General features: G+C 68.7%; 51 protein-coding genes and 1 pseudogene (2 of these 52 cut by a window edge). 25 read left to right on the top strand and 27 right to left on the bottom strand.

Annotated features, from left to right (window positions below; translation table 11 throughout):
• Positions 1–266, bottom strand: the 5' portion of a protein-coding gene (locus AMYAL_RS0109455; protein WP_020631064.1) for a DoxX family protein. It extends 178 nt beyond the left edge of the window; the window shows 266 of its 444 coding nt (coding positions 1–266); it begins with the start codon at positions 264–266; its stop codon lies off the left edge, out of view.
• 141 nt (positions 267–407) lie between these two features.
• On the opposite strand from AMYAL_RS0109455, the gene AMYAL_RS0109450 reads away from it, so the two are divergent.
• Positions 408–875, top strand: coding sequence for an NUDIX hydrolase (locus tag AMYAL_RS0109450; RefSeq protein WP_020631063.1), 468 nt, complete (start codon positions 408–410; stop codon positions 873–875).
• A gap of 184 nt (positions 876–1059) precedes the next feature.
• On the opposite strand, the gene AMYAL_RS0109445 is transcribed toward AMYAL_RS0109450, so the two are convergent.
• On the bottom strand, positions 1060–1704 hold the full coding sequence (locus AMYAL_RS0109445) for an HAD family hydrolase (RefSeq protein WP_020631062.1): 645 nt from the start codon (positions 1702–1704) through the stop codon (positions 1060–1062).
• Positions 1705–1851: 147 nt separating this feature from the next.
• Here AMYAL_RS0109445 and AMYAL_RS0109440 point away from each other — a divergent pair, with 147 nt between their 5' ends.
• The 3 genes from AMYAL_RS0109440 (at position 1852) to AMYAL_RS0109430 (ending at position 5741) form a co-directional block, all read left to right on the top strand.
• The gene (locus tag AMYAL_RS0109440; protein WP_143267975.1) at positions 1852–3441 is read left to right on the top strand and encodes a discoidin domain-containing protein; all 1590 of its coding nucleotides are present in this window, start codon (positions 1852–1854) and stop codon (positions 3439–3441) included.
• 75 nt (positions 3442–3516) lie between these two features.
• Positions 3517–4761, top strand: coding sequence for an MFS transporter (locus tag AMYAL_RS0109435; RefSeq protein WP_026466898.1), 1245 nt, complete (start codon positions 3517–3519; stop codon positions 4759–4761).
• Positions 4758–5741: a TolB-like translocation protein gene (locus AMYAL_RS0109430; RefSeq protein WP_020631059.1), complete on the top strand. Its 984-nt coding sequence runs from the start codon at positions 4758–4760 to the stop codon at positions 5739–5741. The genes AMYAL_RS0109435 and AMYAL_RS0109430 overlap by 4 nt, the downstream gene beginning before the upstream one ends.
• A 133-nt stretch (positions 5742–5874) precedes the next feature.
• On the opposite strand, the gene AMYAL_RS0109425 is transcribed toward AMYAL_RS0109430, so the two are convergent.
• From AMYAL_RS0109425 to AMYAL_RS0109410, 4 genes are all read right to left on the bottom strand, one after another.
• The gene (locus tag AMYAL_RS0109425) at positions 5875–6402 is read right to left on the bottom strand and encodes an O-acetyl-ADP-ribose deacetylase (protein WP_020631058.1); all 528 of its coding nucleotides are present in this window, start codon (positions 6400–6402) and stop codon (positions 5875–5877) included.
• 13 nt (positions 6403–6415) lie between these two features.
• Positions 6416–7213 (bottom strand): alpha/beta fold hydrolase, encoded by a 798-nt coding sequence (locus AMYAL_RS0109420; RefSeq protein WP_020631057.1) that lies wholly within the window; start codon positions 7211–7213, stop codon positions 6416–6418.
• A gap of 23 nt (positions 7214–7236) precedes the next feature.
• The gene (locus AMYAL_RS0109415; RefSeq protein WP_020631056.1) at positions 7237–7884 is read right to left on the bottom strand and encodes a DUF998 domain-containing protein; all 648 of its coding nucleotides are present in this window, start codon (positions 7882–7884) and stop codon (positions 7237–7239) included.
• A 123-nt stretch (positions 7885–8007) separates the two neighbouring features.
• Positions 8008–9141: a metallophosphoesterase gene (locus tag AMYAL_RS0109410; RefSeq protein ID WP_020631055.1), complete on the bottom strand. Its 1134-nt coding sequence runs from the start codon at positions 9139–9141 to the stop codon at positions 8008–8010.
• 137 nt (positions 9142–9278) lie between these two features.
• On the opposite strand from AMYAL_RS0109410, the gene AMYAL_RS0109405 reads away from it, so the two are divergent.
• On the top strand, positions 9279–10151 hold the full coding sequence (locus AMYAL_RS0109405) for a hypothetical protein (protein ID WP_020631054.1): 873 nt from the start codon (positions 9279–9281) through the stop codon (positions 10149–10151).
• 330 nt (positions 10152–10481) lie between these two features.
• Here AMYAL_RS0109405 and AMYAL_RS0109400 read toward each other — a convergent pair whose 3' ends face one another.
• Entirely contained in the window at positions 10482–12743 is a 2262-nt protein-coding gene (locus tag AMYAL_RS0109400) for an ATP-binding cassette domain-containing protein (protein ID WP_020631053.1), read from the bottom strand.
• Positions 12744–12822: 79 nt separating this feature from the next.
• Here AMYAL_RS0109400 and AMYAL_RS0109395 point away from each other — a divergent pair, with 79 nt between their 5' ends.
• The 5 genes from AMYAL_RS0109395 (at position 12823) to AMYAL_RS0109375 (ending at position 16849) form a co-directional block, all read left to right on the top strand.
• Positions 12823–13605: a TetR/AcrR family transcriptional regulator gene (locus tag AMYAL_RS0109395; RefSeq protein ID WP_026466895.1), complete on the top strand. Its 783-nt coding sequence runs from the start codon at positions 12823–12825 to the stop codon at positions 13603–13605.
• A 10-nt stretch (positions 13606–13615) separates the two neighbouring features.
• Positions 13616–14047, top strand: coding sequence for a nitroreductase/quinone reductase family protein (locus AMYAL_RS0109390; RefSeq protein ID WP_020631051.1), 432 nt, complete (start codon positions 13616–13618; stop codon positions 14045–14047).
• A gap of 106 nt (positions 14048–14153) precedes the next feature.
• Entirely contained in the window at positions 14154–14627 is a 474-nt protein-coding gene (locus tag AMYAL_RS0109385; RefSeq protein ID WP_020631050.1) for a pyridoxamine 5'-phosphate oxidase family protein, read from the top strand.
• 30 nt (positions 14628–14657) lie between these two features.
• Positions 14658–16205: a sensor histidine kinase gene (locus tag AMYAL_RS0109380; protein ID WP_020631049.1), complete on the top strand. Its 1548-nt coding sequence runs from the start codon at positions 14658–14660 to the stop codon at positions 16203–16205.
• Positions 16202–16849 (top strand): response regulator, encoded by a 648-nt coding sequence (locus AMYAL_RS0109375; RefSeq protein WP_020631048.1) that lies wholly within the window; start codon positions 16202–16204, stop codon positions 16847–16849. The genes AMYAL_RS0109380 and AMYAL_RS0109375 overlap by 4 nt, the downstream gene beginning before the upstream one ends.
• Here AMYAL_RS0109375 and AMYAL_RS0109370 read toward each other — a convergent pair.
• Positions 16846–17445: a sigma-70 family RNA polymerase sigma factor gene (locus tag AMYAL_RS0109370; protein WP_026466893.1), complete on the bottom strand. Its 600-nt coding sequence runs from the start codon at positions 17443–17445 to the stop codon at positions 16846–16848. The two genes, AMYAL_RS0109375 and AMYAL_RS0109370, sit on opposite strands and share 4 nt — an antisense overlap.
• A gap of 315 nt (positions 17446–17760) precedes the next feature.
• On the opposite strand from AMYAL_RS0109370, the gene AMYAL_RS0109365 reads away from it, so the two are divergent.
• Complete coding sequence (locus tag AMYAL_RS0109365) at positions 17761–19530, top strand: chitinase (protein WP_020631046.1); 1770 nt, start codon at positions 17761–17763, stop codon at positions 19528–19530.
• A 175-nt stretch (positions 19531–19705) separates the two neighbouring features.
• On the opposite strand, the gene AMYAL_RS0109360 is transcribed toward AMYAL_RS0109365, so the two are convergent.
• The 3 genes from AMYAL_RS0109360 to AMYAL_RS0109350 form a co-directional block, all read right to left on the bottom strand.
• Positions 19706–21070: a cellulose binding domain-containing protein gene (locus AMYAL_RS0109360; RefSeq protein ID WP_020631045.1), complete on the bottom strand. Its 1365-nt coding sequence runs from the start codon at positions 21068–21070 to the stop codon at positions 19706–19708.
• A gap of 38 nt (positions 21071–21108) precedes the next feature.
• Entirely contained in the window at positions 21109–22758 is a 1650-nt protein-coding gene (locus tag AMYAL_RS0109355) for a glycosyl hydrolase family 18 protein (protein ID WP_020631044.1), read from the bottom strand.
• A gap of 262 nt (positions 22759–23020) precedes the next feature.
• Positions 23021–23452 (bottom strand): RpiB/LacA/LacB family sugar-phosphate isomerase, encoded by a 432-nt coding sequence (locus tag AMYAL_RS0109350; protein ID WP_020631043.1) that lies wholly within the window; start codon positions 23450–23452, stop codon positions 23021–23023.
• 60 nt (positions 23453–23512) lie between these two features.
• Here AMYAL_RS0109350 and AMYAL_RS0109345 point away from each other — a divergent pair, with 60 nt between their 5' ends.
• Positions 23513–24142, top strand: a complete 630-nt coding sequence (locus AMYAL_RS0109345) for a TetR/AcrR family transcriptional regulator (protein ID WP_020631042.1) — start codon at positions 23513–23515, stop codon at positions 24140–24142.
• Here AMYAL_RS0109345 and AMYAL_RS0109340 read toward each other — a convergent pair.
• The gene (locus tag AMYAL_RS0109340) at positions 24139–24660 is read right to left on the bottom strand and encodes a DM13 domain-containing protein (RefSeq protein WP_020631041.1); all 522 of its coding nucleotides are present in this window, start codon (positions 24658–24660) and stop codon (positions 24139–24141) included. The genes AMYAL_RS0109345 and AMYAL_RS0109340 overlap by 4 nt on opposite strands.
• A 47-nt stretch (positions 24661–24707) precedes the next feature.
• Positions 24708–25733, bottom strand: coding sequence for a medium chain dehydrogenase/reductase family protein (locus AMYAL_RS0109335; protein ID WP_020631040.1), 1026 nt, complete (start codon positions 25731–25733; stop codon positions 24708–24710).
• Between the two features lie 170 nt (positions 25734–25903).
• On the opposite strand from AMYAL_RS0109335, the gene AMYAL_RS0109330 reads away from it, so the two are divergent.
• Both AMYAL_RS0109330 and AMYAL_RS0109325 read left to right on the top strand, forming a co-directional pair.
• Positions 25904–26770, top strand: a complete 867-nt coding sequence (locus AMYAL_RS0109330; protein WP_020631039.1) for a bile acid:sodium symporter family protein — start codon at positions 25904–25906, stop codon at positions 26768–26770.
• Positions 26771–26784: 14 nt separating this feature from the next.
• Positions 26785–27603: an alpha/beta fold hydrolase gene (locus tag AMYAL_RS0109325; RefSeq protein WP_020631038.1), complete on the top strand. Its 819-nt coding sequence runs from the start codon at positions 26785–26787 to the stop codon at positions 27601–27603.
• Positions 27604–27839: 236 nt separating this feature from the next.
• On the opposite strand, the gene AMYAL_RS0109320 is transcribed toward AMYAL_RS0109325, so the two are convergent.
• Positions 27840–29168: an aspartate aminotransferase family protein gene (locus AMYAL_RS0109320; protein ID WP_020631037.1), complete on the bottom strand. Its 1329-nt coding sequence runs from the start codon at positions 29166–29168 to the stop codon at positions 27840–27842.
• Between the two features lie 87 nt (positions 29169–29255).
• Here AMYAL_RS0109320 and AMYAL_RS0109315 point away from each other — a divergent pair, with 87 nt between their 5' ends.
• The gene (locus tag AMYAL_RS0109315; protein WP_026466892.1) at positions 29256–30152 is read left to right on the top strand and encodes a LysR family transcriptional regulator; all 897 of its coding nucleotides are present in this window, start codon (positions 29256–29258) and stop codon (positions 30150–30152) included.
• On the opposite strand, the pseudogene AMYAL_RS45790 reads toward AMYAL_RS0109315, so the two are convergent.
• A pseudogene (locus AMYAL_RS45790) lies at positions 30073–31300 on the bottom strand (MFS transporter). The gene AMYAL_RS0109315 and the pseudogene AMYAL_RS45790 overlap by 80 nt on opposite strands.
• 65 nt (positions 31301–31365) lie before the next feature.
• Here AMYAL_RS45790 and AMYAL_RS0109305 point away from each other — a divergent pair.
• Together AMYAL_RS0109305 and AMYAL_RS0109300 are read left to right on the top strand one after the other, a co-directional pair.
• Positions 31366–31737, top strand: coding sequence for a MerR family transcriptional regulator (locus AMYAL_RS0109305; RefSeq protein WP_026466891.1), 372 nt, complete (start codon positions 31366–31368; stop codon positions 31735–31737).
• 88 nt (positions 31738–31825) lie between these two features.
• Positions 31826–32965 (top strand): Gfo/Idh/MocA family protein, encoded by a 1140-nt coding sequence (locus tag AMYAL_RS0109300; RefSeq protein WP_026466890.1) that lies wholly within the window; start codon positions 31826–31828, stop codon positions 32963–32965.
• Positions 32966–32973: 8 nt separating this feature from the next.
• Here AMYAL_RS0109300 and AMYAL_RS0109295 read toward each other — a convergent pair whose 3' ends face one another.
• Together AMYAL_RS0109295 and AMYAL_RS0109290 are read right to left on the bottom strand one after the other, a co-directional pair.
• Complete coding sequence (locus AMYAL_RS0109295) at positions 32974–33717, bottom strand: GAF and ANTAR domain-containing protein (protein ID WP_020631032.1); 744 nt, start codon at positions 33715–33717, stop codon at positions 32974–32976.
• Between the two features lie 62 nt (positions 33718–33779).
• Positions 33780–35678: an elongation factor G gene (locus tag AMYAL_RS0109290; RefSeq protein WP_020631031.1), complete on the bottom strand. Its 1899-nt coding sequence runs from the start codon at positions 35676–35678 to the stop codon at positions 33780–33782.
• A gap of 269 nt (positions 35679–35947) precedes the next feature.
• On the opposite strand from AMYAL_RS0109290, the gene AMYAL_RS0109285 reads away from it, so the two are divergent.
• From AMYAL_RS0109285 to AMYAL_RS0109275, 3 genes are read left to right on the top strand one after another with little or no spacing between them, the layout of a single operon-like run.
• A complete protein-coding gene (locus tag AMYAL_RS0109285) occupies positions 35948–36556 on the top strand; it encodes a TetR/AcrR family transcriptional regulator (RefSeq protein WP_020631030.1) in 609 nt (202 codons plus the stop codon).
• On the top strand, positions 36553–37443 hold the full coding sequence (locus AMYAL_RS0109280) for an AurF N-oxygenase family protein (protein ID WP_020631029.1): 891 nt from the start codon (positions 36553–36555) through the stop codon (positions 37441–37443). The genes AMYAL_RS0109285 and AMYAL_RS0109280 overlap by 4 nt, the downstream gene beginning before the upstream one ends.
• A gap of 17 nt (positions 37444–37460) precedes the next feature.
• Entirely contained in the window at positions 37461–37718 is a 258-nt protein-coding gene (locus tag AMYAL_RS0109275; RefSeq protein ID WP_020631028.1) for a hypothetical protein, read from the top strand.
• 49 nt (positions 37719–37767) lie between these two features.
• Here the strand turns inward: AMYAL_RS0109275 and AMYAL_RS0109270 are convergent, their stop codons facing one another.
• Both AMYAL_RS0109270 and AMYAL_RS0109265 read right to left on the bottom strand, forming a co-directional pair.
• A complete protein-coding gene (locus AMYAL_RS0109270) occupies positions 37768–38535 on the bottom strand; it encodes a S1 family peptidase (RefSeq protein ID WP_020631027.1) in 768 nt (255 codons plus the stop codon).
• Between the two features lie 204 nt (positions 38536–38739).
• On the bottom strand, positions 38740–39459 hold the full coding sequence (locus AMYAL_RS0109265) for a S1 family peptidase (protein ID WP_020631026.1): 720 nt from the start codon (positions 39457–39459) through the stop codon (positions 38740–38742).
• A gap of 445 nt (positions 39460–39904) precedes the next feature.
• Here AMYAL_RS0109265 and AMYAL_RS0109260 point away from each other — a divergent pair, with 445 nt between their 5' ends.
• Positions 39905–40855 (top strand): hypothetical protein, encoded by a 951-nt coding sequence (locus tag AMYAL_RS0109260; protein ID WP_020631025.1) that lies wholly within the window; start codon positions 39905–39907, stop codon positions 40853–40855.
• Positions 40856–40880: 25 nt separating this feature from the next.
• Here the strand turns inward: AMYAL_RS0109260 and AMYAL_RS0109255 are convergent, their stop codons facing one another.
• Positions 40881–41294, bottom strand: a complete 414-nt coding sequence (locus AMYAL_RS0109255) for a VOC family protein (RefSeq protein ID WP_020631024.1) — start codon at positions 41292–41294, stop codon at positions 40881–40883.
• Positions 41295–41376: 82 nt separating this feature from the next.
• Between AMYAL_RS0109255 and AMYAL_RS0109250 the strand changes: the two genes are divergently transcribed.
• Both AMYAL_RS0109250 and AMYAL_RS45785 read left to right on the top strand, forming a co-directional pair.
• Positions 41377–42246 (top strand): sigma-70 family RNA polymerase sigma factor, encoded by an 870-nt coding sequence (locus AMYAL_RS0109250; RefSeq protein WP_020631023.1) that lies wholly within the window; start codon positions 41377–41379, stop codon positions 42244–42246.
• A 4-nt stretch (positions 42247–42250) separates the two neighbouring features.
• The gene (locus AMYAL_RS45785; RefSeq protein ID WP_084702314.1) at positions 42251–42757 is read left to right on the top strand and encodes a VOC family protein; all 507 of its coding nucleotides are present in this window, start codon (positions 42251–42253) and stop codon (positions 42755–42757) included.
• On the opposite strand, the gene AMYAL_RS50795 is transcribed toward AMYAL_RS45785, so the two are convergent.
• Positions 42678–43538, bottom strand: coding sequence for a helix-turn-helix domain-containing protein (locus AMYAL_RS50795; protein WP_167336145.1), 861 nt, complete (start codon positions 43536–43538; stop codon positions 42678–42680). The two genes, AMYAL_RS45785 and AMYAL_RS50795, sit on opposite strands and share 80 nt — an antisense overlap.
• Positions 43539–43622: 84 nt before the next feature.
• Between AMYAL_RS50795 and AMYAL_RS0109235 the strand changes: the two genes are divergently transcribed.
• Positions 43623–44534, top strand: a complete 912-nt coding sequence (locus AMYAL_RS0109235) for a phytanoyl-CoA dioxygenase family protein (protein WP_020631020.1) — start codon at positions 43623–43625, stop codon at positions 44532–44534.
• A gap of 1 nt (position 44535) precedes the next feature.
• On the opposite strand, the gene AMYAL_RS0109230 is transcribed toward AMYAL_RS0109235, so the two are convergent.
• Genes AMYAL_RS0109230 through AMYAL_RS0109210 form a run of 5 tightly spaced genes read right to left on the bottom strand, consistent with a single transcriptional unit; the run spans position 44536 to position 50806 of the window.
• The gene (locus AMYAL_RS0109230; protein ID WP_020631019.1) at positions 44536–46308 is read right to left on the bottom strand and encodes a bifunctional metallophosphatase/5'-nucleotidase; all 1773 of its coding nucleotides are present in this window, start codon (positions 46306–46308) and stop codon (positions 44536–44538) included.
• 10 nt (positions 46309–46318) lie between these two features.
• Positions 46319–47659, bottom strand: coding sequence for an ABC transporter substrate-binding protein (locus AMYAL_RS0109225; RefSeq protein WP_020631018.1), 1341 nt, complete (start codon positions 47657–47659; stop codon positions 46319–46321).
• 17 nt (positions 47660–47676) lie between these two features.
• Complete coding sequence (locus AMYAL_RS0109220; RefSeq protein ID WP_020631017.1) at positions 47677–48513, bottom strand: carbohydrate ABC transporter permease; 837 nt, start codon at positions 48511–48513, stop codon at positions 47677–47679.
• Between the two features lie 12 nt (positions 48514–48525).
• Positions 48526–49476 carry a carbohydrate ABC transporter permease gene (locus AMYAL_RS0109215; RefSeq protein WP_084702105.1) on the bottom strand — a complete coding sequence of 317 codons (951 nt, stop codon included), beginning with the start codon at positions 49474–49476 and terminating at the stop codon, positions 48526–48528.
• 22 nt (positions 49477–49498) lie between these two features.
• A complete protein-coding gene (locus AMYAL_RS0109210; RefSeq protein WP_020631015.1) occupies positions 49499–50806 on the bottom strand; it encodes a glycoside hydrolase family 36 protein in 1308 nt (435 codons plus the stop codon).
• Positions 50807–50934: 128 nt separating this feature from the next.
• On the opposite strand from AMYAL_RS0109210, the gene AMYAL_RS45780 reads away from it, so the two are divergent.
• Positions 50935–52617: a beta-N-acetylhexosaminidase gene (locus tag AMYAL_RS45780; protein ID WP_051137515.1), complete on the top strand. Its 1683-nt coding sequence runs from the start codon at positions 50935–50937 to the stop codon at positions 52615–52617.
• Between the two features lie 35 nt (positions 52618–52652).
• Here AMYAL_RS45780 and AMYAL_RS0109200 read toward each other — a convergent pair whose 3' ends face one another.
• On the bottom strand, positions 52653–55201 hold the 3' portion of the coding sequence (locus AMYAL_RS0109200; protein WP_020631014.1) for a DUF5107 domain-containing protein. The gene runs 766 nt beyond the window's last position; the window shows 2549 of its 3315 coding nt (coding positions 767–3315); the start codon falls outside the window, past its right edge — the gene reads right to left on this strand; it ends in the stop codon at positions 52653–52655.

Here is a 55201-nt window from a genome sequence, read left to right as displayed (position 1 = left end):
ACCGGGCGGGTGAACAGGCCCACCAGAACCAGTGCGGCGCCGACGACCTCGATCACGCTGCCGTACCAGCCGGGCCAGGAACCGAGCTCGACGGAGCCGCCCGCGCCGTCGACGCCACCGAAGAATCCGAATCCCTGCAAACCGTGGCAGAGGAAGAGGAACGAGACGACGATCCGGACGGCCGACTGGATGGCGCCCTGTGCCTTGGCGGCGCGCGGGGTGGTCGCGGTGGCGGTGGTCTCGGCGGAGGTGATGGTCTGCGTCATGGTTCCGGTCCTTCCGGGAAGTTCTGTCTGGCTGCTTATGCCCATGCGTCGGATGGGCTCGCCGCCAATCGACATCCGCGCGGAAACTTTTTTCGCGGGCCGGTCACATCACCCGTTCGGACCAGCGTCAGACTGGACGTCATGGCGGGTAAGACGAGTGCCGGGATCCTGCTCTTCCGCAGGCCGGGCGAGGTGACCGAGGTGCTGCTCGGGCATATGGGCGGGCCGTTCTGGGCGAAGAAGGACGCGGGCGGCTGGTCGATACCCAAGGGCGAGTACGAGCCGGACGAGGCGCCGGAGGACGCGGCGCGGCGCGAATTCTCCGAAGAGCTCGGGTTGCCGGCGCCGGAGGGGGAGTACTTACCTCTCGGTGAGGTGAAGCAGTCCGGCGGCAAGGTCGTGACGGTCTGGGCGGTGGAGGGCGACCTCGACCCGGCTCAGGTCGTCCCCGGCACCTTCGAGATGGAGTGGCCGCCGCGGTCGGGGCGGACGCAGGAGTTCCCGGAGGTCGACAGGGCCGCCTGGTTCGGGCTCGCCGAAGCGGAGGAGAAGCTGCTCAAAGGTCAGCGCCCGTTCTTGGTCCGGCTGGGTGAACTGCTCAACGACTGAGTAACTCGCGCCGGTGATGCTTCGGTCGGGGCTTTCGTGTGTCTGAGTGGACGGCACGTGTGATCCGATGGACGACACGCGTGACTGGCTGGACGACTGTAGGTACCTAAGACGCGCTTGGCTCTGACCCCGAATCGCCACTCGCGACCACCTCGACCCACTCGGTACCGGCGCTTGCCCGCCTTCACGGACCGAGTAGTTCGCCCAGCGGTTTGTCGGCCAGCGATCCCAGTACGAGATCGGCGTGGTCGAAGTTCAGTACCGCGGTGATCGGGTTCGGCACCGCGACGCAGGTCAGTCCGGCCGCCTTCGCCGCGGTGACGCCGTGCGGCGAGTCCTCGAACGCGATCGCCTCGGCCGCGGGCAGGTCCAGTGCGGCGAGCGCGGCCAGGTAGAGGTCCGGGCTCGGCTTCGCCTCGTGGAGGTCGCCGGTGAGGACGGCCTCGAAAACGTCCGCGAGGCCCAGCCGGTTCAGATGGGTGGAGACCCAGTCGCCGGTCGAACTGGACGCGATGGCCAGCCGCAGGCCTTGCGTCCTCGCGTCGTCGAGGTATTCCTGGACGCCGGGACGTGGTCCCTCGGATTCCAGCAGTTCGGTGACCCTGGCGCGGACGCCGGTGCGGACCGCGATCCGGTCGAGGTGCTCGTCGTCCTTCTCCAGCAGTTCGAACATCGCGATCGCGGTGTTCTGCGTGCCGATCACGGTGTGCCAGACGTCGAGGGGGAGTTCGCCGCCGCGTTCGCGGAAGGTCTCCTGCCAGGCCACGAGCACGGCCGCCTCGGTGTCGACCAGCGTTCCGTCGAAGTCGAAGATCAGGGCGCCGGTCATGGGACGAGTCTACGTCTTGACTCACTGAGTGGTACGGATTACCGTACGCATTCGTTAGGAAAGTTACCAAACGAATAGTGTACTAGAAGTGAACGCCGCGCACCCGTCCCTCTCAACCCGCCGCCACGGATTTCCGGGGAGATCGATGTGAAGGCCAGAACCCGACTACTGCCCTTAGGCGCGGCCGTCATCTTGTTGCCGACGCTGCTCAGTGGCAACGCGCAAGCCGCCGACGTCCTGTTGTCCCAGAACAAACCCGTCATCGTCTCCTCGGTGGAGTCCTCCGCGTACGGCGGCGCGCTCGCCGTCGACGGGAAGACCAGCACCCGCTGGGCGAGTGCCGAAGGCGCGGAACCGCAGTTCATCCGCGTCGACCTGGGCGGTCCTTCCGCCGTCAACCGGGTCAAGCTGAACTGGGAGGCCGCGTACGCCACCGCGTACAAGCTGGAAGTCTCCAACGACGGCTCGGCGTGGACCTCGATCAAATCCGTCACCAACGGAAACGGCGGAACCGACGACCTCACCGGACTGTCCGGCAAGGGTCGCTACCTGCGCCTGGTCGCGACCAAACGGGCCACCAGCTACGGCTACTCCCTTTGGGAGATGCAGGTCTACGGAACGTCGGACTCCACCGGTGACACGCAGGCGCCCACCGCGCCCGCGAACCTCAAAGCCGGTTCGATCACCGCGTCCACAGTGGACCTGACGTGGACCGCGTCGACGGACAACGTCGGCGTCACCGGCTACGAGGTGCTGCGGAACGGCCAGGTCGTCGGCACCACGGAAAGCGCTTCCTTCACCGACACCGGCCTGACCGCCGCGACCGCGTACACCTACAGCGTCCGGGCGAAGGACGCCGCGGGCAACACCTCGGCCGCCAGCGGCGCGATCCAGGCGACCACACAGGCGGGCGGCAGTTCGTCGTTCGTGCTCGCCGCCTCCGGTGACATCGCGGAGCAGTGCACCGCGTCCTCGTCGTCGTGCATCCACCCGAAGACCGCCAACCTGGTCGGGCAGATGAACCCGGCCGCGGTGATCACCATGGGCGACAACCAGTACGACGACGCCCACATCGAAGACTTCACGAAGTACTTCGACAAGACCTGGGGCAAGTACAAGAGCATCATGCACCCGATCCCAGGCAACCACGAGACCTACGACGACACCCCGCTGGGCGCCTACAAGAAGTACTTCGGCAAGATCGCGACGCCGAACGGGAAGACCTACTACAGCTGGGAAATGGGCAACTGGCACTTCGTCGCCATCGACAGCACGGAGTTCTCGCCCGGTCTCGCCGCGAACGCGGTCAGCGACGAGCAGCTGAACTGGATCAAGCAGGACCTGAAGAACAACACCAAACCCTGCGTCGCCGCGTACTACCACCACCCGCGCTACACCTCGGGTGACCACGGTGACAACGACAAGATGGCCACCCTCTGGGAGACCATGGTCCAGAACAAGGTCGACCTGGTGCTCAACGGGCACGATCACCACTACGAGCGGTTCTACCCGCAGAACGCCGACGGTGACAAGGACGCGGCCGGTCCGGTGCAGATCATCGGCGGTGGCGGCGGGGCGACCCTCTACCCGGTCAAGACCGAACACCCGGCCACCGCGAAGGCGATCTCGACCTACGGCGTGCTCAAGCTGAACATGTCGGAGAACGCCTTCTCGACCCAGCTGATCGGTCTCGACGGCAAGACCATCGACTCCTCTCCCACCTACACCTGCCACTGATCCTCGCGATCAGGTGCCGGGTCGCGGCCGTGTGCACCGCGACCCGGCACCTCCTCACGGCGCAGGAGGTCTCCCATGTACATCGCTACCAGTAGGGGAGCGGACACCGCGGCGGAAGTCCCGAAGAGCGGCGTGAAACGGGCCGTCACCGGGAACGTCGTCGCGCTCGGCCTGGTCAGCCTGGTCACCGACATCTCGTCGGAGATGGTGACCGCGGTCCTCCCGCTTTACCTCGTCCTCGGTCTCGGCCTGAGCCCGCTGCAGTTCGGCGTGCTCGACGGCCTCTACTCCGGTGTCACCGCCGTCGTCCGGCTCGTCGGCGGGCATCTCGCGGACCGGTGGCAGCGGCTCAAAGCCGTCGCCTGCTTCGGTTACGGGCTCTCGGCACTGGGCAAGATCGGCCTGATGCTGGCGGGTTCGTCCACCGTCGCGATCGGCGCCGTCCTGGCGGCCGACCGCACCGGCAAGGGGGTCCGGACCGCGCCGCGGGACGCGCTGATCACCTTGAGCAGCGACCCCGAACACCTCGGCCGCGCGTTCGGCGTGCACCGCGCGATGGACACCTTCGGCGCGTTCCTCGGCCCTCTGGTCGCCATGGCCGTCCTGTGGCTCAGCCTCGGCAGCTACGACTCGGTCTTCTTCACGAGCTTCTGCGTCGCCGCGATCGGCGTGATCATCCTGCTGGTGCTGGTCAAGGACCACCAGCCGAAGTCCAAGGCCGACCGGCCCAAGGTCTCGCTGCGGGAGACCGCCGGATTGATCCGCCAGGCGCCGTTCCGCCGGATCTGCGTCTGGGCGGCCCTGCTGGGCTTGGTCACCCTCAGCGATTCGTTCCTCTATCTGGTTTTGCAGCGCCGCTGGGACCTCGGCGCGGTCTTCTTCCCCTTGCTGCCACTGGGAACCGCCGGTGTCTATCTGCTGCTCGCCGTCCCGTTCGGCAGGCTTTCCGACCGGATCGGCCGCTGGAAGGTGTTCCTCGGCGGGCACGTCGCGCTGGTCGTCGCGCTGCTGGCGCTGCTCGGCCCGGTGGACGGCGGCATCCTCGCGGTGCTGGCGCTGGTGCTGCACGGTGTCTTCTACGCCGCCACCGACGGTGTCCTGATGGCCGCCGCCGGGCCGCTGCTGCCCGAGCACCAGCGGGCGAGCGGACTGGCACTGGTGCAGACCGGGCAGGCGACGACGCGGATGCTCGCGTCCGTCCTTTTCGGACTCGCGTGGACCACGTGGGACCTGCACGCAGCCGTCCTGGTCGCCGCGGGCGCGCTGGCCGTCGTGATCGCCGCGGCCGCCGTCCTCCGTCCTTTGCGGACTTACGCATGAGGGCGCGGATCCTGGGCGTGGTGGCGGCCGTCGTCGTCCTGATCGCGGCGGCCGTCGGCTACGGTCTCTACTCGCGGGACCGCGGGCCGGAGGTCAACGCCGTCGCCGTCGTGACCGGGCAGCCGGTTTCGGTGCAGGCGAAGGGACAGCTGCTGTTCCGCAACACCGCCGAAGGCCCCGACTTCGGGCATCTGGCCACCGTCCCGGCCGATCGTCCCGGCGAAACCCGGAAAGTGTCCGGTCTCAGTTGCGACCGGTTCGCCGCTTCGGCGGGGACCGCGCTGTGCCTGGCCGCGCAGCCGGGGGTGCTGCCGCCGATGACCGACGTCATCGTGCTGGACAAGGACCTCACCGAGATCCGCCGGATCGAACTGCCCGGCACACCCAGCCGCGGCCGGGTCTCGCCGGACGGCAAGCTCGCCTACTGGACCTTGTTCGTCAACGGGGATTCCTACGCGGAGACCGGGTTTTCGACCAGGGCCGGCATCTTCAACCTGTCGACCGGGAAACTGACGAAGAGCATCGAGGAGATGACCCTCCTGCTCGACGGCAAGCCGTACTACTCGTCCGACGTGAACTACTGGGGGATCACCTTCGCCGCCGACGGCAAGAAGTTCTACGCGACCGTGGGGACGAAGGGGAAGACCTACCTCGTCGAGGCGGACTACGAGAAGCTCGTCGCGAGGATGATCCGCGAGAACGTCGAATGCCCGTCGCTCTCGCCGGACGGGAAACGGGTCGCCTTCAAGAAACGCGTCTCCGCCGACGTCGCGGCGCCTTGGCGGCTGGCCGTCCTCGACCTGGCTTCCGGGCGGGAGACCATGCTGGCAGAGACGCGGAGCGTGGACGACCAGGCGGCCTGGCTCGACGACCGGACCGTGGCCTACGGGCTGGAGTCGGGGATCTGGGCTGTTCCCGCAGACGGGAGCGGGACGGCGCGGGAGCTGGTCCAGCGGGGCTCCTCGCCGGCAGGCGTGTAGCCACACCGAACTCGCGTGCTTGGAGGCGGAACTCACGTGATCAGAGGCGGAACTCATGAGTTCCGCCTCTGATCACGCGAGTCACGTCTTCAAGCACGCGAGTCACGTTTCTGATCACGCGAGTTCGGTGTGGCTACACGCCGAGCGCGTCCGCCTGGTCCCGGAAAATGTCGTAGGCGGCCGTCTCGAACAGCACGAACCGCACCAGTTCCACCGAACACGATCCGGCCGAAAGCGTGCTGAGCACGGTTTCGAGGGCGATCTCCGCGGCGGATTCGACCGGCCACCGGTAGATCCCGGTCGAGATCGCGGGGAACGCCACGGTGCGGGCGCCGAGGTCGGCGGCCACGTGCAGCGAGTTCCGGTGGCAGTTGGCGAGCAGCGCGGACCGGTCTTCGGAGTCGGACCACACCGGCCCGACGGTGTGCACCACCCAGCGCGCCGGAAGGCGGCCCGCCGTGGTGGCGACCGCCTCTCCGGTCTTCAGTCCCTTGCCGTAGTGCCCCGCGCGCAGGGCCCGGCATTCGGTGAGGATGTCCGGTCCGCCGCGGCGGTGGATCGCGCCGTCCACCCCGCCGCCGCCGAGCAGTGACGAGTTCGCGGCGTTGACCACGACGTCGACCTGCTGTTCGGTGATATCGCCTTCGACAAGTTCGATCATCGTGATCGCTCCGTCAGCCGTTGAAGTACTCGATCAGTACCGGGGCCACCGCCTTCGGCTTGAGCATATGCGTCTGGCCCTCGATTGTCCGGTGCTCGGCGCCGGGGACAGCCTTCGCCAGCGCGGCGACACCGTTGCGGATCCACGCGGGGCTCTTGCCGCCGTCCATCACCAGCGTCGGCACGGAAACGCCCGCCCAGCGCCCTTCGGGGAGCGGGGTGCCGTCGTGCAGACCGTCGAACAGCGCCGCGTCGTAGCGCAGGGTCGGCGCGACCTTCTTCAGCTTCGGCCAGGCGGGCGTGAACGGCATCATGAACACGACCGGCGCCGGGACACGGACGCCTTCGCGCATGAAGGTCTTGATCGCGGTGCCGGGCTTCCCGGTGGCGATGGCCTTTTCCAGCCGTTCGGGGTAGTCGGCAGGCACCGGCGGGCGGGTGTCGTCGACGACCAGCGGGAACTCGTAGACCGCCAGTTTCGTGATCGGCAGCCCGGCTTTCGCGGCTTCGAGGGCGAGCGCGGCGCCGGACGAGATCCCGTAGACGTGGGCTGTCCCGCCGGCTTCCTTGATCAGTGCCGCGATGTCCTCGACTTCGCGGGCGACGGAGAACGGCTCGGTGTCGCCGCTTTCGCCGCGACCGCGGCGGTCGTAGGTGTAGACGGTGAAATGCGGGGCCAGTTCGGCGGCCAGCGGCGTCGCCGGGCCGAACTCGCGGTGGCACATCGCGCCGTCGACCAGGATGACGGCGGGGCCGGAGCCGGTGCGGGTGTAGGCGATGCTGGTGCCGTCTTGCGAGGTCACGGTGCTCATGGCGGAGATTCTCCTAGGGTTGTCTAGCGGGAAGCGCGGAGGATGACGGCGGTGACCCAGCCCCAGGCCAGCATCACGGTGGCCCAGAAGGCGAGCATCACGACGGCGTTCGCGTTGCCGGAGCTGATCCCGGCGAAGGAAGCGAAGAACGCGATGCCGGTGGCGCGGGAGTAGACGGCCCAGCCGCGGTGGCCCTCACGGGAGAAGCGGCTCGCGAACACGAAGGTCGCGACGATCAGCGAGAGGAAGCCGACCGAACCGGCGGCCATGTGCAGGACGCCCGCGGTGCTGATGGTGGCCGGGCCGGCGCCGACGGGAAAGCCGTTACCCGGATCGGCCTTGAAGACGGCGGCGAAGAGCAGGCTGACACCGAAGGCGCCCAGCAGCCGTGGTCCCCACGTGCTGCCTCTGCCCGGCTCGAGCGTCCGGCTCAAGCCGATCGCGCCCGCGATCATCAGGACGCCGGTGACCAGGAAGTTCGTCACCTGGATCCAGCCGGCGTCGCCGTTGCTCAGCATGCTCGCCGGGTGCTTCGTCACGTCGAAACCGTCGCGGACGGCGGCCTGCGTGAGCGAGGTCAGGAAGTACAGCGGGCCCGAGACCGCGCCGCAGGCGAGCAGGGCGCGGGCCGGGACGGCGGTGGTGGTGGTTCGGGTGGCAGCGATGGTCATCGTCTCGGCCTTTCGGAGCGGGGTTCGTCGGGCACTACTTTCGCTCCGAAAGCTCCAGTTGTCAAGACAAAAAAAGTTGTCGGTGTGCGTGAGGCGACGCCGGAGGGCGTCGCGGTCAGTCGACTACTTGCCGTTTCGCAAGGTCAGGAGGGTGATCTCGCTCGGTGCGAAGACGCGCAGCGGCGGTCCCCAGAAGCCGGTGCCGCGGCTCGTGTAGAGCTGCGTGCGCTCGCCGTGGCGCGAAAGCCCGGCCAGGACGGGCTGGTCGAGCCGGACCAGGAGATGGAACGGCCAGATCTGGCCACCGTGGGTGTGCCCGGAGATCTGGAGGTCGATGCCCGCCTCGGCGGCCTGCTTGACCTGCTTCGGCTGGTGGGCGAGCAGGACGACCGGGGTGCTCGCGGCGACGCCGTCGAGCGCGGCGGGGAGGTCGGGGCCGTGGCCTGGCAGGCCGGAGGCGGCGCCGGTCGGGTCGTCGATCCCGGCGAAGACGAGCGTGTCCCCGCCGCGGGAGACCGGCAGATGCCGGTTGTGCAGCGGTTCCCAGCCGAGGTCGCGCATGTGGTCGAGCCAGGCCTGCGCCTCGCCGAAGTACTCGTGGTTGCCGGTGATGTAGAACTTGCCGAGTTTCGCGCGCACCTTCCCGAGCGGCGCGACCTGCTGTGCGCGCTTGGCGACGGAACCGTCGGCGAGGTCGCCCGCGTGGGCCACGACGTCGGCGTCGAGCTCGTTCACCACCTCGACGACCTTCTCCGACCACGTCGTCCGGTTCAGCGGGCCGAAGTGGGTGTCGGTGATGATCGCGAAACGGAGACCGTCGAGTCCGGCGCCGAGACGGGGGATCACCACGTCGAGCTCCTTGAGCCTCGGCACGCGCCGGGCTTCGGCCATCCCGTACGCCGCCAGTGCGACGAAAGCCACCAGGACGACGCCGGATGCGATCCCCGCCGCGCTGTCCACTCCGGACAGTGCGAGCACGAGCCGCAGCACGTTTCCGAGCACAGACAACGAGAACAGCAGCCAGATCAGCCCGAGGGAGAGGTCGCCGACCTTCGCGGCGAGGTCGCGCTGCCACAGGCCGTGCCCAAGGATCATGCACGCGGGCACGACGATCACCGCGGCGGCGAACACGATCGTGCCGAGGACTTCGAGCGCGGCCGGGAGTTCGGGTGCGCCGACGATTGTCCACCACGGCACTCCGAACAGGAGGGCGAGAACGGCGATCAAGGCGGCGACACGGGCAAGGATGCGAGGCATGATGGCGGCCAGACTAACAGACCATCGGTCTCTACCGCCGTCTTCGCTGAGGGGCTCTCAGGTACGCAGGCGGACGTAGCCGAGGTGTCGCTTCACGGCCGACGCTTTTCGCGGCGTCCCGGAAGACACTCGAAAGCATGATTCGGACGATCGAACGCGTCGCCTACGTGACCGGGGCGCTGCTGTTTCTGAGTGGTCTCGTGCACGCGGTCGTGCTGATCGCGTCCGGCGGGTCGTGGACCGGGCCGTTGTCGATGCGGAAGGCGGTCTCCTTCGGCTTGTCGTTCGGGCTGACGCTGGCCACCGTCGCCTGGGCGACGTCGTACGTCGCGGTGCGGCCGCGCGTGCGGAACGCGCTGCTCGGCGTTTTCACCGGGGCGAGTGTCGTCGAGACGGCGCTGGTGAGCATGCAGGCCTGGCGCGGGGTGCCGTCGCACTTCAACTTCGAGACCGGTTTCGACAACGCGGTGTCGACGACACTCGCGGCGGGCGGCGGCGTCATCATCCTGACGGCGGTCTCGTTCACCGCGGCCGCGATGCGCGGCGAAGGGGAGACGACGGCCAGCATGCGGCTCGCGGTGCGGTTCGGCTTCGTCGCGCTGCTGGTGGCGCTGGGCGCGGGCGCGGCGATGATCGCGAGCGGCGTCGTCGAGGCGCGGAGCGGGAATCCGCAGGTCGCGTACACCACGGCCGGCGCGCTGAAGCCGCTGCACGCGGTGGCGATGCACGCGATCCTCATCCTGCCGGGGCTCGCCTGGCTGCTGCGGTTCACGGACTGGACGGAACGGCGGCGCGTGCGGCTGGTGTGGGTGGCGATCGGCGCCTACGCCGTCCTGACCGCGGTGGTGGGGGTGGAGTCGGTGACCGGGGTTTCGCCGCTGGCGGCCTCGCCGGTGGAGATGGTGACCTCGGGGCTGGCGCTGGGGGTGCTGGGGCTGGTCGGTGCGGTGGCTGCCCGTGAAGCGGTTCGGCGTCGGTCCGCGGGGGTCGTGAGTGGCGATTCGGGTTAGAGCCAACCGTGTTTCAGGTACCTGCGGTCGGGCGGTTTCGCGTGACCGGTGGGACGACACACGTGATCAGATGGACGACACGCGTGACTGGGCGGACGACACGCGGAGGGACTCGGCCGTGGCCGAGTGACGTCCGTCTGATCACGTGTGTCGTCCGCTTGGTCACGCGAAAGTCCCGGCCGGGCTCGCTCTGGTGCGCCGACGTCGCGAAAGCCACTTTCGGGACATCAGACGTCCCGAAAGTGGCTTTCGCGACACCCGAGCAGGCGGGCACGCGAGCGGTCGAGCACGACACCTTTCGCATGGCTCTCCGCGACGCCCGCCGACGCGCTACTGGCCCACGTAGGCGCGAAGGTGCTGCGCGGTGAGCGTGTCACCGGAGGCGACCAGATCGGCCGGAGTCCCGGTGAAGACCACCTGGCCCCCGTCCGAACCGGCGCCCGGCCCCAGGTCGATGATCCAGTCCGCGTGCGCCATCACCGCCTGGTGATGCTCGATGACCACCACCGTGTTGCCGTCGTCGACCAGCCGGTCCAGCAGTCCGAGCAACTGGTCGACGTCGGCGAGGTGCAGGCCGGTGGTCGGTTCGTCGAGGACGTAGGTCGCCGACTTCTCCGCCATCCGGATCGCCAGTTTGATCCGCTGCCGTTCCCCGCCGGACAGCGTCGTGAGCGGCTGCCCGAGCCCGAGATAGCCGAGGCCGACGTCGGAGAGCCGGTCCAGGATCGTCCGCGCCTGGCCGGAGGGGAAGAACTCCCGCGCTTCGGCGACCGGCATCGCGAGGACCTCGCTGATGTTCTTGCCGCGCAGCCGGTAGGTCAGCACTTCGGCGGTGAACCGCTTGCCCTCGCATTCCTCGCAGACCGTCGCCACCCCGGCCATCATCGCGAGGTCGGTGTAGATCAGCCCGATGCCCTTGCACTTCGGGCACGCGCCTTCGGAGTTCGCGCTGAACAGGGCCGCCTTGACGCCGTTGGCCTTGGCGAACGCGGTGCGGATCGGGTCGAGCAGGCCGGTGTAGGTCGCCGGGTTGCTGCGCCGCGAGCCGCGGATGGCCGACTGGTCGAGCACCACCACGTCGTCCCTTGTGGACAGTGAGCCGTGGATGAGCGAGCTCTTGCCCGAACCGGCGACCCCGGTGACCACGGTCAGCACGCCCAGCGGGACGTCGACGTCGACACCGCGCAGGTTGTGCCGGGTCGCGTTCCGGATCTCGACCCGCCCGGTCGGCACGCGGACGTCGGCGCGCAGCCGCGCCCGGTGGTCCAGATGCCGCCCGGTCAGCGTGCCGGACGCGCGCAGCCCGGCGACGTCACCGGTGAAGCAGATCTGCCCGCCGTTCGGCCCGGCGCCCGGCCCGAGGTCGACGACGTGGTCGGCGATCTCGATGGTCTCCGGTTTGTGCTCGACGACGAGCACCGTGTTCCCCTTGTCCTTCAACAGGAGCAGCAGGCCGTTCATGCGCTGGATGTCGTGCGGGTGCAGCCCGACGGTCGGCTCGTCGAAGACATAGGTGACGTCGGTGAGACTGGAACCCAGGTGCCGCACCATTTTCACGCGCTGCGCCTCACCGCCCGAGAGCGTCCCGGACTCGCGGTCGAGGCTCAGGTAGCCGAGGCCGATCTCCACGAGCGAGTCGAGGGTGCCGCGCAGGGTCTGGATCAGCGGGCCGACCGACGGGTCGTCGAGTTTGCGGACGACGTCGGCCAGGTCGCTGATCTGCATCGCCGAGCACTCGGCGATGTTCAGCCCGTCGATCTTCACCGACAGCGCCGCCTCGTTGAGCCGGGCGCCGTCGCACGCCGGGCATCGCCGGAAGGTGATCGCCCGGTCCACGAACGCCCGGATGTGCGGCTGCGTCGCTTCCTTGTCCTTCGACAGGAAAAGCCGCTGGACCTTCACCAGCAGGCCCTCGTAGTTCGTGTTGATCCCGGCGAGCTTGATCTTGGTGGCGGGCTTGTGCATGAAGTCTTCCCACTGCTGCGGGGTGTAGTCCTTCAGCTTGACCGCGGGATCGACGAAGCCGGACTCCGCCAGTCCCTTCCAGTACCAGCCGCCCGGCGCGAAGTTCGGGACGGTGATCGCCCCTTCGTCGAGCGAAAGCTCCTTGTCGACGAGCTGGTCGACGTCGATGGTGGAGACCTTCCCCAGCCCCTCGCATTCGGGGCACATCCCCTCGGGAAGGTTGAAGCTGAACGCGCCGGACGTGCCGATATGCGGCTGTCCCAGCCTGCTGAAGACGATCCGCAGCATCGTGTGCGCGTCGGTCGCGGTGCCGACCGTGGACCGGGAGTTGGCTCCCATCCGTTCCTGGTCGACGACGATCGCGGCGCTCAGGTTCCGCAGCGCGTCCACGTCCGGCCGTCCGACCGGGGCCATGAAGGACTGGATGAACGCGGTGTAGGTCTCGTTGATCAGCCGCTGCGACTCCGCGGCGATGGTGCCGAACACCAGGGACGACTTCCCCGAGCCCGAGACACCGGTGAAGACGGTGAGGCGGCGCTTGGGAATGTCGACCGAGACGTCGGCGAGGTTGTTCTCTCTGGCTCCGCGCACCTGGATCATGTCGTGGCTGTCGGCGGCCGAAGGCATGGCTCTCCCCTGGTTGGAACTCTTTAGCCTGTAAAGTGAGGGTAGCAGAGGTTGGTTTATGCTGTAAGGAGTTGGGCAAGTGGTCGTCTACGCGGCTCAAGGGGACCCTCGGCGGTCGATGGCGCTGCTGTGGCGGACGGAGTCGCCGGACGTCGAGCGTCCCGGTCCCAAGCAGGGACTTTCGGTGGAGCTGATCGTCGAAACGGCCATCACCATCGCGGACGCCGAAGGGATGGCGGGCCTCTCGATGCGGGCCGTCGGGGACAGGCTCGGCCGGACGGCCATGGCGCTCTACACCTATGTCCCGAGCAAGAGCGAACTGCTCGATCTCATGTACGACAAGGCGCTCGCCGAGTTGCCTGCTTCCCGCGACGGTGACGGCTGGCGGGCCGACGTCACGCAGTGGGCGGAGGATCTCTGGGACTTCTACCTGCGGCATCCGTGGGTCCTGCAGATCTCGCAGGCCCGGCCGGTGCTGGGGCCGAACGAGTACGTCGTGCTGGAGGCGCTCGTGAAGATCCTGCGCCGGACCGGGTTGCGCCCGGTCGTGCTGCGGCGGCTGGTCAGCGCGCTGTACGCGTGCGTGCGCGAGCCCGCCAGGACCGCGTCGGAAACGCGGCTGGCCGAGAAGGTGACAGGGCAGTCCGGCGACGAGTGGTGGTACGCGCGGTCCGCGCATCTGCGCGAGGTCTCGCCGGACTTCGCCGACCGGTTCCCGACGCTGACCTGGATGGAGGCCGGGCACGCGTTCCGGATGGAGGACGAGACGGTGTCCTACCTGGAACAGGAGGCGCGGGAGGCCTTCGAGCTCTCGCTGACCGTTCTCCTGGACGGAATCGAAGTCGCGATGAAAGCGGAGTAGCCTTCTCCGCATGCCCAGTGATTTCGCCTTGAAGACCATGAACGCCGTCCACCGCGTCATCCAGAAGGTCAGCGGCGGCCGCGCCGGCTGGCAGGTCGCCGGGATGACCGTCCTGGAACTGACCACCATCGGCCGCAAATCCGGCCGGCCCCGCACCGTGCTGCTGACCTCGCCGCTGCGCGAGGGCGACGCGTACGTCATCGTCGCCTCCCGCGGTGGCGACGACCAGCACCCGGCGTGGTTCCTCAACCTCCGCGACAACCCCGAGGTCCAGGTCACCCTGAAGGGTGAGACCGCTCAGCCGATGGTCGCGAGCGTCGCCGACACCGAGCTGCGTGCCCGCCTGTGGCCCGAGATCACCGCGGACTTCAAGAACTACGCCCAGTACCAGACCAAGACCGAGCGGGAGATCCCCGTGGTCCTGCTGTCGCCCAAGCCGTAGCGCCGCATCCCCCGCATGAGGCGGGTCCATTGGCCCTACCGGTGAGTCGGCGGGGAAGGGACCGTGGATCTCGACGAAGCACACGACGAGAACGCGGGGATGCCGAATGTCCGACTCCTTGGGTCTCGAGACGCTCGACCGCGAGCAGTGCCTGGCGCTGCTCGCGGGCGCCGGGCTCGGCCGGGTGGTGTTCACCTCCCGCGCCCTTCCGGCGATCCAGCCCGCGCGGTTCGCGCTTCACCACGGCGCGATCGTGGTCCGGACGCCGCCACAGAGCGCGCTGTTCGCCGGAGTGCTCGACAGCGTGGTGGCTTTCGCCGTCGACGAGTTCACCACGGACCTGGGGAGCGGTTGGTTCGTCACCGCCCTCGGCCGCGCTTCCGAGGTGCGTGATCCGATCGTGATAGCCGAGCTCGCGACCTTGCCGCTGGGCTGCTGGACTGGGCGAACGGACTCGCGGTACCTCCGGATACCGATCGAGTCGGTAACCGGACGAAGGATCCTCGGCGTGTGCAGTAACGAAGCACTGTCCGTGATCGACGCACCAGATGAGCGTTCCGGGCGCGTCTGCCATTCCTGACCCCCTTGTCCGGAGCGTTACTCCGGGACGGTGACGGCGGTGCGGCGGGTGAGTGCGGCGAGTGACGCCAAGGCGCCCAGGATTCTGGACGCGGTGGCCGGGATCGCCCACGATCTCAGCCTCTCCGACGTGCTGCGGCGGATGGTCGAATCCGCTTGCGAGCTGACCGGTGCGCCGTTCGGCGCCTTGAGCGTCCTCGATTCGGGCGAATTCATCCGCGTCGCCGACGCCTGGGAAAAGGCGCCGTCCGAGGACGAGTCCCGTGTGATGCCGCTGCGCGTGCGCGGCCGCATCTTCGGGATGCTGTACCTCGCCCCCAAACCGGACGGTGCGGAGTTCACCGAAGCCGAGGAGGACCTGCTCGTCGCGCTCACCGCGGCGGCCGGGGTGGTGATCGAGAACGCGGCGCTGTTCGACCAGGTGCAGCGGCGCGAGCGCTGGCTCGAAGCCTCCTATCACGTCACCGGCGCACTGCTGACCGACCAGGATCTGACCGCGACCCTGCATCTCATCGCCGAACGCGCCCGTGTCGTCGCCGGTGGCACCGCGGGGGCGGTGGCCCTGCCCCGCGGCGACGGTCAGCTGGTCTTCGAGATCGTCGAGCCGCCGGGACCGGACGCGGACAAGCTCGCCGGCGTCGCCGTGCCCACCGAGGGCACCGCGACCGGGATGGCGTTCACCACCGGGAAACCCGTCGTGGTCCGGGACTACGGCGAGAAGGTGCTCGACTACCAGGGCGACAACGCCTCCACGATGCCCGCGGCGATCAAGGACCTGGACTCCACGATCGCGGTCCCGCTGATCGTCGGCGAGGAGAAACTCGGCGTCCTGCTGGTGGCGAAGTTCCGTGACAGGACGCCGTTCTCCGCCTACGACGTCCAGCTCGCCGAGACCTTCGCCGCGCACGCCGCGCTCGCCGTCGAATTCGCCCGCGCGCAACAGGACAGGCAGCGGCTCGCCGTCTTCGAGGACCGCGACCGGATCGCCCGCGACTTGCACGATCTGGTGATCCAGCGGTTGTTCGCGATCGGCCTCGGCCTGGAGGGCCTCAGCAGGCTCGCGACCGAACCGGCCGTCGCCGACCGCGTGACCGGTTTCGCGCACGAGATCGACCGTACGATCCGCGAGATCCGCAACAGCATCTTTTCCCTGCAGGAACCGGCGGAGGCTCAGGGCAGCCTCCGGTCGGAGCTGCTGCGTGTCGCGCTGGACGCGGGCTGCGCTTCCGAACCCAGGGTCGGGTTCGACGGGCCGCTCGACTCGGCCGTGCCGGACACGGTCCGCTCGGATCTCATCGCGACCCTGCGCGAAGCACTGTCCAATGTGGTCAGGCACGCCGAGGCGACGACGGTGTCGGTCGACGTCTCCGTCGACCGGGACGGGCGGTGGCTGAAACTTTCGGTGGTGGACGACGGGGTCGGCATGCCCGTCGAACCCGGCCATCGCAGCGGGGTCGCGAACCTCGCCGAACGCGCGGCCCGCTGGAACGGGTCGTTCAGCGTCGAAGCGAGACCGGAAGGCGGGACGAGGCTCGACTGGTCGGTGGAGCTACCGGCCCGACAGGGGAGTGTGGGATGACGATTTCGGTGTTCCTGCTGGACGATCACGAACTCGTCCGCACCGGGCTGAAGACCGTCTTCGAGGCGGAAGACGACTTCACCGTGGTCGGCGAGGCGTCCACGGCCGCCGAGGCCTTCGTGCGGATCCCCGCGGTCAAACCGCAGGTCGCGGTGCTCGACGTCCGGCTGCCGGACGGCGAGGGGGTCAGTGTCTGCCGGGAGATCCGGGCGTCCATCGACCCGCCGCCCGCCTGCCTGATGCTGACGTCCTACTCGGACGACGACGCGTTGTTCGGCGCGATCATGGCGGGCGCGGCCGGGTACATGCTCAAGCAGGTCTCCGGCGGGGCGCTCGTCAAGGCCGTCCGCACGGTCGCCGCGGGGGGATCGCTCCTGGACAGCACGCTGACGGCGTCGGTGATGAACCGTCTGCGCGGCGAGAGCGACCTCCCCGACCCGCGGTACGAACAGCTGAGCCCGCAGGAGCGCCGGGTGCTCGACCACATCGCCGACGGGCTGACCAACCGCCAGATCGCGGAAAAGCTGTACCTGGCGGAGAAGACGGTCAAGAACTACGTGTCGTCCTTGCTGCACAAGCTCGGTTTCGAACGCCGCACCGCCGCCGCCGTCTACGCCACGCAACGCCGCAAGCCCTCCGTCTAGAGGAAGGTGAACCCGCCGGCGAAACCGGGATCCTCGCGCAGCACCCGGCGCAGTTCGTTGAGCGCCCGGTGCTGGGTGACGCGGACCGCGCCCGCGCTCGCCATGCCCAGCGCCTTCGCCGTCTCCTCGGCGCTGAACCCGTGGATCACGCGAAGCACCAGCACGTCGCGCTGCCTCGCGGAGAGGACCTCGAACAGCTGTGACAAGCGGCGGTTGCGATCCGCCTTCTCGACCTCTTCGAACGTCGGGTTCCACGGACCGTCCTGTTCGGGCTCCGGATCGGGGACCGGCGCGGACGGGTCGCGGGCGAGGTTCCGGCGGACGTCGGCGACCTTGTGCGAAGCGATCCCGAAGACGTAGGGCAGGAAGCTGTTGTCCTGGTAGCTGTAGCGCGGCAAGGCGACCAGGACGGCCATGAGGACTTCCTGCGCGCAGTCCTCGGCGTTGGAGATGCCGCGTATCGTTCCGCCGAGCCTGCCCGCGCAGTACCGGATCACGATCGGCCGGAGCAGCGTCAGCAGGCTCCCGATGGCCCGCCGGTCACCGCTGATCGCCGCGCGGATCATCTCGCCGTCCGGCTCTCCCGGCCGGGGCACGCGCGAGGCACCCTTTCCCGTCGAGTGCGCATCCGCGCTGTATACCGGGCGCACGGCTTCTGCCACGGCGGTCACGCCGGATGGGCCGTTCTCGGTGTGTCCCTGTGTGTTCCCATAGTCCCCACCTCCCGAAAGCCCCCAGCCCTCGTTTGCCCTTCCGACGTTACGGAGCGCGCTCGCGCGTCACACCGGTACAGCAGCCCGGAGTAGTCAGGTCTTTAGGCCCTGGTGGTGCCAGGGTATGGACTTTCCCCGGATTGGTCTAGACAATTAGCCCAGTGCGGCGGCAGGCCGCCCTTTCACGGAGGAATCGCGATGAGGCGTTCCAGATCCCTGGCCTTTCTGGCCGTTTTGGTGCTCACCTTCACCGGGCTGATAGCGGGGGGCGGCACCGCGAGCGCGGCCAACCTGCTCCTCAATCCCGGTTTCGAGGCGGGTTCGACGTCCGGCTGGTCCTGTGCGGCGGGCGCGGCCGTGACCACACCGGTCCGTTCGGGCGGTTACGCCGTCGCGGTCACACCCGGTTCGACGATCGGGAAGTGCACACAGACGGTATCCGTCCAGCCGAACACGACCTACGCGGTTTCCGCTTGGGTGAACGGGAATCCGGTGTACCTCGGGGTCACCGGCGGGCCGTCGACCTGGACCGCCGCGACCTCGTACACGCAGCTTTCGCTTTCGTTCACGACGACGGCGACGCAGACGACGGCGGAGGTGTACGTCCACGGCTGGTACGGGGCGGGCACCTTCTACGCGGACGACGTCAGTCTCGACGGACCCGGCGGCGGGACTCCGGGAGCGCCTCCGGCGCCGGGGAATCCGGCCGTGGGCACGGTGACGAACTCGTCGATCGCGCTTTCGTGGGGAGCGTCGGCGGGCACTGTGACGGGATACCGCGTCTACGAAGGCGGGAACGTCGTCGCGACGGCGACCGGGACTGCGGCGACGATTTCGGGGCTGACGGCCTGTTCTTCGCACACCTACTCGGTGGCCGCGTACAACAGCGCAGGCGAATCGCCGAAGACCACCGAGGTGGGCGGTACGACCACCGGCTGCGTCGACACCGGTCTGCCGAAGCACGCGCTGATCGGCTACCTGCACACGAGCTTCGCCAACGGCTCCGGGTACACGCGGATGGCCGACGTCCCGGCCGCGTGGGACATCGTCAACCTGGCCTTCGGTGAGCCGACTTCGGTGACGTCGGGCGACATCCGCTTCACGCGATGCCCGGTGGCGGAATGCCCGACGGTGGAAAGCGACGCGGACTTCATCGCCGCGATCCGCGCGAAACAGGCGCAGGGCAAGAAGGTCCTGATCTCCATCGGCGGGCAGAACGGCCAGGTCCAGCTGACCACGGCCGCGGCGCGCGACGCCTTCGTCAGCTCGGTCTCCGCGATCATCGACCGGTACGGGCTGAACGGGCTCGACATCGACTTCGAGGGACACTCGCTGTACCTCAACTCCGGTGACAACGACTTCCGGAACCCGACAACGCCGGTGATCGTCAATCTCATTTCTGCGCTGAAGACGCTGAAAGCGAAGTACGGCGCGGGATTCGTGCTGACGATGGCGCCGGAGACGTTCTTCGTGCAGACCGGGTACCAGTACTACGGCGGCCTCGGCGGCGCCGACAACCGGACGGGCTCGTACCTTCCGGTGATCCACGCGATGCGGGACGCGCTGACCGTGCTGCACGTCCAGGACTACAACTCCGGGCCGGTGATGGGGCTGGACAACCAGTACCACTTCATGGGCGGCGCGGACTTCCACATCGCGATGACCGACATGATCAAGGCGGGCTTCACGGTGTCCTCGACCGGATTCCGGTTCCCAGGGCTGCGTGAGGACCAGATCGCGTTCGGCCTGCCCGCCGCGGTGAGCGCGGGCAACGGGCACACCGCGCCGGCGGCGGTCCATTCGGCGCTGAACTGCCTGGTGAAGAACTCCGGATGCGGATCGTATTCCTTGCGGGGCGGTGCTTCTCCGGCGCTGCGCGGGCTGATGACGTGGTCGATCAACTGGGACCGGTACTACGGCTGGGAATTCCAGAACGCTCACGAACCCTTCCTGAACGCCCTGCCCTGACCCCGCATTTCGTCACTTTCGGGACAGCAGTACGTCCCGAGCGCCACGTTCGAGACGGTGAGCGTCTCAGGCGTGGCGTTCGGGACACACTCACGATCAGAGGGCGAAGTGGGTAGAGGAGCGGGCCCGCACCGTGCAGCATCGGTGCGGGCCCGCAGTTTCAGGGGAAGGGACGTCAGAAGCCTGCGGTGATCCGCGTGAAGTCCCAGTCGTTCTGTGCGATACCACTGCAGTTCTCGGCGACGCCGCCACCGGGACAGGGCCGGTCGCGGTTGGCCGACCAGAAAGCGAGCCTGGCGATCTTGTTCGTCTTGGACCAGTTGGTGATCTTGGTCCAGGCGTCGAGACTCGTCAGCTCCTGCTGATCCGAAAGGCCGTTCATCCCGCTGATGCCCAGGTGGCCGTACGCCGTGGCGTCGTCCCACCCGAAGGTCGACTTCAGCTTGTCCCGCAGGCCGTTCGAGGCCTTGATGGTGTTGCCGTACATGTCCGCGCCGCCACCGAAGTCGAACGGCATGATCGTGTAGACGTCGATGCCGGCGTTCAGCGCCTTCGACTGGTCGATGAGCCGGTTGCCCCAGGAGTTCGGGCCGCTGGTCGTCGTGCCGAAGGTGAGAATGGTCTGGATACCGGGGTTCTTCGCCTTCACGATCTTCAACGCGTTGAGGACGCGGTCCTGCACTGTCGCGTTCTCGAACTCGTCGGTGTTCTCGATGTCGATGTCGATCGCCTTGAGACCATAGGCGTCGATCACCTTCTGGTAGGCACCGGCGAGCAATTCCGGCGTCGAGCAGTTCGGGCCGAGCTTGTTGCCGCTCCACCCGCCGAAGGACGGCACGACCTGCCCGCCCGCGGCCTTGATCTGCGCGATCGCGTTCGCGTCGGCGCCGCCCTGCAACGGACGGCTGCCGTCCCACGCGGGGTTGCAACCGTTCGACGCCAGCACGAACGCCAGGGTGAACCACTTGATGCCGGTCGCGTTCATGACCGTCTGCGGGTTCGGCGGGCTGCCCCAGCCCATGTACAGATACGGCGCGCCACGACCGCCGGGCAGCGGCGGGTTGCTCGTGGTGGTCGTCGGCGGGTTCGACGTCGTCGTCGTGGTGGTCGGCGTGGTCGGGGTGGTGGGAGTGGTCGGCGTCGTGGTGGGGCCGCCGCCGCCCGGATCACAGGAGCCGCCGTTGACCTTGCAGTTCGCCGGGGCGACATAGCTCCCGGAGTACTTGACGTTGAACCCGAAACTGGTGCTGCCCCCGTTGCCGAGGTTGCCGTTCCAGGTGTTCTTCACCGTCACGTGCTGTCCGGAGGCGGTGTAGCTGCCGTCCCACAGCGAGGCGATCGAATGTCCCGCGGGAAGGTCGAATTCGACCGTCCACGTGGGAAGGCTCGATCCGGAGTTGTTGCTGATCGTGTACTTGCCCTCCCAGCCGGAGCCCCAATCGGAGCCCTTGCTGAAGGCGGCGCCGACGCCGCCGGCCGCGGAGGCCGGCGCGATCACGAGGACCGCACCGGCCGTTGCGGCAGCGGCGGCCAGGCCCACGGCCTGGATCCAAGTCCGCTTAGCCACTGTCAAACCTCTCAGTTAAGGCCGTTACGCATGGCCGTGACGAGCTCGCCGTTGCTGGTGTCGCCGGTGAGTTCCCAGAAGAACGCGCCGCCGAGACCCTGGTTCTTGGCCCAGCCCATCTTCGAATTGATGGTTGCGGGAGTGTCGTAGCTCCACCAGTTGTTGCCGCACTTCGCGTACGCGGTGCCCGCGATCGTGCCGGTTGTCGGGCAGGAGTTCTTCAGGACCTTGTAGTCCTCGATGCCCGCTTCATAGGTGCCGGGTGCCGCGCCGGTCGCGGTGCCGCCAGGGGCGTCCTGTGTGACGCCGGTCCAGCCACGGCCGTAGAAACCGATACCCAGCAACAGTTTGCTCGCCGGAACACCCTTGGACTTGAGCTTCTGGATGGCGTCGTCGGAGTTGAAGCCCTGCTGCGGGATGCCGGGGTACGCGGTCAGCGGCGAGTGCGGGGCCGTCGGACCCTTTGCCGCCCAGGCACCGAAGAAGTCATAGGTCATGACGTTGTACCAGTCGAGGTACGCCGACGCGGGGCCGTAGTCGGCGACGTCGAGCTTGCCGCCGCTGCTGGCGTCCGCGGTGATCGCGGCGGTGACCAGGAACGAGGAGCCGAACTTGGTGCGCAGCGCCTGCGCCACGTCCTTGATGGCACCGGGACCGCTGGTGTCACAGGAAAGACCGCAGGCGTTCGGGTACTCCCAGTCGATGTCGATGCCGTCGAAGACGTCGGCCCACCGCGGGTCCTTGATCAGGTTGTAGCAGGAGTTCGCGAACGCGGCCGGGTTCTTCGCCGCCTGGCCGAAGCCGCCGGACCAGGTCCAGCCGCCGAACGACCACAGCACCTTCAGGCCGGGGTACATCTTCTTCAGCTTGCGCAGCTGGTTGAAGTTACCGCGCAGCGCGCCGTTGTCCCACGTGTCCGCGACACCGTCCACACTGGACCCGGCGTCGTAGAACTTGTCGTAGTCGGCGTAGGTGTCGTCGTTCGCGGTGCAGGAACCGTTGGTGACGTTGCCGAAGGCGTAGTTGATGTGCGTCAGCTTCGCCGCGGAACCCGAAGTGTGAATGTTCTTCACGTGGTAATTGCGACCGTAGACGCCCCACTGCACGAAGTAGCCGAGGTTCTTCTTCGCGCCGGGGTTGGGGTTCGAAGTCGTCGTGGTCGGCGGGTTGCTCGTGGTGGTCGTCGTGGGCGGGTTCGACGTCGTCGGGTTGGACGTCGTGCTCGTGGGCGGATTGCTCGTCGTCGGGGTGCCCCCACCCGGATCGCAAGAGCCGCCGTTGATCTTGCAGTTCGCGGGCGCGGTGTAGGCGCCGGAATACTTGACGTTGAAGCCGAAGCTGATCGAAGCTCCGTTGGAAATGTTGCCGTTCCAGGTGTTCTTGACGGTCACATGCTGGCCGGAGGCGGTGTAGCTGCCGTCCCACAGCGAAGCGATCGAGTGGCCTGCCGCGAGGTCGAACTCGAGCGTCCAGGAGGTGAGGCTCGATCCCGAATTGTTCGTGATCGTGTACTTGCCTTCCCAGCCAGCGCCCCAATCCGAGCCCTTGGTCAGCGTGGCCCCGACCCCACCCGCCGCGTTCGCCGGCACGGTCACCAGACCGACAGCCAGCGCCGCGACGGCCGTGAACAGGCCGACCAGATGCCATCTCTTTCTTGACATTTCACTCCTTACAACACGGTGCAGGGAAATGATCTTGGAGAGGGATTTCGTCAGTGCGAAATCGGCGACATCGCGTTGCCGCGGCCGGAGCCGGGCAGGCGGGGATGCGTCTTCATCGACCACCTCCATGCGGAACGCTTTGTTGCGGGAGACGGTACGTGGTCTGGACCAATATGGGAAGCGTCACTACGTAGCGTGGTGATTTTCCTGCGAACGGCCTAATACGTTCGACAGCGTTAACCGTTCACAGGTCCGGTGCCGTCTACCGACGGAATTCGTCCATTTCGCCGAGCCGGGCGATATTCGCCGATTCGTCGGCGTCCGGCTCGATACCGGAAAGGAAGACCTCGGTGATTTCGACGGCCACGTCGGGGGAGAGCCGTTTGAGGCTCAGTGCCAGCACGTTCGCGTCGTTCCACTTGCGCGCGCCCGCGGCGATCCAGGTGTCCCAGGCCAGCGCGGCACGCACGCCGGGGACCTTGTTGGCCGCGATCGCCGTGCCCGTCCCGGTCCAGCACATCACCACGCCGAAGTCGGCCTCGCCGTCGGCGACCGCCTTGCCCACCGCCGCGCCGAGTTCCGGCCAGAGTTCCGACGTCGCGGGGCGGATCACCTCGTGGCCTGCCTCGGCCAGGAAGGCCTGGACGGCGTCCGTGGTGGCGTTCCGGTCGTCGGCGGAGAAGGCGATCCTCATGCCTCGATCGTAACGCCGCGTCAGCGGGTGTCGAACCGGAAGTCATGGGAAGATCTCGTCGTGGACTCGTCTGCGGAGGAGCGCCAGGTCCAGCGTGACCAGGAGGCGGCCAGGACACGGATTCTCGACATCGCCGCCCGCCTCATCGGCGAGGCCGGTTTCACCCGGCTCAAGATCGGCATGATCTGTGCCAGGACAGGCTATCCGAGCGCCGTCGTCTACCAGCTGTTCGGCTCGAAGGAGACGCTGGTGCAGCGGCTCGTCGAGTTCGCCGCGGAGAAGTTCGCCGACGCCTTCGGTGCCGCCGTCGCCACCCGGACCGGTGGCCTGACCCCCAGCCCGATGGACATGCTGCGCGCGCTGCTGGACGTCTTCTTCGAACTGCTCACCGACATGCCGCCGCTGAACCGGGCTTTCGTGGTGCTGTGGACGGACGCGACCGTCGGCGATCCGGCGGTGCGGTCGGCGATGACCGAGGCCGACCGCCGGTACCGGTTCGCCATCGCGCAGACCGTCGCCGCCGGGATCGCCGACGGCTCCATCGCCGGAGTCCGGGATCCGGACGCGTACGCGGCGGCGCTGGTCGGACAGCTGCGGGGGATCGCCGTGGCCGCGATCATCGATCCCGGCGGAATCGACCTGCGAGCCGTCCGCGCGGAACTGGAGTACGCCGTGAACCGGCTCGCCTAGGCGGTTTTGATCAGCTGGGCCGCGCCGAACGAGACGTCGAACCGGTCGCACCAGATGCTGACACTCGAATAGCGCGTCAGATCGGTGCCCTCGGGCAGGGTGTAGTTCTGGCTGCCCTTGTTGCCCTTGAGTTTCCCCGCGCTCACGTGCGCGCCGTCGTCGAAGACGAACCAGCCGTCCTTGCCGGGGAGCACCGGCGCGTCGGAGAGCAGGACCCGCAGATCCGGACCGTTGCTCGTGTCGAGGTTCTCCAGGCGCAGCACCAGCGATCCGTCGTCCGCGCGCAGGATCCGGACGCCGCCGCGGGTCTCGTGCTCGTGGCTGATCAGCTCGCCGGTCGCCACGATCATGGGCTTTTTCGGGGCGGGCGCGGCACTTTCGGAGGTTCGGGCGACGGGAAGCGCCTCCTGCACCGTTTCGTTCACCCAGAGCTTCCACGGCTGGAACCAGTAGAGGCCCGCCGCCACCGCCACCACCAGACCGGCCGCCAGGACGGCGAGCACCCGCTTGCGTTTCATGTCCTCATTCAACCGCCCGCGGGGCCCGGAACGCGGTTACCGAACCCTTACGGCGTGAGCACCACCTTGCCCGCGACCGTCCCGGATTCGGCCAGCCGCATCGCTTCCGCGACCCGGCTCAGCGGCAGCCGCGCCGCGACCTGGGCCGTGATCGTGCCGTCCTTCAGTGCCGCGAAGACCTGGGTGAGGTCTTCGCGCAGGCGGGCGCGGAACCGGTTCTTGGCGAAGGACCGTCCCGCCCAGACGTTGAAGAAGTACGCGCTGCGGCCGTTCGGGAGGCTGTTCCACACCATCACCCGCGCGAGGATCTTGAGCACGGGCAACTGCTTGGAGCCCTCGTCGTCACGGGTCGCGGCGCTGCCGTAGGAGACGAGGGTGCCGCCGCGGGCGAGCAGCTTCCAGGACGCGGGCACGCTGGCGCCGCCGACGTGGTCGAAGACGGCGTCGACACCCTCGGGTGCGAGCTCGCGCACGCGGGCGGAGATGTCTTCGGTCCGGTAGTCGATCGGCGTGACTCCCCAGCGCCGCAACGCTTCGTGATGCCGCTCCGACGCCGTGCCGATCACCCGCACGCCCGCCTGGGTGGCTAGCTGGACCAGCAGCGAGCCCACCCCGCCGTTCGCGCCGTGGACCAGGATCGTCTGCCCGGCGCGCACCCGCGCCTTGCGGTGCAGCATCTGCCAGGCGGTGATGCCGTTGACCACCGCGGTCTCGGCCTCCTCGGCGCCGAGGCCGTCCGGGACGGGGACGACGTCGGCGGCGTCGAGCACCACGTGGCTGGCCCAGCTCCCGACCTTCGTCAGCGCGGCGATCCGTCGGCCGGCGAATGCGTTGTCGACCCCGTCGCCCGTGGTCAGCACCGTGCCGACCAGGTCGTAGCCGGGGACGAAGGGGAAGGGCGGCTGGTCGTAGTACTTGCCGCGGCGCATCTGCTGTTCGGCGAAGGAGACCCCGGTCGCCTCCATCGCGACCACGACCTGGCCGGGGCCTGGCTCGGGGAGCGGGCGTTCCCGCAGCTCCAGGCCTTCCGGCTCGACCTTGCCCGGCAGTACCACCTCGGTCAGCGTGTTCATCCCGATCTCCTTGAATGCTTGTCGTGTTCGTTAGAGCCTGTAGCTATAGTGAGCACTGCTCTCGGAAATGTCAAGCGGGGTCACGTCTGGGTTTCGGTGGCTTGACCGGGTTCTCGCCGCTTGACACGATTTGCCGAGCTGAAAAGGGCATATCGGACGGAGGCCCCACGATGGGTTCGGCGATGTTTTCGGTCCTCTTGCCCGTCGCTTTGGCGCTCGTCATGTTCGGGCTGGGGCTGACCCTGACCGTCGGTGACTTCACGCGCGTGGTGAAGTACCCGAAGGCCGCCGTCATCGCGCTGGTGTGCCAGATGATCGTGCTGCCCGCGATCTGCCTCGGCCTCATCCTGGTGTTCGGCATCGAAGGGGTGCTCGCGGTCGGGATGATGTTGCTCGTCGCTTCGCCGGGCGGGACGTCGGCGAATCTGTTCAGTCACCTCGCCGGCGGTGACGTCGCCCTCAACGTCACGCTCACGGCGATCAACTCCGTGCTGGCCGTGTTCACGCTGCCGTTGGTGGTCGGCCTGTCGATGGCCGGGTTCCTCGACGGCGGTGCCTCGGTCGGGCTCCAGCCCGCGAAGTTCGTGCAGGTGTTCGCGATCGTGCTGATCCCGGTCGTGATCGGGATGGCGGTGCGGAGCCGGTTCACCGGCTGGGCCGAGCGGATGCGCAAACCGGTCAAGATCGGCTCCGCCGTGGTGCTCGTGCTGGTGATCGCGGCCGCGATCGCGCAGGAATTCCGGACCCTGGTGGACAACATCGGGACACTCGGGCCGGTGGCGCTGGCGCTTTCCGTGCTCAGTCTCGCGATCGGGTACTACGTGCCGCGTCTGTTCCGGGTGGACCGCGGGCAGTCGATCGCGTCCGCCATGGAGATCGGCGTCCACAACGCCACCCTCGCGATCGCCGTGGCGATCTCCGTGCTCGGCGACAAGACGATGGCCGTGCCCGCCGGGATCTACGGCGTGCTCATGTTCTTCCCCGCCGGCATCGTGGCTCTGGTGTTGTCCCGCAGCAAGGAGACCGCGCGGGTCTGAGTTACGTTGGGAGCGTGCAGCGTGCTCCCATCGGCGACTTCCTCGACGTGAACGGTGCCGCCGTCCACGTCCGTCAGGACGGCGCCGGGCCGCCGGTGCTGTTGCTGCACGGGTATTGCGGGTCGGTGCACTGGTTCGACCGCCTGACCCTCGGCCTGGCTTCGGGGCATCACGTGATCCGGGTGGATCTGCTGGGGCACGGGTGCACCGGTGGTTCTTCCGGCCTCGACGCCGTGTCGCAGGCGCGCATGGTGGCGGGTGTCCTCGAGACGCTGGACGTCGAGGACGTTCTGGTCGCAGGTCATTCCTTCGGCGCCGACGTCGCGCTGGCGCTGGCCGAGATTTCGCCGCGTGTCAGGGCTTTGGTGCTGATCGGGCAGGCTCCGGACTACAGCTACGCGTCCTTTCCGCCCGGTAGCCGGGTTCTGCTGCCGATGGCCGGCGCGCTCGTCCGGTCGGTGGCCCACCGGCGGTGGATCCGGTCCGCCGCCCGGTTCCGCCGGGTGAGCTGGTTCGAGGATCCCTTGCAGGACTTGGCCGATCACGCCGTCACCGCGCCGTCGATGGCTCGGGTGGTGCTCGTGGATCGCGCGCGACGACTCGCGTCCAGTCCTCTCGATGCGCAGGTGGCGGCTTTGGGCTTGCCGTGCTTGGTGATCCTCGGTCGGCGGGACCGGTTTTACGACTGTGACAGGACTTTCGCCCGGTACTCGGCGGTGGGAGCACGGGTGGAGGTCGTGGAAGGCGTCGGGCACTCGCCGTTCCTGGAGCGGCCTGGCGAGGTGGCCCGGTTGCTTCGGGAGTTCGTGGTCGTGAGGGGCAAGGACGATTAGGGCGGACCGGTATTTGCCTACCTGCGCGTGGGTGGCGGTTCTGCGGCTGCCGGGCTCGACGGTGAGGGATTTGGGACGTTGAACGTCCTGATTCCTTCACCGTCGCGGGCTCGCCCGGTCTCGGTTCTTGATCAACGGAGGATCCTGGACACTCACCTTCCCCGCTCGACCGCCAGTCGCACCAGTGGGCAGGCAGATACGGGTCCACCAGAACCAGCCTTACCACTCACGAGCCCTCACGCGGAAGCGTCTCCGATGGCCTGGTCCAGCACGCCCAGCCCCTCCGCCAGTTCCTCCTCGGTGGCCGTCAAGGGCGGAGCGATCCGGAAGACCCCGCCCATCCCCGGCAGCTGCACGATGTTCATGTGCAGCCCCAGTTCGAGGCAGCGCCGCGTGACCAGCGCGCCCAGTTCGTCTGAGCTCTGCTTCGTGGCCCGGTCGACGACGAGTTCCACCCCGACCAGCAGGCCCCGGCCGCGGATGTCGCCGACGACGTCATGACGACCGGCGATGTCTTCGAGCCCGCGGCGGAGGAAGGCGCCGAGTTCGGTGGCGCGTTCGTCGAGACGGTCGCGGGTGAGGACGTCGAGCACGGTGTTCCCGACCGCCGCCACCAGCGGGTCCGCGACGTGCGTGGTGAAGAACAGGTAGCCGCGGTCGTGCGCCTCCTGCTCGATCTCCGCGCTCGTGATCACCGCCGCCAGCGGGAGCCCGGCACCGAGCGTCTTGGACAGCGTCAGGATGTCGGGGACGACGCCGTCGCGTTCGAAGGCGTACCAGTTTCCCGTGCGGCACAAGCCGGTCTGCGCCTCGTCGAGGATCAGCAGCATCCCGCGTTCGCGGCACTTCTCCCGCAGGGCGGCGAAGTAGCCCATCGGCGGCTCGATGATCCCGCCCGAGCTGAGGATCGGTTCGACGACGCACGCCGCGAGGCTGCCGACGGACTGGGCGTCGATCATCTCGAACCCGAAGTCCAGCTGGCGCCGCCAGTCCAGTTCTCCCTCACTCGTAAGGAAATCCGGGCGATAAGAGTTCGGCGCGGGGATGGCGAAGTTGCCCGGCGCGGACGGGCCGTAGCCCTTGCGGCCCGCGCTGTAGGTCGCGCTCGCCGCCGCCTGCGTCATCCCGTGCCACGACCGGGCGAACGACACGATCTCGTGCTTGCCCGTCACCAGTTTCGCCATCCGGATGGCGGCCTCGTTCGACTCGGCGCCGGTGGTCAGCAGCAAGGCCTTTTCCAGCGGTGACGGCAAAGTCTCGGCCAGCCGCCGGGCGAGGTCGACGACGGGACGGCTCAGCATCCCGCTGAACAGATGGTCCAGCGAGCCGATCTGCCGCCGGACGGTCTCGACGATCTCGGGATGCGAATGCCCGAGGATCGCGCTCATCTGCCCGGACGTGAAGTCGAGGATCCGTCGCCCGGACTCGGTGAACAGATAGCTCCCGGCGGCGTGATCGATGATCTCGCGGGTGAAGTCGCCGGCCCCGGCGTAGCGCACGAGGTGCCGGTCGGCGTCGGCCCAGAAACGGTCGGCGGTGGACAGGTCAGTGGTCGGAGCAGCCATGCTTCGACGGTAAAACGGAGCCGAGCGACACGTCCATCTCACAATTCCGGCTGTGCTGTTCGGCTGATCCGTACAACAATGGCCGTCATGCTCAACCCTTGGAGGCTCAGCCTGCTGAGCAGGCTGGACACGCTCGGCACCGTCCGCGCGGTCGCGAAGGCGGCCAACCTGAGCGCGTCGAGCGTGTCCCAGCAGCTCGCGGTCCTCGAGGCCGAGACCCGCACGCAGCTGCTGGAACGCACCGGCCGCCGCGTCCGGCTGACCCCGGCGGGGCTGATGCTGGCCCGCCGCGCGCGGGCGATCCTCGACCACATGGACACCGTCGAGGCCGAGTTGCGCGGCCTCGGCGAGGCACCGGCCGGGCTCGTCCGCCTCGGCGCCTTCCAGAGCGCGATCCACACCATCGCCGTCCCCGCGGTGACCCGGCTGGCCCGCTCGCATCCGCAGCTGGACATCGAACTGCTCGAACTCGAACCGCACGTGAGCATGCCCGCGCTCCGCGTCGGCGACGCCGACGTCATCGTCACCACCACGGACTTCGTCGAACAGCCGCTGGGGGCGGACATCGACCTCGTGCCGCTCGCGACCGACCCGATCGTGCTCGTCGTCCCGCCCGGCCATCCGGCCGCCGGGCGGGGCCCGGCCGACCTCGCCGCCTACGCGAGCGAGCCCTGGACGTTCGACATCCCCCAGTCGTACATGGCGAACCTGGCCACCCGGCTCTGCCGCGAAGCGGGCTTCGAGCCGCGCGTGGTCGCCAGGTTCAGCAACTACATGATGACCTTGCAGCACGTCGAGGCCGGGCTCGCGATCGCGCTCCTGCCCGGCCTCGCCGTCGACAAGCGTTACCGCGTCGCCACCCGTGAGCTCGCGACGCCGGTCAACCGCTCCATCACCGCCGCGATCAGGCGCGGGTCCGCTCCTCGCGCGGCTGTCGACCTGGTGCTCGAAGCGATCCGGAGTCATCCCGAACTGCCGCTGTGAACCCGTGCCGCCGCGCCACCAGCACCACGGCCAGCGTCGGCACGAGCAGCACCAGGACGCTCCAGGGGAACGACTCCGCGCCGAGGCCGTCGAGGAGGACTCCGCCCGCGATCCCGCCGCCCGCCATCGCCGCGTTCCACAGGGTGACCAGCATGGCCTGCGCGATGTCCGCCGCGCCGCCCTTGTCGCCGGCCTGCGCGGCGGCGGTCTGCAGCAGCGTCGGTACGCCGCCCCAGCCAAGCCCCCACAGGATCACCGCGATATAGACCAGCGCCGGACTTTCTCCCAGCAGAGCCAAAATCGTCGCCCCGAGCGCGACGAGGAGAGTGCCCGCGACGGTCAGCGCGCGCAGCCGCCGGTCGATGAGCACGCCGACGAACCAGATGCTGACCATCGACGCCAGCCCGAACACCAGCAGGATCAGGTCGACCGAGCCGCCCATCGACACGTGGTCGAGGAAGGTGGCGATGTAGGTGTAGAGGATGTTGTGCGCGAGCACGAAGGCCAGCGTCACGAACAGGACCGCCGTGACGCCGGGGACGGCGAGGGTCTTGCGCACCGGAAGCCTGCCGCCCTTGTCCTGACCAGGGAAATCGGGGACGGCCAGCGCGATCCAGCCGAGCAGGCCGAGCGCGAGCGCCGACATGATCGCGAACGTCACCTGCCAGCCGAAGGCGCCGCCCAGGAACGTGCCGGCGGGGATGCCGAGCGAGAGCGCGAGCGGGATGCCGGTCATCACGACGGCGATCGCCTTGCCCTGGACCGGTTCCGGCGCCAGCCGCCGGGCGTATCCGGTCAACAGTGCCCACACCACGCCCGCCGCGATCCCGGCGACGAACCGCGCGCCGAGCGTCAGCGGGTAGTTCGTGGACAGCGCCGTGACCGTGTTGGCGACGGCGAAACCGGCCACTCCGGCCAGGAGCAAGCGTTTGCGGCGCCAGCCCGCCGTCGCGGCGGACAGCGGGATCGCGGTGAGGGCGGTGCCGATCGCGTACACCGTCACCAGCTGGCCTGTCGCCGCTTCGCCGACGCCGAGCCCGGCGCTCATCGCGGGCAGCACGCCCCGCTGGCAGGGCTTCGGTGAGGACGGTGACGAACGCCGCCGTGGTCAGCGCGAGCAGTGCGCCGAGGGGGAGTTTCGGAGTCATGATCCGTATGCTCGAACCATCACATAAGTGTGATGGTCAAAGTCGGCCGGGGTGAGGTGGCGCACATGCGGATCGGGGAGCTTTCGGAGCGGACGAGGACGTCACGCCGTCTGCTGCGGTACTACGAGGAGCAGGGGCTCATCATCTCGCAGCGGCAGGCCAACGGCTACCGCGACTACGACGAGCCGTCGGTCGACAGGGTCATCCAGGTCCGCGGGCTGCTCGACGCCGGGCTGCCGACCCGGATCATCAAGCAGATCCTGCCGTGCCTGGACAAACCCCGGCAGATCTACTTCCCGGACGCGACCAGGGAGATGCTCGAAACCCTGGAGGGTGAGCGCGACCGCATGACCAGGCGCGCCGAATGCCTGCTGCGCAACCGGGACGCCATCACCGAGTATCTCGACGCCGTCCGCGCCTACGACCCGGCGTCCTGAGCCGGAGGGACATTCCTCGCACCGGGCTTGACAGTACGAGAAAGCGCTTTCAGGATGAGTGCAGGAAAGCGCTTTCAAAGGAGAACGGATGACCACGCGGAAACTCGGCGTCGTGATGAACGGCGTCACCGGGCGGATGGGCTATCGGCAGCACCTGGTGCGCTCGGTCCTGGCGATCAGGGAGGCGGGCGGGGTCGAGCTGTCCGACGGATCGCGGGTCCAGCTCGAGCCGCTGCTGGTGGGGCGCAACGCGGACAAGCTCGAAGAGATCGCCACGCGGCACGGGCTGACCCGCTGGACCACCGACCTCGACGCCGCGCTCGGCGACGAAGACTTCCCGCTCTACTTCGACGCGCAGCTGACCGCCGTCCGGGAGAAGTCGATCGTCCGCGCCATCGACGCGGGCAAGCACATCTACACCGAGAAGCCGGTGGCGGAGTCGGTCGAAGGCGCGCTCGCGCTGGCCCGGCACGCCGAGGCAGCCGGGGTCAAGAACGGCGTCGTCCACGACAAGCTGTACCTCCCCGGCCTGCTCAAGCTGAAGCGGCTGATCGACAGCGGCTTCTTCGGCCAGATCCTGTCCGTACGCGGCGAGTTCGGGTACTGGGTCTTCGAGGGTGACTGGCAGGCGGCGCAGCGCCCCAGCTGGAACTACCGCGCCGAGGACGGCGGCGGCATCGTCGTCGACATGTTCTGCCACTGGAACTACGTGCTGGAGAACCTCTTCGGCGCCGTCAACGCCGTGACCGCGAAGGCCGTCACCCACATCCCGGAGCGCGTCGACGAGAAGGGCGAGCGGTACGCCGCCACGGCCGACGACGCCGCGTACGCGATCTTCGAACTCGAAGGCGGCGTCATCGCCCAGCTGAACTCGTCCTGGTGCGTGCGGGTCCACCGCGACGAACTGGTGGAGTTCCAGGTCGACGGCACCAAGGGCAGTGCGGTCGCGGGCCTGCACAAATGCGTCATACAGCCGAGGGAGGCCACCCCGAAGCCGGTGTGGAACCCGGACCTCGCCGAGACGCGGTCGTACCGCGCGCAGTGGCAGGAAGTGCCGGACAACGAGGACTTCGGCAACGGTTTCCGCGCCCAGTGGGAGCAGTTCATCCGCCACGTCGAGGACGACGCGCCGCACCCCTACGACTTCATGGCGGGGGTGCGGGGCATCCGTCTCGCGGAAGCCGGCCTCGAGTCGTCGAGGGAGAACCGCCGGATCTCGCTGGGCTAGCGGCCGGCCTAGCGCCCGAAAACGGTTCCGGGGTCCTCGGCGATCAGCACCGAGATCTCCCGGATCTTGCGGTTCGTGTGCTGCGACGCCTCGGTGAGCCAGCGGAAGGCTTCCTCGGCGTTCAGCTCCAGACGTGCCATCACGATTCCCTTCGCGGTGGCGATGGCGTCCCTGGTCTCCAACGCGGCGACCAGGGTCTCCGCCTGTCGTTCGGCGGCGGCCCAGCGGGACGCGGTGAGGATGATCGCCGAGATCGCCGAGGTGAACATCGCGACCAGGGCCGCTTCCACCGGGTCGAAGGCGTTCTCCTGGAAGCTCCAGACGTTGAGCGCGCCCGACAACGGCTCGGTGTCACGCCGTCTGAAGTCGGATTCGTCGGGGACGAACAACGGGCAGGCCAGCGCGGTCCGCACGCCGAGCTGTTCGGCGGCGGCCGCGAACTCCGGCCAGCGGCCTGCCGCGTCGACGTCCAGCCGGGTCCGGACGATCGTCCCGCTCTCGGTGGCCTTCAGGCAGGGGCCCTCGTCCGCGCTGTACTGCGCTTTGTCCAGGGGAAGCAGGGACTCGTCGGTGGCGGCGACGGTGCTCGGCTCGTTGTCGGAGTACAGCGTGACCGTGGCCGCGTCCGCGCCGGGCAGCAGGCCGACCACCTTTTTCGCCACCCGTTCCAGCAACTCGTCGCGGGGTTCGTCCAGCCGCATCGACTCGGTGAGCTCCCGCAACGCCGACGCGGTGTCGCGAAACTGATCCATCGTGTCCCTTTCCCACGGCCTGCCCGGTCGGACGGGCCTCCCCGAAAACGTACTCGTTCCGGCTAGCCGGGGATTGGCCGATTCGGGGTAACCGGCTGGTATCCAGCCGGTCCGGTGGTCACCACTCCCTCGCCGTGGGTGATGCCCGGCAGCTGCTGCTCGAACCGGGTGACCTCGCCCGTGGGAAGGACGCCGGTCAGTTCGGCCCGGTCACCGCGCGTCGTCGAGCCGGTGATCGTCCCACCGTGTTCGACCAGCCGGGAGAGTGCCGCGGTCACCGAGTCGGCAGGCAGTTCCACCTCGACGTTGCTGACCGGTTCGAGCACCTCGGTCCCGGCCTCCCGGAGCGCTTCCGCCAGGACGAGCGGGGCGACCTTGCGGAAGTCGCCCGCCGCGCTGACCGGGCTGAAGTAGCCGGTATGGGTGACGGTCACCACGCAGTCGATCACCTCCCGGCCGTCCGGGCCCCGCCGGAGCGTCGCGTCCACGGTCTCCTCGATGGCCTTGTGGAAGGCGAGCGGGAGAGAGCCGAGTTCGACGTCCAGGCCGAAGGTCAGCCCGGAGCCCGGTGTACCGGGGCCTGCCCGCAGGCCGAGCGTCGCGAAGTACGGATTCCGCTTCTCCGTGATGAGCCATACAGAGTGCCCCGTGCCGGTCGGCCGTTCGACGCAGACCGGCCGGGTGAGACTGAACCCGACGTCGAGGCCGTGCTGGGCGGCGAGGGTCTCCGCGATGATCTCCTTCTGCACCTCGCCGTAGAGCCGCACCGAGATCCGCCGTGTCTCGTCGTCCTGCCGGACGGTGATCAGCGGATCCTGTTCCGCCAGCTCCTGCAGGGCGGCGAACACCGACGGCGTTTCCGCGGGCCGCGCGGGACTGACCACGGTTTCCAAGGCGGGCGGCGGAAACCGGGTGGCGGCCTCGCCGGTGTCGGGGACACCGACGACGTCGCCGATCCGGATCTCCTTGAGCCCGGTGACCTTGGCGATCTGCCCGGCCCGCGCGCGGGCCTCGACGGTGCCGTCGCCGAGTTCGAAGACGCGCACCGCGCTCACTTTCGCCTCCGCGGTCACCGTCCCGCCAGGGCCGCGGCGATGAAACTCGACGTGGTCCCGCGCGCCGATCTCGCCGGAGAACACGCGGAGATAGGCGATCTTCTCGTGCGCGCGGCCGCGTTCGATCTTGAACACCGAGGCGCGCAACCGGTCGTCCAGCGCCGGCTTCCCCGCTCCGGCAAGGAATTCGCGAACCCCGGAGGTCAGTTCGGCGATCCCCTCACCACTGCGGGCGGAACCGAAGAAGACGGGGGAGACGACGCCGAGCCGGGTCTGGCGGACGACCTCGGCCCGGTAGTCCTCCGTCGTCACCGTGTCTTCGAGGTATGCGGTGAGGAAAGCGTCGCTGTGTTCGGCGAGCTGTTCGGCCAGCACCGCCGACGGTGAGACGTCGCGCGGCCGGACCATCGCGGTCGTCGTGCCGATGCCGTCGACGTCGGACATCGGCACGCACGCGACGCCGAGTCGTTCGGTGAGGTCGGCGAGGAGGCCGTCGTGACGGGCACCCGCCCTGTCGACCTTGTTGACGAAGATCAGCACGGGGATCCGCTGCCGCGCGAGCGCGCGCATGAGCACCCGTGTCTGCGCCTGCACCCCCTCGACGGCGGAAACGACGAGGACGACGCCGTCGAGCACCCGCAGCGCACGCTCGACCTCGGCGATGAAGTCCGGGTGGCCGGGCGTGTCGATCAGGTTGACGCGCAGGTCGCCGATGCGGAAGGCGACGACGGCCGAGCGGATGGTGATGCCGCGACGGCGTTCCAGCTCCATCGTGTCGGTGCGGGTGTCCCCGGCGTCGACGCGGCCGAGGGTGCCGATGGCACCGGTGTGATGGAGCAGGCGCTCCGTCAGGCTCGTCTTACCGGCGTCGACATGGGCGAGGATCCCGATGTTCAGGTACTCCATGGATGAACGGCTCCAGGGCTGTCGAAAGGTCCGTACGACTGGGGAACTCGACAGCTCGGCGCACGCCGCTCTCCTTCTTCCGGGACACCTGGTCGCGCCGGACGCTAGCAGCGCACTTCCAACCAGTCACGCCATTTACCCCCCCGCGCTTACCGCAGCCCAGGTCCGTGAAGGCCTCCTTGAGGGACTCTGAGTCCCTCAAGGAGGCCTTCACGGACTTCCGGCGAGAGCCCATTGCTGAAGTGCGGAATCCGTGCTTCACTCCTTCCGTGCCGTACCGACGTACCGAGAAGACGCAGGCCAGGCTCGACTCCCAGCGAGGCGAGATCCTGGCCGCGGCCATCGCCCTGCTGGCCGAGACCGGCTACACGGGCTGCTCCATGGCCGCGGTCGCCGCGCGGGCGGGTGTGGGCACAGGCAGCGTGTACCGGCAGTTCCCGTCCAAGGCGGACCTGGTCGTCGAGGTCTTCCGCGAGGTCGTCTCCCGTGAGATCTCCGCGGTCGAGGCGGCCGCGGCGCACGGCGACGTCCGGGACCGGGTGGTCGCGGTGGTCGAGACCTTCGCGGGCAGAGCGCTGAAGGCGCCGAGGCTGGCGTACGCGTTGCTGGCCGAACCGGTCGACGCCGTCGTGGAGGCCGAGCGCCTGGTGTTCCGCCGCGCGTTCCGCGAGGTCATCGCCAGGGCCATCGCCGACGGCGTCGCGAGAGGCCTGCTGCCCCCGCAGGACGCGGAAGCGACCGCCGCGGCACTGGTCGGCGCCGGCGCGGAAACGCTGGTCGGCCCCCTTGCCGGGGACGGCGGCCCGGACACGATCCCGCATCTGGTCACCTTCACCCTGCGCGCGCTGGGAAGTTCCGATCCGAGGAGGTCGTCATGACCGCGAACACCGAAAGCGAACGCGTCGCCGAACGCCTGCAGCGCTCCTCCGCGCGCCTTTCGTACGACCCGGACGTCGACGTCGACTGGCTGGCACCGCTGGTCGACGGCGCCTACGGCAAGGCGCCGGAACGGTGTTCCTTGTACGGCACCGAGTTGTGGGACCGGCTCGACGAAGACCAGCGCGGTGAGCTGAGCCGTCAGGAGGCCGCGGCCGCGGCGGCGTCGGGTATCTGGTTCGAGCTGATCCTGATGCAGGGCCTCGTGCGCCACGTGTACAACAGCGACCCGACGACGCAGAACGCCCAGTACGCGCTCACCGAGATCGCCGACGAATGCCGTCACAGCACCATGTTCGCCCGCTCGATCGAGAAGAGCGGCGGCGTCGTCCGGCGGCCGAGCCGCACGGCGCACCGGGCGGGCAAGGTGTTCGGCGCGATCTGCGGTCCGGCGCTGCTGTTCGCCGGGGCGATCTACGTCGAAGAGCTGGCCGACGGCATGCAACGCGAGATGATGCGCGACGACAGTCTTCAGCCGATGATCCGGATGATCTCCCGCATCCACGTCATCGAAGAGGCCCGTCACATCAGCTTCGCCAAGGACGAACTGGGCCGCGCCTGGGCCCGGCACGGCCGGATCGGCCGTGAGCTGATCCGCTGGGCGATCGCCGGGATGGCGTACGTCGCGACGTCGGAGTTGCTGCACCCCAAGGCGTACACCTCCGTCGGGCTCGACCCGCGTGAAGCCCGTCAAATCGCCGACGCGAACCCGCACTGGCGCCGGACCAAGGCGGCGTGGGCGGCCAAAGCCGTCGAGTACTTCACCGAAATCGGCCTCATCGGCGGCCCGAGCCGACGGCTCTGGCGCCGCGCCGGCGTCCTCGACTGAACAAGGAAGGCAACTCCATGTCCGCACGTACCGGCAAGGTCCTCGGCCTCGGCATCGCCGCGACCGGTCTCGCCCACTTCGCCGCTCCGGCGGCCTTCGAACCCGTGACGAAGATGGCCTTCGCCGACGACGTCCGCAACTGGACCTATCGCAACGGCGCCACCGAACTCGCCATCGGACTGGCGATCGCGGCCCGCCCCACCCGGAAGGCCGGAGTCGCCGGGCTGGCCGTCTACGCCGGATGGCTGGCCAAGCGCGTCCTCGCCCGGCGCTAGCCGGTCACCGGGGAAGCGGGCCGCCGTCAGACGGCCCGCTTCGTCTCGGTCAGACCCCGCTGGTCTGGCGGATCCAGTCACGGCCCGCGGCGACGCTGCCATAGCTGGTGGTGCTGGACCGGTCGCTGGTCGAGCACACGCCGACCTGGACGCCGTCGTCGATCATCGGGCCGCCGGAGTCCCCGCCCGCGACCGCGCCGTTCGGGGTGTCGGCGTCGATCGCCGGACCGCCGTAGTTGTCCCTGGCGTTCGTGTCGGAGATGCGGACCGTCGCCTGCTTGAGCACCTTCGACTGGTGGTCGCCTTCGTGGTCGGCCTGGGTCGCGCCCCAGCCGTACACGCGGGCGGAGTCGCCTTCCTGAGCGTCGGAAGAGCTGCTCGCGAGCCGCGCGAAGGTGCTTCCACCGTCGGCGTTCAGTTTGATCAGGGCGAGGTCGCCGCCCGAGTACAGGTAGGTCGCCGAAGCCTTGGCGTGCACGCCACCGGAAGCGCTGTTGGAACCGATGTAGAGGTCGATGTCCTTCAGACGCTGCCCGTTGTTGTCGTACAGGCAGTGCTTGGCGGTGAGCACCCAGCGCGAGCTGATCAGCGTGCTGGTGCAGAAGAACGTGTAACCGTTGGCGTGGCCGTTGAACCGGGTGATGTAGCCGGGGTTCTGCGCGGTGCTGCCGCCGATGATCGACGGCGCGGCACCGGGCGAGACCGGGGCGGTCGGGGTGCTCGCCGCCGCGGGTGCCGCGGCCAAGGTCGCGAACGCGGCACAGGTGCCGGCGAGAAGAGCGATCGCACGGGCGACGCTGCCGGTGTTTTCACGCATGGGGACTCCTCGGGAAAACGCAGGGGAGGGGGACGCTTCAAACGTATTCGGACGAGGTGTCCCAGGAAATCCGCGAAAAGACCCGAACCGGTCAACGGGAAAGAACAGTTCTTTCGGAGGATTGCGCGGCGCGCGATTGTCCAAAATAGACGAAAAACGGCACGCCCCGGTGATCGAGGCGTGCCGTTTTCCGTTGTTCGGTACTCAGAGACCGGTCTGCTGCTTGATCCAGCTCAGGTGCTGGGCGATGCCGGTGTAGAGGGTGGAGGTGGCGCATTCGCCCCCGTTGTCGCCGGGGCCGTGCGTCTCCCCGACCAGGGTCCAGCGTCCGGTGGTGCCGACGACCGCCGGTCCGCCGGAGTCGCCGTGACAGGCGGAATGCGTGCGGTCGCCGGAGATGCAGACGTCACCGGCGCCGCCACCGCCGGCGCGGCAGGAGCTGCTGGCCAGCACCCGGAGGTCGATCTGGCGCAGCGTGGTCGGCGTGCTGCAGCTCGGCCAGCTGGTGCAGCCCCAGCCGAGGAGCCGCGCGGTGGTGTTCGGCGCCGGGTTGCTCGTGGCCATCGGGACCGGGGTGGAGCGGGCGGCCGTGGACAGGTGCATGAGCGTGAGGTCCGTGCCGGGTTTGGTGACCCGGCGGTCGATCCTGCCGACCTCGCCGCCGGAGTTCTTGTTGATCGAGCCGATCCGGCCCTGCGACGCGCTGCCGCAGTGGTTGGCCGTCACGATCCACTGGGGTGCGACGAGGCTGCCGCCACAGCCGTTGTTGAGCGAGACCATGAAGCTGTAGGTCTCCGTGGCGGAGCCGCCCCCGATGATCGAGGGCTGGACACCCGAGTCCGTCTGCGCGTTCGCGATTCCGGGCGTGGACACCGCGAGTGCCGCCGCCAGGATCCCGAGAGCGACTGAAGCCAGTTTTCGCATGTTAGCTCACAATCGGGCGGCCGAGCCGCCTGCTGGTCGTTGCTGAGCGAGGGTGATGCGGGAATCCGGCAGAGGTGCTCGATGCCGGTGAGCAAAGATTTCCGGCAACGGGAGACGCGGAAAACCTTCCTAGGTAGGGAGACGAAAGTCGGGGATCGTTCCGGCCATAGGCAGGTACACGGAACGGCGACTGCCTCCTGCTTCCGGTCAGGACTGCGGTCGACGCCGCCGAAACCCAGGAACGTTCACGGACTCACCGGGATCGTGAACGGCCGGAAGCGTGTCGCGGTAATGGTTTCTCCGAATTGTCCGGAATTGTCAGCCGGTCATCATCGAATGCCCCGTATCCGGGACTTATGTGCGTCAACGGAAAAGGACAGTACTTTCTGCGGATTGCACATCCCTCGAAAGGAAGTCCAAGATCACCGCGGAGGTCGAGAAGCCGATGTCGCTGTTCTCCGTCACCCCAGGGGCCCGCGCCGAGGGGGAGCTGGCGCGCGTGCTCGCCACCGGTCCGTTCAGCAAGGCGTTGTCGCGGGCCATCGACCACAGCGGCCTGGGCCTGGGCAGGGTGAAGGAGCGGCTCGCCAGAGCGGGCGTGTCTATCAGTACGACGACGCTGAGTTATTGGCGGACAGGGAGGACCCGGCCCGAGCGGCCCGAGTCGCTGCGGGCGGTCGCCTTGCTGGAGGAACTGCTCGGTCTCCCCGCGAAATCGTTGCTCGATCTGCTTCACCGGCCGGAGGACGACCTCCCCGCGTTCCGTCGCCTGGTCGGCTGGGACCGGCTGTGGGATCCGCGAGAGCCGGTGCTTTCCGTACTGCATTCGTTCGAGTCTTCGGATGAACCGTCCCTCATGTTGCTGAGCCTGCACGAATCACTGCACATCGGGACCGACCGGGCGCTGACCCGGCAGCGGGTGCGCGAGGTCGTCCGTGCCACCGACGAACCGGTCCAGACCAGGGTCGTGGTCCTGCGCGGCTGCGCGCCGGGAAGCCCGCCGAGGCTGTCGGCGACCCGCTACTGCGTGCCCGGCCGCACCGAGGTGCTCCCCGATCAGGCGCTCATCGTCAGCGAACTGGTGTCGGACAGGCTGCTCGCCCCAGGGGAGACCGCGATCTTCGAATACGAATTCGAGTACACCGACGGTGTTCCCGACGACCGCTACGACCGCCGGTTCCGCCACTCGATGCCGGAGCACCTCCTGGAGATCCACTTCGCCCCGGAGGCGATGCCGGAGCGCTGTCATTCCTATCGGCTGGACCACGCTTCCGGCCCGGAGCGAGACGTCACCGACGTGCCGCTCTCGACGCTCTCCCCGGCGATCACGTTCACGTCGGCGGTGCGGCCAGGGATCCGGGGGATGTCCTGGACCTGGCCCGCCGAGCCCGGTTGAGCCGGGTTCGGCGGGCCGGACCCGGCTACTCCGCGTAGAGCTGGTCTGTGCCCTGGGAGCTGTAGCCGAGGCTCCAGACATAGCCGTCCGGGTCGGCGAAAGTGCCGCCGTAGCCGCCCCACGGCAACGCGCCGGCGGGTTTGAGGACGGTGGCACCCGCCTTCTCGGCTTCGGCGATGATCTCGTCGACGCGCGCCTCACTGCGGACGACGTAGGTGAGCACCAGCCCGCTGAAACCGCTGCCTTCCGGGCTCGTGCCCACCTGGTCGGCCAGGCCTTCGCGCCGGTAGAAACCGACAGGCGACGCGCCGTCCGATTCGAAGAACACGGAGACGCCGTAGTTGTTCTTGATCTTCCAGCCCAGTCCCTCGGTGTAGAACTGCTTGGCCCGGTCCATGTCCTCGACGGCGAGGAGGATCGAGCTGACGTGCGCTTTCATTCCCTGTCTCCTTCGTGCTGTCACATCGGCGTGGCGTCGCCGGTCAATCGGAATGACAGGCCCGGACGGAGGAATGTGACAGATGGTCGAACAGGACTGGCTGACCGAGCGGTTCGCCGAGCACCATGATCGCCTGCGGGCGGTGGCCTACCGGATGCTTCGCTCTCCCGGTGACGCCGAGGACGCGGTGCAGGAGGCATGGCTGCGGGTCAGCCGCGCCGACACCGGACAGGTGGAGAACCCCGGCGGATGGCTGACCACGGTCGTCGCCCGCGTCTGCCTGAACATGCTCGAGGCACGTCAGGTCCGGCGTGAGGAGCCCGCCGGGGCGCTGCCGCCCGAGCCCGTCGCGCCGCATCCGGGCCCCGAGGACGACGCGCTGCTGGCCGACTCGGTCGGGGTGGCGCTGATGGTGGTGCTGGACACCCTGACCCCCGCCGAGCGGCTGGCGTTCGTGCTGCACGACATCTTCGCCGTTTCGTTCGGCGAGATCGGTGAGATCATCGACCGCTCCCCGGCGGCGGCCCGGCAGCTTGCCAGCCGGGCCCGGCGGCGGGTGCAGGGAGCGGCCGCCGCGTCCGATGCCGCGAGATCCCGGAAACGAGAGATCGTCGCCGCGTTCCTGGCCGCCTCCCGCGACGGGGATTTCGCCGCCCTGCTCTCGCTGCTCGACGCGAACGCCGTCCTCGTCGCTGACCCGGCGGCCGTGCGGATGGGCGCGACCGCCGAAGCCCGTGGCGCCGACGCGGTGGCGGCCGTCTTCGCCGGTCGGGCCGAGGCCGCCCGGCTCGCCCTGGTCGACGGCGTTCCGGCCGCGGTCTGGGCACACCGCGGCAGGCCGCAGGTCGTCTTCACGTTCACCGTCACCGACGGGCAGATCGCCGGCATCGAACTGCAGGCGGATCCGGACCTCCTCCGCGACCTCGACGTCGTCTATCTCGGTGGGGCGTGACCGCGTGGAACTCACGCTCACGTGCTGCGCTCTCGTCGTCCACGACCTGGACGAGGCGATCGGTTTCTACCGTGACGTGCTCGGCTTCGAGGTCCGCGACGACGGCCGGCTGGTGAGCGTCGGCCCGCCGTCCCAGCCAGACCTGCGGATCGTCCTCACGCCGTCGGACGTGGAGCACGTGCCGCTGGGCGGTCTCGGCTTCGTGACCGACAACTGCGACGCCACCTTCGAGCACATCGAAGCCTCCGGCGCCGAAGTGATGCAAGAACCCATCGACCGGCCCGACGGTGTCCGCGACTGCGCGTTCTTCGACCCCTCGGGGAACGTGCTGCGGTTCAGCCAAAAACGCGTTGCGGACGTGCTTCCCGACGCCGAGTTCGGCGCGGGCGATGTCCGGGTCCAGGACTACGGCCGGCCCTTCCCGGAAAGCGTCAGTCCCAGCCGGGAACCTCGCCGTTGTCCCGGTAGCTGCTCGGCGGCAGGCCGAACTCGCGGCGGAACGCGCGGCTGAAGTGGAACTGGTCGACGTAGCCGACGGTGACGGCGACAGCGGCGACGGACATTCCCGTGCCGGTCAGCAGCCGGGCCGCGCGGTGCAGGCGGCGGGCGCGCACCTCCTGCATGGGGCTGTGGCCGGTGGTCTTCGCGTAGAGGTGACTGAAGCGCGACGGTGACAGCCCGGCGATGGCGGCGAGCGAGTTCAGGGTGTGCGGGGCCTCCGGTGTCTCGGCGATGAGCCGCTGCACGCGGGCGATGCGCGGGTCAGGGCCCGGCGGCGCGGCGGGGGCACCGGCGAGGTCGGCCAGGCGCACGATCTCTTCGAGCGCGCACAGGGCGAGGGCCTGCTGGTCGGGGCGGGTGGCGAAGGCCGGGAGGCGGACCGGCGACGGCGGGATGTGATCACCGGTGAGCCGGGCGTAACGGCGGAGCCGGTCGAAGGCGGCGTCGATGGCCTCCGCGGCGCCACTCGCCGCCGGGGTCAGCCGGCGGCTCGTCCCGAGCCAGTTCCCTCGTGGTGCCCGGAAATGTGCCCACTGCAGCGACCATTCCGCGGCGCCGGGCGCGACTCCGTAGCTGTGCCGCACGCCGGGTTCGATCAGCACGAGCTGCCCCGCGCCGGTGGTCAGGGCCGTGTCCCCGTGCTGCACGGCGCCGTGCCCCCGCGTCGTCCACATGAGCAGCCAGCTCGGCGAGCCGGTCGGCCGGATCGCCTCGAAGCGTTTGGTGAAGGTGCTCTCGCCGACGACGAGCAACCCGGCCGGAGGCGAGGGCGTCGCAGCAGGATCTGTCATCTCCCCGGCAGGTTCAGCCATGTCCGCGATGCCCCGCCCTTCCTACAGTCGAATCCGTCGAGACCCCCATTGTGGAGGCAGAACATGAAGCAGTTGATCGATTCCAGCGACATCGCCGACGACGTCGCGACGCTGCGGGAGCGCATGTCCGAGGACGGCTACCTCTACTTCCCCCGTCTGCTGCCCGGCGACTACGTCACCGGTGTCCGCGCCGACATCGCGGCCGTGCTCCACGACAGCAGGTGGCTGGCCTCCGGCACCGAACCGCACGAGCTGCGGGCGTCCGACCGGGCGGTCGAGGAGGGCAAGTCCACCTTCTTCGGCATGTACTCCGCCGTGCAGGCGACGCAGTCCTTCCACGAGCTCTGCGAACGGGAGGAGCTGCGCGGCCTGGCTCAGCGGCTGCTCGGCGAGGAGGTCTTCTGCCACCCGATGCACATCGCCCGCGTCACGGCGCCGACGCCGCGGGCCACGCCCACGCCCGCTCACCAGGACTACCGCCTCATCCAGGGCGCGGTCGACACCCTGACCATGTGGATCCCCCTCGCCGACTGTCCCGCCGACGCCGGCGGGCTCGAGGTCCTCGCCGGATCGCACAAGCTCGGCGTGCTCGGTGTGTCACGGGCGGAGGGCCCCGGCGGGGTCACCGCGCAGGTGGCGGGCAGCGGTGTGGACGACTGGCGCAGCACCCACTTCGGCCAGGGGGACGTGCTCATGTTCACCAGCCTCACCGTGCACGGGGCCCGCCCCAACCTCAGCGACCGGCTGCGGTTGTCGGCGGACATCCGGTGGCAGGCGAGGTCGGAACCGGCCGCCTTCATCGACGGCTACGAGCCGTTCCGGCCGCACTTCCACCCCGACGTGCCCGACTGGCCCACCCTGACCCGTGGCTGGACCTCGACGACCAGTGTCGAGATCCCGGAGGGGCTGACCTATGTCCGCAAGTTCGACTCGATGAGCGAACATGTGCCGACCCCTCCGTCCCGGTTCAGGTGAGCTAGGGCCGGACCCGGTCGAGCTTCGGCGGCCGGACCGGCGACTTCGCCTCCATGTACTTCCAGAGCGCGTCCGCACCGGAGTAGATGCTCCGATCCTGGTTCCTGGCATCGAAAAGCGCCGTGAACCCCGGTGTGGCGTTGCGGGCGAAGAAGTTGTTGGCCAGGGTCGCGATCCGGTACTCGCGGCCCGCCTTCACCGACTTCCCGTTGACCCGGATCTTCTTGATGTCGACGTGCTGCCCGAGCGGGGCGCCGGGGTCGTAGGTGTAGGAAACGTTGCCGGAAACGGCCATGTGCCGATACTTCACGGCACCGTCGGCGCCTCGCTGCCATTGGCTCTCGATCAGCTCGTCGAGTTTCTCGCCGGTGATCGTCCCGCGCACGACGGCCGGGCCGATGCCGTTCTCGTAGACCGTGCCGAAGACCAGTTCGGAGAACAGCACCCGTCCCGGAGCGTCCGCGGGTTTGGCTGGATCGGGAGCGAAAGGTATGTCGCGTAACAAGATTCCCGGCATCGCGACCGCGAGATCGGCTCGTCCGTCCTTGTTGGCCGCCCAGAGGAACGCGTCGGCGGTGACATTGCCGAGCGTGGACTCCTCGTCGGTGCCGGAGGTGCGGGTGAGATCGCCGGTGACCGTGGCGACCCGCTGGTCACCCCGCGCGGGGAGCCGGTCCTTCCAGTACTTCGCCATCCGCTGCACCTCGGGATCCGGCGCGACATCACGGGTGTTGGCGTGGCTGACCGACTTCGTCCGGTCCCGGCGGACATCGCCGGTCGCCGGGTCCAGCTCCAGGTTGATCTCGTTGATCAGCCTGCCGTGGTTCGCCGCGTCCACCACGGGGCGGGGATGACCGGCCGGGTCGGGCAGCATGCAGTTCACCAGCGCGTGCCAGTGCCCGCCGACGATGGCGTCCACCGCCGGGCTGATCCGCTTGTTCATGTCGGCGAGCGGGCCGAACGGTGCGGTGCAGTCGTTGAAGCCCGCCCCGTCCGCTTGCGAGAACCCTTCGTGCACAACGGCGACGATGGCCTCGACGCCCTGCCCGCGCAGCTCCTCGGCGTAGCGGTTGATCGTCTCCACCTCGGGCAGGAACTTCAGTTCGCTCGGCCAGTAGGAGAGCTGCTCTTCCGGCGTGTGGGTGGTCGTGGCGTGGATGAATCCCACCGGGAGCGTGCCGCCGCGGCCGTCGTCGACCTGCCGCACGTGGTACGGCTTGACCAGCGGCCTGCCGGTGGCTTCGTTGACCACGTTCGCGGAGTAGTAGTCGAAGTCCGCGCCCCGGAAGCGTTTCCCGGTCGAGTCGGTGAAGCAGAGGTCGCGATCGGGGCGGCCCTGGCAGGTGCCCTCCATCATGTGCTTGAGATAGGCCGGTTTCCGGTCGATCTCGTGGTTGCCCACGGTGGAGAATTCGACGCCGAGCATGTTCATGTATTCGATCGTCGGCTCGTTCCAGAACCACGCGGTCTCCGGCGGCCAGCCGGAGAAGTCGTCGCCCGCGGAGAACAGGACGGAGTTCTCCGGTGCGCGCAGCCGGTCGAGGTGCGAGGCGAGGTACGCCCCGCCACCGACGGTTTTCGCGGGCTCACCGGCACGCGAGCCGGGCACGGTCGTGGTGTACTCGCCGAAGTAGCCGTGCAGGTCGGTGATCGACAGCAGCTGCACGGGCACCCCCGGCGCGGGCTCGGCCGTCGCGGCCGGTGCCAGTGAGACGGCGAGCGACGCGGCGATGGCGATCGCCGCCCCGCGCCATCTTTTGGGTGATGCGGACATGGCGACCTCCTTACTTCTCGGGCTTGAGCAGGGCGTTGCCCTCTTTGACGGCCGCGCTGGCGGCATCGGAGACCTTGCCCGATCCGAGGTACATGTCGTTGAAGATCTGGTTGATCTTGGGTTCCGCCGCGGTGAAGCCTGACACGATCGGGAAGTTCACCGTCTTGCCGCGCGCCTCGTCCAGGAACGGCTGGGTGTCGATGCCCTTGGCCTTCCAGTGCTCGACGTAGCGCGGGGCGAGGTCGTTGATGGCCGGGAAGACGTAGCCGCCCTCGGCCATGATCGACTGAGCCTCCGGGGTGGCCAGGAACGACACGAGCTGCTTGGCCTGGTCTGGATGCTCGGTGCGGGAGTAGACCGACTCGCCGAGGCCGTTGATGATCACGACGCGGCCCGCCTTGCCCGCGGGAAGCGACGCGGTGCCGATCGGGAAGGCCGAGCCGGGAGCGACGAAGGGCAGCAGCGCGTTGTTGGCCGGGAAGACCGCGACCTCGCCGCGCTGGAACATCTCGGTCGCCCGGCCCGCGGGCGGGTTGGTCTGCTCGGCAGGCGGGGACACGTGCCACTTCTTGATCAGGTCGACGCCCCACTGCAGCGCCTCGACCGAAGCGGGTTGATCGAAGTTGAACGTGCCGTAGGGCTTGGTGATCGTCGTGCCGCCGTTGCTCGGGATCCAGTTCAGCCACTGCGTGCCAGAGTGGTTCCAGGAGGCGAAGCCCCACCGCTTGACCTTGGCCGGATCGAAGCCGGGTTCATCGGGGTGCTTGCCGTTCGCGTCGACGGTGAGCTTCCGCATCAGCGGCAGGAACGTCCCGGATCCGTCGGGTGCCCAGGTCAGTGGCTCGGTGGGCATCTCGACGCCTGCCTCGGCGAAGACCTTCTTGTTGTAGAGCATCCCCGGCACGCCCCAGTCCTTGGGGACGGCGTACATCTTTCCCTTGTAGGTGAACGAATCCACCACGTTGGGGTGGTACTTGTCCTTGGCCGTGCCGGACTGCTCCACCGCGTCGGAGACGTCCATCAACCCGCCCTGCGTCGCCAGTTCGGGGAAGTTCGCGGGCGTCATCCAGAACACGTCGGGCGCGGTGCCGGAGACCATCTCGGTGACGAGCTTGGTCCAGTATTGGTCGTAGGGCTGAAGCTCGATCTTGACGTCGATGTTCGGGTGCTTGGCCTTGAACGCCGCGAAGACCTTCTCGTAGCCCTTCTCCTGCTGCTCGTCCCAGATTCGGTAGGTCAGCGTCGTCTTGCCGTCGCTGTCGCCGCTGCCGCCACAGGCGGCGACCAGCCCGGCCAGCATGCCGACCGTCAGCACGCTGAAAATCTTCCGCCGGAAAGCCGAGAGCTTCATGAGGACACTCCTTTGTGTCACTTGAGTCCGGTCAGGGCGACCGACCGGACGATGTAGCGCTGGAAGAAGACGAAGACGAGCAGCATCGGCAGCAGCGTGAGCAGGCTGCCCGCCATCATCCGGGTGTAGTCGATGCCGATCTCCGAGCGCAGGGCGGCGATCGCGACGGTGACTACGCGGGTGTCCTCGCTGCTGGTGATGATCAGCGGCCACAGGAAGTTGTTCCAGGACGAGATCACCGTGACGATCGCCAGCGTGGCCAGGATCGGCCTGCTCATCGGCAGGATGATCCGCCACAGGATGGTCAGGTGCCCCGCGCCGTCCACCCGCGCGGCCTCCTCGATCTCGCGCGGGATGCTGCGGAAGAACTGGCGCATCAGGAAAATCCCGTACGGCGTGCCGAAGACGTACGGCGCGACGAGCCCGTACCAGCTGTTCACCAGGCCCAGCTCGCGCATGATCAGGAACAGCGGGATCAGGGTCACCACGTTGGGCACCATCAGGGTGGCCAGGTACAGCCAGAACAGCGAGTTGCGGCCCCGGAAGTCCAACCGCGCGAACGCGTACGCCGCCAGCGTGGTGAAGATCAGCTGCCCCACGGTGAGGACGGTGACGAAGAGGAAGGTGTTGAGAATGGACCGCGCGAAGTCCGAGCTCAGCAGCGCGCCGAGGTTCTCCAGCGTCGGCGAGGACGGCGGCGCCCACGGTGCCGCCTCGAAGAGCTCACCGCGCGGTTTCAACGCGGTCGAGACGATCAGCCAGTACGGGAAGACCGACATGGCCGCCCCGATGATCAGCGTCGCGTAGAGGGCGGCGCGGCGGGAGGGCCGCCGTCGCCGGGTGGTCGTGGTCACGGTCGGCCCCTCTCAGGTGAGGTCGTAGGTCGTGGTGCGGTTGAAGTACCGGACCTGCGCCATGGTGACCGCGAGGATGATCAGGAACAGCACCATCGCGATGGCGGAGGCGTAGCCGAAATCGAACTGCCGGAACGCGGTCTGGTAGATCGTGTAGTTGATGACCTCGGTGCTGTTGGCGGGGCCGCCGTTGGTCATCACGAAAACGGTGTCGAACACCTGGAACGAGCCGATCACGTTGGTGACGAGGACGAAGAACAGCGTCGGGCGCAACAGCGGCAGCGTGATCGAGAAGAACTGCCGGACCGGCGACGCGCCGTCCAGCGCGGCCGCCTGGTAGTAGTCCTTCGGGATCGACTGCAACCCGGCGAGGAAGAACAGCATGTTGTAGCCCGCGAACTGCCACACCTGCGTCGCCGCCACCGCGGGCAGCGCGAGGCCCGCCGAGGACAGCCAGCTCGGCCCGTCGATCTCGAAGAGCCCCAGGAAGGAGTTGACCGCGCCGTTGGCCGGGTCGAAGATCCAGCCCCACACCAGGCCCATCACCACCGGCGTCGCCATCCAGGGCAGGACGAACAGCGCGCGGAAGATCTTCACGCCGCGCACTCGCTGGTTGAGCAGCAGCGCGAGCAACAGGGCCAGCACCGTCTGCACCGGGATGGTCAGGACCACGTAGGCGACGGTCACCAGCAGCGAGTGGCCGATCCCGCCGTCGGCGAAGAGCCGCTCGTAGTTGGCCAGCCCGACGAACTCCGGTGTGGCCAGCAGTTTCCAGTCGAACAGGCTCAGCCCGGCGACGATCAGTACCGGCAGCAACAGGAACGCGACGACGCCGAACAGGCTCGGGGCCACGAAGGCATATGCCGTCAGGGTTTCCCGCACCCGCCGTCGACGTCCCCGTGGTGGCGCCGTCCGGGTCGAGACCGGTGGCGGCGGGGTCGGCACCGTGAGGATCTGAGCCATGGCGGACTCCCTTCCGGAGAGATCAGGCGGGACCGGTCGACGGCGTGAGCAGCTCGCGGGTGCGCGCGGCTCCCCATTCGTCGAGGTCGGCGAGGCGATCGCTCGAACACCTCCACCCACCGCTGGAGGCAACGTGATCCGCCCAGCCGGCGCGGTCTTCCACGCGCGGGGACACCAGCAGGCAGTCGGGATCGTTGACCCACAACCGGCCGTGCATGAATTCCCGCGCGGCCCCGGCCAGCCGCGCACCGAGCTGCGAGGGCTGACTGACGTCCCCGGACTTGGGTTCGACGGCGACCGCGGTGTCCGGGCTGACCCGCATGGCGTCGACGAGTCCCACACTGGGCAGCATCGGTGCGCCGCAACCGAGAACGGTCGAGTCCGGCCCGACAGCCTCGCGGATGATCCGCATCCCCGCCACGTAGGCGTCGTGCCCCGACACGTCGGCGTGCCGCCTGCCTGGGTGCGCTCCGGCGTAGATGTAGTCGATCTTGAAGAACGAAAACCCGGTCGCCACCAGGGATCTGAACACGCCGCCGAGATGCTCCGCCGCCTCCGGGTGCGTCACGTCGAGCACCGCGATGTCCCGGTCCCATTCGCGCATCGCGGGCGTGTCCCGCACCAGCCAGTCCGGATGCTCTGTCGCCACCCGGCTGTCGGCGGCGACGAAGAAGGGCGTCAGCCAGATGCCCGCGCGCCGCCCGGTGTCGGCGACGCGTTTCGTCACTCCTTCAAGGGATCCGAAGCCCGGCCGGATGTCGAGCCAGTCCCCGATCGCGTTCTGGTAGCCGTCGTCGAGCTGGATGATCTCCAGTGGCAGCTCCAGCCGATCGGCGTGCACCAGGGTGTCGGCGATGTCCTGCTCGGTGACCTTGTTCCAGTGCCCGTACCAGCTGCTCCACCCCGGACCGAGCGGACCGACCGCGGTCACGCCACCGGCGGCCGCCACCTCCTCGGCCCAGGCGGCGAGCGCGCGCGGGAGGTCGGCGTGCTCGGCCTCCCGGACAGCACCCAGGCTGGAGACGACGAGCCGGTCCGTGAGCGCCTGCACGCGGATGGAGGGGACTTCGGCGGAGTGATCCACCGCGGACCACGACCGCACCGGGCCGCCGTCGCCAGGGTCGATCACGACGAGTCCCTCGCCCTGGAAACCGGACTCCGGCATCGGACGGTCGAAGCGGAAGCAGCTCGCCGCGATCTGCGCCGAGGACGGCCGGGGCGAGGTCGCGTCACCGGGGTAGGTGCCGGTGGGACTCCAGGACTGCCAGCCCTGCTCGAAGACGCGTGCTCGGGCCGGCACGCAGGCGACCTCGGCGATCGGAAGGTACATCGTCGTCCCTTCGTGATGGTTTTCGTTTATTTCTGCGCATAAAGTGCCTGAAATGCGCATTATGTGCTTACTCTAGAGGGTGAATGAACAGAAAGAAACATGTTTACGCAGCTAAGGAGGCAGCGACCATGAGCCACGACGACGCGCGAAAGCGGGCGGCGCACCTTGTTCCTCAACCGGATTCGGTGTTGCTCGGCGCGGGGGTGCTCCAGCTTCCGGCCGAACTCCTGGTACGCCTGGACGTGCCGTCGGAGGAACTGGCGGCGGTCCTTCGGGCGATCGCGCTGCTGCCCGTGACCAGCAAGGTCGTCACCGAACCCGCAGTCCTGCAGGTGCTGCTCCGCGCGGGCGCGACCCCTCCCGAGGGTTACGTGCTCGACGTGACCGAGGCCGGCGTGACCATCACCGCGGCGGACCGTTCCGGTGTCGTGCACGCCGTGCAGACCCTGCGCCAGCTCCTGCCCGACGCCGCTTACCGGCAGGCCGCGCCGTCGGACGTCCAGTGGGTCGCACCGGTCGTCCGCGTCGAGGACAGCCCGCGATTCCGCTGGCGCGGAATGCTCCTCGACGTCGCCCGGCACTTCCTGCCCAAGCGGGAGGTGTTGCGCCACCTCGACCTGATGAGCGCGCACAAGCTGAACACCCTGCACCTGCACCTCAGCGACGACCAGGGCTGGCGGGTGGAGAGCCTGCGCTTCCCCCGCCTGCACGAGGTCGGTAGCTGGCGGGCGACGAGCCAGGTCAGCCACTACTCCGACGAGGCCGTCCACGACGGCACACCGCACGGCGGCTACTACACCCGCGACGACCTCGCCGAGATCGTCACCTACGCGGCGGACCGCGCGATCACGGTCGTCCCGGAGATCGGCGTTCCCGGCCACACCGGCGCCTTGCTGGCCGCCTACCCGGAGTTCGGTTCCCCGGCCGTGCCGGATCGCGCGGTGCACACGGACTGGGGTGTGCACGACGCGCTCCTGGCCCCGTCGGAGCGGTCCCTGGAGTTCCTGCGCCTCCTGTTCGACGAGCTGCTCCCGCTGTTCCCTTCCCCTTACGTGCACGTGGGCGGCGACGAGTCCGTCCTGCGGGCGTGGGACGACGATCCGGTGGTGCGTGCGTTCGCCGACGAGCGGAGGCTTTCCGGGAGCGCCGAAATCTTCGCTGCTCTGATGGCCGAAGTGCGGCAGATGCTGGCCGAGCACGGCAAAACACCGGTCACTTGGGACGACAGCTTCGCCGCGCAAGGAACCGCCGCCGACGCGGAATCGACCACCACGCTGGTCATGGCGTGGCGTGGCGCGGAGGTCGCCCGCCGGGCGGCGGCGGCCGGTCACGACGTCGTGCTCTCGCCGGTCATGCCGACCTACTTCGACTACTTCCAGGAGGCCCACCCCGACGAGCCGCTCGCGATCGGCGGCCCGGTCACCCTTGGCGACGTCACCTCGTGGGAACCGGTCCCGCAGGACTGGTCCGAGGCCGAAAGTGTTCGTGTGCAAGGGATCCAGTGCCAGATGTGGACCGAGTTCGTCGAGGACCCGCGACTGGTCGACTACCTCCTGTACCCGCGAACGTGTGCCTTCGCGGAGATCGCCTGGGGCTCCGGCACGCAGGATCTCCACCGGCGGCTGCCCCGTCACCTCGACCGGCTGGCGGCGGCCGGAGTCGAGTTCCGCCCGCTGACCGGTCCGGCGCCGTGGCAGCGCGGCGGCACCGGCAGGCGAGCCCATCGCGCCGGGGTCCCGATGGCCGAGCGTCTCGCGAACTACGCCGACGCGGCCGCGACCGGAACCGTGGCGGACAGCCCTGACGTGTAAGGAATCCCGCACGCGGTGACGGTGCACAGACGCCGTCACCGCGTCGGAGTCCGGATCGATCGGGCGAGGTCCAGCGCGTCGACGTGGTGCGGATCCTCGACCAGCAGCGCGGCCAGCCGGTCACCCGCGTGTGCGTGCTGCCCGTCGAGAATGTCGAGCTGCGCCCGCAGAAAGCGGACTCGGCGCAGCTGCGCGGCGGCCAGGTCCTCGGTGAACAACAACATCGACGGCAGCGAAGTCGCGAAGTAGTCCACGGTCGCCGGGCTCGCCTCCAACGTGTCGCAGAAGGCGCGCAAGGACTCGGTGAGCCGGTCGGCTTCCTCGGTGCGACCAAGCCTGCGCAGCGCGAGCACCGAAGAGTAGGTCGCCTCGGAGTAGGGCTGAGCGCTCATTCCCAGGAAGTCGCCCTGCTGCGCGGCGGCCAGCTCCCACGCCGCCCGGTCGCCAAGCAGGTCACCCCGCATCAGGTGCAGCTGCGCGGTGTTCGCGAGCGGATGCCTTGCCTCGCTGAGGGATTCCGGCGGTGCCAGCGCATCGTCCACTGTGGATTGTGAGCGGCACAGCCGGTCCCACACGCGCAGCACGTCGCCCTCACCGCCCTCCCACGGTTGGAAGGTGCGGCCGAGCAGCAGTTCGCGGGCCTCGTCGAGCCGGTCGGCGGTGATCAGGAGATGCGCGAGCTCGATGGTGGCGTCGTCCCGCGTCTCGACCAGGGCGCGGTTCCGCAGGAGCCAGTCCAGCCGTTGCGCGGGCGGCACGCCGAGCCTCGCACTGAGCTGGTCACGCTCGAAGATCAATCTGGCGTCGTCCCCCGCGACGGCGAGCGCGGTGTCGTAGGCCGCGCACGCCTGGTCGGCGTCACCGAGGTGGTTGAAGGCCGCGAGCCCCAGGTTCCGCCACACCACGGGATCATCCGGGTCGATCGCCGCCGCGGCGTTCCAGGCCGTGCACGCGTCATCGGGGCGTCCGTTGGCGTAGAGCCAGTGTCCGAGCAGCGCGCGGGCCCGCGCGTCCGTGTCGTCGGAGGCCGCCGCACGCTCCAGCGTCAACGCGTCGTCCAACCGCGAAGGAAAACACCACGTCGCGTCGAGACTTTGCGCCCTCTCAACGGCTTCGCGCGCCTCGCGGTCCCTGCCCAGCTCGCGCAGCACCTCGGCTCGGTAGTACTCCAGCAACGGCCCGGCCGCTGTCTGTCCGATCGCGCGAACACCCTCCCGCTCGCGGGCGACGTCGAGCACCCGCAGCGCCGCATCGCGCTCACCGACGCCGATGTACTCCAGCGCGATGTCAAGGCAGGTCTGCGCGTCCGTGCCGAGAGGCAGGCCGAGCAGATCGCGCGTCCACCAGTCCAGGGGATCGAGCGCATGGGTGGCTTCGGCGAGTTCTGCCGCTTGACCGTCTTTTCCGATACGGCGCAACACGATCACCCGGAGCGCACGGGCTTGGAGGTGCTCCGGCTCGGTGCGCAGCACATCCTGAAGCCGGGCCAGTGCCTCCTCGTTCCGCCCGTGTGCGGTGTCGATGCGTGCCATGCGATAGCCCGCCGGCGCCCGCCACGCCCGCGCCCAGGAGCTGGAACCGTAGGCGTCGTAAGCCTCTTCGGCCCGGCCGAGCCGCTCCAGCACGAGACCGAGACAGTACAGCGCGGTCGTGTCGACCGGATTCGGGTTCAGCGTCGTCAGCCGGGAAACGGCCACCCGCAACGACTTCTCCGCCTCGGCGAAGTCGCCACGCTGATACGCGCGCCCGGCGAGCCCGACATTGGCCGCGACCTGTGCGGGATCGCGGCGCACCGCCTCACGCCAGTACAGCTCCGGCGAGCGCGTCGCGTGCCGGTACTGATCGAGGTGCGCGCCGATCACGGCCAGCTCTTCCACGGTCGGCACGTCCTCGGGCGCCGCCGGCTCGCGCGCCGGGGTGACTTGATCGTCCGCGCTGGGGACCACGGAATCCCACTCCACCAGCAGTTCGTCACCGTGGAGGACGCGCAGCACGAGTCGATCGGCGGGCTGTGGCAGCGGGATGCTCTCCTGGAAGGGCTTGCCCGGCGCGAGGTCGGCGCGCACCTCGGCGACCTCGGCCCCAGCGCCGTCGACGAGCACCATGCGGCAGCCGGGGCGGTCAGCTGTCACTGCGACTCCGACCCGCGCGCTCGTTTCCCGGAGGTCCACCCGCACGGCGGCGTCCACGGTCGCCGCCTGCACCGGGCCGATCTCCTGGATCGGATACCAGAACTGGGAAAACACCTTCGTCTCCCCAGGCGCGATGAAGGAGAAGTCCGGCTGGTTGTCGGTGAAGACCCCGGCCATCAGTTCGACGTAGGCCGAGCCGTCGTCGGTCAGATTGCGGCCCCACGCGTCACCGAACTCCGAAGCGCCCCAGGTCCACTGCTTCTTCCCGACGGCGATATGCCGGTCGGCGACGTGCACGAACCCGGCCCGCGCGGCATGGTCGTAGCCGCCGAAGAACGTTTCCTTGCTGCCCACGCACATGTACGAGGTCGGCACCGGGATGTTGCGGTACCAGTCGAGGCGGTCGCCGCGGACCCGCGCGCCACCGGCGACCGTGCCGACCTCGTCGTGCC

The sequence above is a fragment of the Amycolatopsis alba DSM 44262 genome, from assembly GCF_000384215.1.
GTDB lineage: Bacteria > Actinomycetota > Actinomycetes > Mycobacteriales > Pseudonocardiaceae > Amycolatopsis > Amycolatopsis alba.
The sequence above is the reverse complement of the archived record's forward strand: the minus strand, read 5'-3'. Positions and strand labels throughout refer to the sequence as shown.

Excerpts from the sequence above, each read along its gene's own strand:
- AMYAL_RS0109450 (WP_020631063.1), top strand. The coding sequence starts at position 408 with ATGGCGGGTAAGACGAGTGCCGGGATCCTGCTCTTCCGCAGGCCGGGC.
- AMYAL_RS0109445 (WP_020631062.1), bottom strand. The coding sequence starts at position 1,704 with ATGACCGGCGCCCTGATCTTCGACTTCGACGGAACGCTGGTCGACACC.
- AMYAL_RS0109435 (WP_026466898.1), top strand. The coding sequence starts at position 3,517 with ATGTACATCGCTACCAGTAGGGGAGCGGACACCGCGGCGGAAGTCCCG.
- AMYAL_RS0109430 (WP_020631059.1), top strand. The coding sequence starts at position 4,758 with ATGAGGGCGCGGATCCTGGGCGTGGTGGCGGCCGTCGTCGTCCTGATC.
- AMYAL_RS0109425 (WP_020631058.1), bottom strand. The coding sequence starts at position 6,402 with ATGATCGAACTTGTCGAAGGCGATATCACCGAACAGCAGGTCGACGTC.
- AMYAL_RS0109420 (WP_020631057.1), bottom strand. The coding sequence starts at position 7,213 with ATGAGCACCGTGACCTCGCAAGACGGCACCAGCATCGCCTACACCCGC.
- AMYAL_RS0109415 (WP_020631056.1), bottom strand. The coding sequence starts at position 7,884 with ATGACCATCGCTGCCACCCGAACCACCACCACCGCCGTCCCGGCCCGC.
- AMYAL_RS0109410 (WP_020631055.1), bottom strand. The coding sequence starts at position 9,141 with ATGCCTCGCATCCTTGCCCGTGTCGCCGCCTTGATCGCCGTTCTCGCC.
- AMYAL_RS0109405 (WP_020631054.1), top strand. The coding sequence starts at position 9,279 with ATGATTCGGACGATCGAACGCGTCGCCTACGTGACCGGGGCGCTGCTG.
- AMYAL_RS0109400 (WP_020631053.1), bottom strand. The coding sequence starts at position 12,743 with ATGCCTTCGGCCGCCGACAGCCACGACATGATCCAGGTGCGCGGAGCC.
- AMYAL_RS0109390 (WP_020631051.1), top strand. The coding sequence starts at position 13,616 with ATGCCCAGTGATTTCGCCTTGAAGACCATGAACGCCGTCCACCGCGTC.
- AMYAL_RS0109385 (WP_020631050.1), top strand. The coding sequence starts at position 14,154 with ATGTCCGACTCCTTGGGTCTCGAGACGCTCGACCGCGAGCAGTGCCTG.
- AMYAL_RS0109375 (WP_020631048.1), top strand. The coding sequence starts at position 16,202 with ATGACGATTTCGGTGTTCCTGCTGGACGATCACGAACTCGTCCGCACC.
- AMYAL_RS0109365 (WP_020631046.1), top strand. The coding sequence starts at position 17,761 with ATGAGGCGTTCCAGATCCCTGGCCTTTCTGGCCGTTTTGGTGCTCACC.
- AMYAL_RS0109355 (WP_020631044.1), bottom strand. The coding sequence starts at position 22,758 with ATGTCAAGAAAGAGATGGCATCTGGTCGGCCTGTTCACGGCCGTCGCG.
- AMYAL_RS0109350 (WP_020631043.1), bottom strand. The coding sequence starts at position 23,452 with ATGAGGATCGCCTTCTCCGCCGACGACCGGAACGCCACCACGGACGCC.
- AMYAL_RS0109340 (WP_020631041.1), bottom strand. The coding sequence starts at position 24,660 with ATGAAACGCAAGCGGGTGCTCGCCGTCCTGGCGGCCGGTCTGGTGGTG.
- AMYAL_RS0109335 (WP_020631040.1), bottom strand. The coding sequence starts at position 25,733 with ATGAACACGCTGACCGAGGTGGTACTGCCGGGCAAGGTCGAGCCGGAA.
- AMYAL_RS0109330 (WP_020631039.1), top strand. The coding sequence starts at position 25,904 with ATGGGTTCGGCGATGTTTTCGGTCCTCTTGCCCGTCGCTTTGGCGCTC.
- AMYAL_RS0109320 (WP_020631037.1), bottom strand. The coding sequence starts at position 29,168 with ATGGCTGCTCCGACCACTGACCTGTCCACCGCCGACCGTTTCTGGGCC.
- AMYAL_RS0109315 (WP_026466892.1), top strand. The coding sequence starts at position 29,256 with ATGCTCAACCCTTGGAGGCTCAGCCTGCTGAGCAGGCTGGACACGCTC.
- AMYAL_RS0109305 (WP_026466891.1), top strand. The coding sequence starts at position 31,366 with ATGCGGATCGGGGAGCTTTCGGAGCGGACGAGGACGTCACGCCGTCTG.
- AMYAL_RS0109300 (WP_026466890.1), top strand. The coding sequence starts at position 31,826 with ATGACCACGCGGAAACTCGGCGTCGTGATGAACGGCGTCACCGGGCGG.
- AMYAL_RS0109295 (WP_020631032.1), bottom strand. The coding sequence starts at position 33,717 with ATGGATCAGTTTCGCGACACCGCGTCGGCGTTGCGGGAGCTCACCGAG.
- AMYAL_RS0109290 (WP_020631031.1), bottom strand. The coding sequence starts at position 35,678 with ATGGAGTACCTGAACATCGGGATCCTCGCCCATGTCGACGCCGGTAAG.
- AMYAL_RS0109280 (WP_020631029.1), top strand. The coding sequence starts at position 36,553 with ATGACCGCGAACACCGAAAGCGAACGCGTCGCCGAACGCCTGCAGCGC.
- AMYAL_RS0109275 (WP_020631028.1), top strand. The coding sequence starts at position 37,461 with ATGTCCGCACGTACCGGCAAGGTCCTCGGCCTCGGCATCGCCGCGACC.
- AMYAL_RS0109270 (WP_020631027.1), bottom strand. The coding sequence starts at position 38,535 with ATGCGTGAAAACACCGGCAGCGTCGCCCGTGCGATCGCTCTTCTCGCC.
- AMYAL_RS0109265 (WP_020631026.1), bottom strand. The coding sequence starts at position 39,459 with ATGCGAAAACTGGCTTCAGTCGCTCTCGGGATCCTGGCGGCGGCACTC.
- AMYAL_RS0109260 (WP_020631025.1), top strand. The coding sequence starts at position 39,905 with ATGTCGCTGTTCTCCGTCACCCCAGGGGCCCGCGCCGAGGGGGAGCTG.
- AMYAL_RS0109255 (WP_020631024.1), bottom strand. The coding sequence starts at position 41,294 with ATGAAAGCGCACGTCAGCTCGATCCTCCTCGCCGTCGAGGACATGGAC.
- AMYAL_RS0109250 (WP_020631023.1), top strand. The coding sequence starts at position 41,377 with ATGGTCGAACAGGACTGGCTGACCGAGCGGTTCGCCGAGCACCATGAT.
- AMYAL_RS50795 (WP_167336145.1), bottom strand. The coding sequence starts at position 43,538 with ATGACAGATCCTGCTGCGACGCCCTCGCCTCCGGCCGGGTTGCTCGTC.
- AMYAL_RS0109235 (WP_020631020.1), top strand. The coding sequence starts at position 43,623 with ATGAAGCAGTTGATCGATTCCAGCGACATCGCCGACGACGTCGCGACG.
- AMYAL_RS0109230 (WP_020631019.1), bottom strand. The coding sequence starts at position 46,308 with ATGTCCGCATCACCCAAAAGATGGCGCGGGGCGGCGATCGCCATCGCC.
- AMYAL_RS0109225 (WP_020631018.1), bottom strand. The coding sequence starts at position 47,659 with ATGAAGCTCTCGGCTTTCCGGCGGAAGATTTTCAGCGTGCTGACGGTC.
- AMYAL_RS0109215 (WP_084702105.1), bottom strand. The coding sequence starts at position 49,476 with ATGGCTCAGATCCTCACGGTGCCGACCCCGCCGCCACCGGTCTCGACC.
- AMYAL_RS0109210 (WP_020631015.1), bottom strand. The coding sequence starts at position 50,806 with ATGTACCTTCCGATCGCCGAGGTCGCCTGCGTGCCGGCCCGAGCACGC.
- AMYAL_RS45780 (WP_051137515.1), top strand. The coding sequence starts at position 50,935 with ATGAGCCACGACGACGCGCGAAAGCGGGCGGCGCACCTTGTTCCTCAA.